Below are 57,032 nucleotides of genomic sequence, written 5' to 3'. Positions count from 1 at the left end.
ACGACCACGTCCCTCGTTGCCCTCGGGGCGTTCGCCCTCCTGGCTCCGCTGGCGACACCCGGCGCCGCCCTGGCCGAGTCGGCCTGGCTGGAGCAGGACCTGTCCTCGGCGGACCGGATCGGGCTCACCCTGGACGCCGAGGGGCTGCGCCTGAACACCGGGGAGGCGACCGAGCGGCTCGGCGCCTCCCCGCGCCTGGACCCGGCCCAGCGGCGCGCGGGGCTGGCGACCTTCCCCGAACAGGAGCTGGAGGGAGCCACCGACACCCTCGACGTGGCCGTGCGCGTCACCGGGGACGCCGAGGAGGTCCTTACGGAGGCGCGGGGTATCCGCGCCGACGGTATGTGGACCGAGTGGCACCCGACCGGAACCGGCGGTGGCCGGGTGACGCTGCCGGAGGCGGTCAGCGAGGTTCAGCTGAGGGTCGGGGTGGAGGCGACGGGCGCCTCGGCGTCGCGGGAGCGGGGCGACCGGACCTCGGTCACCGAGGTCAGCGTCCGCGCGGTCGAGGCCACCGGAACTCCTCCGGACCCCCGGACCGGGGAGCCGGAGATCTCCGGCGAGGGCTCCGGCGGCAGAGCGGAGGAGGCACGGGGCGGCGACCTTCCGAGGCCGTTCTCCGCACGCCTCTTCGCCACCCGCATCGGCCTGGTCGGCAACAAGACCGCCAACGGCCACACGGTCCGCACCGACGACCAGTTCGCGGCGCTGCCCTCACGGCGGGGCCTGTCCACCCGGGGCGGAGGGGAGTACACCGTCCGGGTGTGCAGCACCGGCGCGCTGGGCCCCGACGCCAGCGGCGACACCGAGAACCACGTCCCCCGCTGCGCCTACCTGCCCGTGTGGGACGTCGGACCGTGGAACATCACCGACGACCACTGGAACGACGACCGCGAGTCCTGGCGGGACCTGGACCGGGGCCGTCCCCAGGCGCAGGCCGCCTACACCGAGAACCACAACAACGGCCTCGACGGTTTCGGTCGCCAGGTGCGCAACCCCGCGGGCATCGACCTCGCGGACGGCGCGTTCCACCAGGGGCTCCAGCTGCCCACCAACGGGTGGGTGCGGGTCGACTACCTGTGGACCGCCGAGTACCGGGCCCGCGCCGAGATCACCACGGCGACCGGCACCGATCCGGTGGTCGTGCGGGAGGGGCCGGGCACGGGGTTCGACACCGTGGGCCTGGCCGCGCACAAGGCCAACGTGGACGTGGCCTGCCGCACCACCGGAGACCGGGCCACCGGACCCACCGGTGTCTCGGACGTCTGGTACCGCATCGGTGAGGGCCACTACGTCCCGGCGGCCTTCGCGGAGGGCGGAACGAACGCCCCCGAGTGCGTCAGGCCCTAGCGGAGGCACGGCGGACACACGACAGGGGCGGCCGGAGCCGCCCCTGTCGTACTGCTCATACGCGCCTGGTCCACCCGGTGGCCGTACGGCGGCGTGTCACATGCCGCTGTAGGGAACCGCCTCGATGATCTCGACACCGAGGCTCTTGCCGTTGGGCAGGTTGTAGCTGACGGTCTCGCCGACGGGCTTGCCGTTGATGGCGGAACCGAGCGGGGACTTGGGGGAGTACACGTCGATGGGGGAGCCGCTCTCCTCACGCGAGGCGAGCAGGAAGGTGACCTCCTCCTCGTCGCCGTCGAACTTGACGGTGACGGTCATGCCGGGGCCGACCACGCCTTCGGTGCGGGGCGCTTCGCCGACCCTCGCCGTGCGCAGGATCTCGGTGAGCTGGAGGATGCGGGCCTCCATCTTGCCCTGTTCCTCCTTGGCGGCGTGGTAGCCGCCGTTCTCCTTCAGGTCGCCCTCTTCACGGGCGGCCTCGATCTTCTCCGCGATCTCGATGCGCCCGGGCCCCGACAGGTGGTCCAGCTCTCCCTTGAGCCGGTCATACGCCTCCTGGGTGAGCCAGGTGACGTTGTCATCGCGGGTCTGGGTCACGGGAACTCCTTGTGTACTAGTAGCAATGGCCACCAGGCGGCCAGAGCTGAACTCACGAGAATATCACCGTGCGCGATCGCGCACCGGTGACGCCGTTCTCGGGGGCTCCGTTCCGGTACCTGGGCCGAACAGGGGGAAGGCTCGGTGGATCAGTCTTGCGAACCTTGTTCCCTGCACGAGGCCACTTCTACCGTGGAAGCCTGACGAACCGTTTCAACGGTCTGGCTGACCATTCGGTTCCCGCCCTCCACCTCGACCCGTTCGGTCCCGACCTCGACCATCTGGCTGTCCAGCGCGCGCAGCAGGCACTCGGCCCCGTTCTTGCTGTTCACCTCGAAGTCGATCCGGGCCGCGTCACCGGTGGGCGCGGTCACCGCCACCACCTGGTGGTACACGCCCCCGCTCAGCCCGGTGTAGTTCATGACGGAGTAGCCCCAGCCGACGCTGACGGCCACCGCGAAGACCGTCGCGACGACGAAGAAGACGGGCCCGTTGCCGTGGCGCTTGCGTAGCGCTGGCGCGGTGTCGGCACTGTTCACGGCATCATCTTCCGGGGTCGCTGACATTGGGAATCTCCGAGCGAGGGGACGGTGTTGTCTAAGATATCCCCGACCTGACAGCCCCCCTACGCGGCCCGCACGTGAGTCGTCCACGCCGTGATCCGGGGTGGTGTCGGACAGCCGCGTGCAGTGGCCGTCGACCGAGCCAAGGAGAAGCCTTCGTTGTCCGAGCGCCTGCGGCTTATGGCCGTCCATGCCCATCCCGATGACGAGTCCAGCAAGGGTGCCGCCACCATGGCGCGCTACGCCCGCGAGGGCGCCGAAGTGCTGGTCGTCACCCTCACCGGTGGCGAACGCGGTGACATCCTCAACCCCGCGATGGAGCGCCCCGAGATCCGCGAGAACATCGCGGAGGTACGTCGCGAGGAGATGAACCGCGCCCGCGAGATCCTCGGTGTCGAGCAGGAGTTCGCCGGGTTCGTCGACTCCGGCCTGCCCGAGGGCGACCCGCTGCCCCCGCTCCCCGAGGGCTGCTTCGCGACCCTTCCGGTGGAGGAGGCCGCCGAGCCCCTGGTGGCCGCGATCCGCCGCTTCCGCCCCCACGTCATCCTCACCTATGACGAGAACGGCGGCTACCCGCACCCCGACCACATCATGACCCACAAGGTGTCGATGCACGCGTTCGACGCCGCGGCCGAGCCGAACGCCTACCCGGACGCCGGTGACCCCTGGCAGCCGCTCAAGCTGTACTACTTCGTCTCGTTCCCGCCCGAGCGGTTCGAGGCCCTGGCGAAGATCCTGGCCGAGCGCGGCCTGGACAACCCCTTCGAGGAGTGGATGGAGCGCCTCAAGGACCGCGAGCGCCCGCGCTGGGAGATCACCACCCGCGTCGAGTGCAGCGAGTACTTCGACATCGCGCACGACGCCCTGCGTGCGCACGCCACCCAGATCGACCCGAACGGCTTCTGGTTCGCGGTGCCCAACGAGGTCGTGGCCGAGGCCTGGCCGACCGAGGACTACCACCTGGTCCGCTCGCTCGTGGACACCGAGGTCCCCGAACAGGACCTCTTCGCGGGTGTCCGCGAGGCAATGAGAGTATGAGTGACATGAACACCCTTCTCGCGTCCACCACGGTGCTCGCCCAGGACTTCGCGCTGGACAAGGACACCGTCACACCCGGTGTCCTGGGCTTCCTCGCGGTCTTCGCGATCGGCGTGTGCCTGTACTTCCTGATGCGCAGCCTCGTCGGCAAGCTGCGCGGCGTCTCGGCCCGGGCCGAGACCGAGGAGGCCGAGGAGACGGCGGAGAAGGACGGTCAGGAGGCGACCTCCGGGGTGGAGGCCGCCGCCGGCGGATCCGCCGAGGACTCCTCGACCAGGGCCTGACCCCGCGTCCGCCCCCGCCGCGCACCCGCGGGGGCGGTCCCGGCGGGCGCGTCCCCCGAACGGGGGGAGTGCCTACGATGGGGGGATGCAGCCCGAGCCCTCCCGAAGCCCCTCCCTGCGTGACCGGGTCCACGACCGGCTCAGGTCGCGCATCATCGACCTCGAACTGCTCCCGGGGCACCGGATCACCGAGCGGGAGGCGTCGGCCGAGCTCGGCGTCTCACGGGTGCCGCTGCGTGAGGCGCTGCGCCTGCTGGAGGCGGAGGGACTGGTGGTCCTGGTGCCCCGGCAGGGCGCCATGGTGGCCAGCTGGTCCCGTGAGGACGTGGTCCGGCTGTTCGAGGTCCGCGAGGAGCTGGAGACGCTGGCCGCCCGTCTGGCGGCCACCCGGCGCACCGACGCCGACCTGCGCTGGATGCGCGACCTCCTCGACGACGCCGAGCACGCGCTGAAGGCCGGTGACGAGTCCGCCACGGCCGCGGCCAACGCGGGCTTCCACCGGGCGGTGGTCGCCGCCTGCGGCAACCCGCTCCTCCAGCAGATGATGGCCCCGCTGGACTCCCGCGTGCAGTGGCTCTTCCACCTCACCAAGCACCGTGACACCCGCGAGCAGCGCGAGGAGCACGTCCGCCTGCTCGCACTCATCGAGGCCGGGGACGGCGACGGCGCCGCCGCGCTCTACCGCGCGCACATCGCGGCCGGACTCGAACCGACCCTGGCCGTGGCCGAGACGTGGGAGCGGTTCGACCCGGTGGACGTCACCCGCACCCGTACCCGGAGGTAGGACCCCGCTCCGTGGGACGCGGCTCCGTGAGGCTCCGCCCGAGGGTGTCCCCGCGTCCCGATTAGTGGTATACCGCTATTGCACGGAAGTGGACCCACGGAGAAGGCACCGATGACGCTCATCCTCACCCGTTCCGAACTCGCCGGTCTCGTCACGCCCCGCCAGGCGGCCGAGGCCGTGGAGACCGCCTTCACCGACCTGGCCGAGGGCCGGGCCGCGCAGCCCCACGCGGAACCCGCGCGCCTGGCCGGAGCCGACCCCCAGTTCGTCCCGATGGTCGGACTCCTCGGCAGCGGCGGCCTCGCCGTCAGCAAGCTCCTCAGCGACATCCCCGGCAACCGCGAGCGGGGGCTCCCCACCCAGCAGTCGGTGGTGGTCCTGGCGGACGCGGAGACCGGCGGACCCCTCGCGATCCTGGACGGCGCGGTCCCCACCCGCCTGCGCACCGCCGCCACCACCCGCGTCGCCACCCGCCACCTGGCCCGCCGGGGCTGGGCCACCCTGGGCGTGGTCGGCGCCGGACCGCTGGCCGCCGCGCACGTCGTCGCCCTCGCCGACGAACGCGACCTGGAACGGGTCCTGGTGTGGTCCCGCTCCAGCGCCACGGTCGAGGCGCTCCGGCGCACGGTGGCCGAGGAGGTCCCCGGGCTGGAGGTGGTCGCCGCCGCCTCCCCCCGCGAGGCCGTGGAGGGCGCCGACGTCATCTGCACGGTGACGCCGTCCCGCGAACCCCTCGTACAGGGGGCCTGGCTGCGCCCCGGGCAGCACCTGAACGCGGTCGGCTCGCCGCCTCGGACCGACCACCGCGAGGTCGACGCCGCCGTCCTCGGCACCGCCCGGGACTCCGGGCTCCTCGTGGTGGACTCCACCCCGGCCGCCCTGCACGAGTCGGGCGACGTCGCGCACGCGGTGGCCGAGGGCGCGATCACCGCCGAGGACTGCTCGCTCGAACTGGCCCGGGTGGTCGGCGGTCGGCATCCCGGACGCACCTCGGACCGGCAGGTCAGCGTGTTCAACTCCGTGGGCATCGGCCTGGAGGACGCCGCCGTCGGCCGACTCCTGCTCGACGCCGCCCGCGAGCGGGGCCTGGGCACGGAGATCACCCTGTCCGCCTGAGACCCGTCCGCCTGAGAACGGGCGCGGGACCGGGCCGCGTGTCCCGGCTCCGGAGTGGCACAGTGGAACCATGCCCAACCGCCTGAGCGACGCGACCAGCCCGTACCTGTTGCAGCACGCCGACAACCCCGTCGAGTGGTGGCCCTGGGGTGAGGAGGCCTTCGCGGAGGCCCGCCGCCGCGGGGTCCCCCTCCTCATCTCCGTCGGCTACGCGGCCTGCCACTGGTGCCACGTCATGGCCCACGAGTCCTTCGAGGACCCCGAGACCGCGAGCCGGATGAACGCGCTGTTCGTCAACGTCAAGGTCGACCGCGAGGAACGCCCCGACGTCGACGCCGTGTACATGGAGGCCACCCAGGCCATGACCGGCCAGGGCGGCTGGCCCATGACCGTGTTCGCCACCCCTGACGGCGCACCGTTCTACTGCGGCACCTACTTCCCCCGCGACCACTTCCAGCGCCTGCTCGAAGGCGTCGGCACCGCCTGGCGGGACCAGCGCGCCGACCTCCTCGACCAGGGCCGCCGCGTGGTGGAGGCGCTGGGCGCCCCGCGCCGCCTGGCCAGCTCCCCGCCGCCCACCGCCGACGACCTCGACCTGGCGGTGCAGGCCCTGATCCGCGACTACGACGTCGTCAACGGCGGTTTCGGGGACGAGCCCAAGTTCCCGCCGTCCATGCTGCTGTCCTTCCTCACCGCGCAGCACGAGCGCACCTTCCCGTTCCAGAGCTCCGACGAGCCCACACCCGCCGCGCTCATGGCCGGCGGCACGGCCGTGGCCATGGCCCGGGGCGGCATGTACGACCAGATCGGCGGCGGCTTCGCCCGCTACACCGTCGACGGCGCGTGGGTGGTCCCGCACTTCGAGAAGATGCTCTACGACAACGCGCTGCTGCTGCGCGCCTACACCCGCCTGTCCCGGCGTCCGGTGGGTTCCGACCCCGCTGCGACGGCCGGTCGGGCGCTCATGCTCAGGGTGGTCCAGGAGACCGCCGACTGGATGCTGCGCGACCTGCGCACCCCCGAGGGCGGGTTCGCCTCGGCCCTGGACGCCGACAGCGAGGGGGAGGAGGGCACCTACTACGTGTGGTCCCCCGACCAGCTCACCGAGCTGCTGGGGGAGGAGGACGGGGCCTGGGCCGCCGCGCTCTTCGACGTGACCCCGCAGGGCACCTTCGAGCACGGCACCTCGGTGCTCCAGCTCCGTGAGGACCCCGACGACCCCGAGCGCTACGACCGCGTCCGCGCCGCCCTGCTCGGCGCCCGCGCCGACCGGGTCCCGCCCGCGCGCGACGACAAGGTGGTCGCCGCGTGGAACGGGCTGGCGATCGCCGCCCTGGCGGAGGCGGGCGCGCTCCTGGAACGCCCCGACTGGATCCGGGCCGCCCGTGAGGCGGCCGACCTCGTCCTCGACACCCACCTGGTCCACGGGCGGCTGGTGCGTACCTCGCGGGACGGCCGCCCCGGACCCAGCGCCGGAGTCCTGGAGGACTACGCCGACCTCGCGGAGGGGCTGCTGGCCCTGCACGGCGTGACAGGGGAGGCCCGCTACGTGCGGGAGGCGGGGGACCTGCTCGACACCGTCCTGAACCACTTCGGGGACGAGGACGGCGGGTTCTACGACACCGCCGACGACGCCGAGCGGCTGTTCAGCCGTCCGCAGGACCCCACGGACAACGCCACCCCCTCGGGCCGGTTCGCCGCCGCCTCCGCGCTGCTCTCGTACGCGGCCCTGACCGGAGGGGAACGCTACCGGGCCGCAGCCGAGGGAGCCCTGAACGTGGTTCCCCTGCTGGCGGAGAAGGCCCCGCGCTTCGCCGGTTGGGGCCTGGCCGCGGGCGAGGCCCTGCTGAGCGGGCCCCGCGCGGTCGCCGTCGTGGGCGAGCCGGGCGCCCCGGAGACCGAGGAGCTGGTGCGCACGGTGCTGCGGTCGGCGCCCCTGGGCACGGTGCTCTCACGCGGGGACGGCGAGGACAGCGGGGGAGTTCCGCTCCTCGAACAGCGGGTGCGCGTCGGAGGCCGGGCCACCGCCTATGTCTGCGAGGGCTTCGTCTGCAAACTCCCCGTCACCACCCCGGAGGAACTCCGGGCCCAGCTGACCCTTTAGTCGGCCTCGCCGCATTTGGTTGAAAAATCAACTTCATTCGCCATTGGCCGCCCGGACGGCACCCGTTCTTCGGGTGCTCTCCGAGGCGCTCCCAATGGTCGAACGGCAGGCCACGGCCACAGGGGGGTTATTCGTTCGGGGAGTCCGGCCGTTCCGCCTCGAACACGCGGAACACCGCCGAGGGGAAACGGCGGTCCCGGGTCAGAGGATTTCGATGCCTTCCACGATCTCGTCCACGACGTCGGGACGGTACTCGGGCTGACGGATCTCCAGGTACACGGTGCTGGGGGTGTCCGGCGGGTGCACGGCGACGGAGCTGAACGCCCCGTTGCCGTTGCACTCGGGCCACTCCCAGACCAGGCCCTGCCATTCGTCGTCGTTGATCGCCCGCTCCTCCGGCGGCCCGGGGCACGGCTTGGTGTCCGCGACGGAGTCCAGGTTCGGCGCTCCCGGGACCACCGTCGCGTAGACCCCGTAGGCGGGGACGTCGGTGGAGTGCCAGTCGTCCACGTCCGTCGCGGCCAGCAGGCCCGGTCCGGCGCCGGCCTCGGCGACGGAGTCGCGGGAGTCCTGGTCGGTGTGGAACTCCCGGGCCCACACCGAGGGCACCTTCACACGGATCTCCAGGGCGGAGTTGCGCACGGTGGTCAACATCATGCCGGGCGAGCCCAGGGAGGAGCTGACCCCCGCCAGGAGGAGGCCGCAGGCCAGGACGAGGGCGCCCGCACGCTGCCAGGGCATCCGGTAGCGCCGCCACCAGGAGGAGTCCTCGGGCACGTTGGGCGCCATACGGATGGCGCGGACCCGGTCGGTGAAGGTCTTGGCGTCGGCGGGGCGGCTCTCCCGGTCCACCGACAGCGCGGACAGGATCAGTTCGTCGAGGGCCGGCGGCAAACCTGGCCGAATCCGGCCAGGCGCGACCTTCACCGGCGGGCGGGACGGCGGCCGTCCGGTGATGAGCTCGTAGGCGACCGCGCCCAGGGAGTACACGTCGGAGCGGACGTCCAGGTCCCCGCCGGGGATGCTCTGCTCGGGGGACATGTACCCGGGGGTCCCGGCGGCGGCGGTGAAGCCGGAGGCCTCGTCGATCGCCTTCGCGAAGCCGAGGTCGGCCACCAGCACCCGCTGGCCCACGGGGGAGGACTGGAGGAGCACGTTCGAGGGCTTGATGTCCCGGTGGATCGTGCCGTGGCCGTGCAGCACGGTGATGCCCTGGCCGATCTCCGTGAGCAGCCGCAGCGCCTCGTCCAGGGGCAGCTGGCCCCGGTGTACGAGGTCGGCCACGCTGCCCTGGTCGGCGTAGGTCATCACCATGTAGGGGCGCCCGTCGGGCAGCACGTCGACGTCGTGCACCGCCACCAGCCACGTGGAGTCGGTCTGGCGCAGGATGCGCGCCTCCTCCAGGAACCGGTGCTGGATGTCCATCTGGTGCGCCCAGTTCTCGGCGAGTACCTTGATGGCCACCGGGTAGTTCAGCAGATCGTCCTGCGCCAGCCAGACTGTGGCGAAGGAACCGGAACCCAGGCGCCTGATGACGCGGTAACGTCCGAAGGCCTCCGGTTGGCTCATCTTCGCCTCGGTCTGTCGGGGGTGAATACGCGGTCGTTGCCCACTAATACACCATCTGCGCCTTCACGTTGACTTCCGTGGATATGATCCCCTCCCCCGGGTATCGTCGACGCCTTCGGGGCATGGAGACTGGAGGTGCCCTTCGAGTTCCGTGCGCCCATGTGCACCGGGGCGGAGATCATGAGGATTCGCGAGGCGGGAGCCGAGCGGGGCTCATAGACGTCCCATTGACGTGTGACCCTCTCATAAGTGGGCGCGTACGCGTTCGTACGGACGATCGGACGTCTGCCGCAAGCCAGGAAGAGAATGAGCCATGCACAGTAGTGACAACTCGGAGAACGAGGAGACCCCCACCCCCCGACGTCGGGTGGCCAGCAACGTCGACGAGGAGCTGGAGGAGCTCGCGCGCCGCGCCAAGCACGGTGACGCTGTGGCCCTGGACGACCTCCTGCGCCGCATCCAGCCCGAGGTGCTGCGCCGCTGCGCCCGGTTCCTTCCCTACCGCCAGGACGCCGAGGAGGCCTGCCAGGACGCGCTCCTGCGGGTCGCCCGCAAGATCGACAGCTTCAAGGGCGACTCCCTCTTCACCACGTGGCTCTACACCGTGGTGTCCAACTCCGCCCGTCAGACCTACCGCTCCATGAAGCGCCGGTCGGCCGAGTTCCCCACCGAGGCCGAGCGCATGCCGCACCAGCGGGACCCGCGCACCACCAGCGTCATCGCCGGTTCGCGGATCGACCTGCTGGAGGCGCTGGACCAGCTGGAGAAGGACCGCCCCAACCTGGTCGCCCCCCTGGTGCTCCGCGACCTGTGCCAGATGGACTACAACGAGATCGCCTCCGAACTGAACCTCGCCCTGGGCACGGTGAAGTCCCGCATCCACCAGGGCCGCAAACACGTGCGCAAATCGCTCGCCGTGACGTGACGCCCACGGGCGAACTACTCTGGAGGCATCCCCGTCGGCACATCCGTCACAGGAGTGCGCCGTCCCAAGATCCAGCTCTGAGAGGTTTCGCCAATGGGGCTCCGTGACCCCCTGTACTGGCTGTACGAGCGGCGTCTCGAACGCGGCCTGACCAGCCAGGAGATTCCCAGGCACGTCGGTGTGGCCATGGACGGCAACCGGCGCTGGGCCAAGAGCAGCGGTCTTCCGGGCGCCGAACAAGGCCACCAGGCCGGGGCGAACAAGATCTTCGAGGTGCTCGGCTGGTGCAACGAGATCGGTGTGCAGGTCGTCACGTTGTGGATGCTGTCCACGGACAACCTCACCCGTGACGAGACCGAGCTCGGTCCCCTCGTGCGCATCATCGAGGAGACCATCGCCCGACTGCGCAAGGAGGGGTGGAACACCCGCCCCGTCGGAGCGCTCGACGTGCTGCCCGATTCCACCGCCCGTGCCCTGAAAGAGGCGGAAGAGGCCACATCCGGCAACCCCGGGCTGGTTGTCAACGTCGCCGTCGGGTATGGAGGTAGACGTGAGATCGCTGATGCGGTTCGGTCCCTCCTCCAGGAGGAGGCGGCCAAGGGCACCGGTATCCAGGAGCTGGCAGAGCGCCTGGACATCGAGGACATCGCTCGGCATCTCTACACGCGCGGACAACCCGATCCGGACCTGCTCATCCGGACCTCCGGCGAGCAGCGCCTCTCGGGTTTCATGCTCTGGCAGAGCGTGCACTCGGAGTTCTACTTCTGCGAGGTCTTCTGGCCCGCGTTCCGCAGAGTGGACTTCCTGCGCGCGCTGCGTGCCTACGGCGCGCGCAACCGGCGCTTCGGCTCCTGACACCCGCACCCTCGTCCCCACCCGCCCCCGTTCCGCGGGGCGCGCCGTGTCTGTCCACGGCGGGTCCGTAACGCGGAGTTCACCGGATGGTGGGCACGGGACCTGGAAAACGGGCTCTCGGCCGCGTAGCGTCGACAACAGCGGATGGCGTTCGCCCATCCGTTCGGGAGGCCCCGTCTCGTTGATCTTCTCCGCCCCGGCGGGATGTCGAAGAGGAGGGCCGGACCCGGCCCTCGTGGGCCTGGTCCCGGTCCTCCATGATCCCGTGACAGCAGGGCACCCACGCGGTGCCCAAGGGGAGAACGAGTGGCTAGTTCCTCGACCGATCACCGCGACACCCAGTCCCCCGCCGCCCCTGAAGCGGAGGTGGGAGAGGGCACGCGCGTCTACGTGCTCGACACCAGCGTCCTGCTCGCCGACCCGATGGCCATGGCCAGGTTCGCCGAACACGAGGTCGTCATCCCCGTGGTGGTGATCACCGAACTGGAGAGCAAGCGTCACCACCCGGAACTCGGGTACTTCGCTCGCAACGCCCTGCGTCGGCTGGACGACCTGAGGGTCGCCCACGGCCGTCTGGACGTGGCCGTCCCGGTGAACGACATGGGCGGCACGCTCCGGGTGGAGCTCAACCACAGCGATCCGACGATCCTGCCCGCGGGTTTCCGGCTTGGTGACAACGACACCCGTATCCTCACGGTCGCCCGCAACCTGCAGGCCGAGCGTGCGGACGAGAACTCCGTCATGCTGGTGAGCAAGGATCTGCCGATGCGGATCAAGGCCTCCTCGATCGGCCTCCCGGCCGACGAGTACCGGGCCGAGCTCGCCATCGAGCACGGGTGGACCGGGATGGCGGAGCTGGACGTGCCCGCCCACAACATCGGCGAACTGTTCTCCGCCGGTGAGAGCGAGATCGAGCAGGCCATGGACCTGCCCTGCCACACCGGTCTGGTCCTGGTCTCCGAGCAGGGCAAGGCGTTGGGGCGGGTGCAGGCCGACAAGTCGGTGAAGGTGGTGCGCGGGGACCGGGACGTGTTCGGTCTGAAGGGGCGCAGCGCGGAACAGCGGGTCGCCCTCGACCTGCTCACGGACCCGGACGTCGGCATCGTCTCCCTGGGCGGCCGCGCGGGCACCGGGAAGTCGGCGCTGGCGCTCTGCGCCGGTCTGGAGGCCGTCCTGGAGCGGGCCCAGCACCGCAAGGTGATGGTGTTCCGCCCGCTGTACGCGGTGGGCGGCCAGGAGCTCGGCTACCTGCCGGGGAGCGAGAACGACAAGATGACGCCCTGGGGTCAGGCGGTGCACGACACGCTGTCCGCCGTGACCAGCGAGGACGTGATCGAGGAGATCGTGGACCGGGGGATGCTGGAGGTCCTGCCGCTCACGCACATCCGGGGCCGCTCGCTGCACGACGCCTTCGTGATCGTCGACGAGGCGCAGTCCCTGGAACGCAACGTGCTGCTGACCGTGCTGTCCCGGCTGGGGGAGAACTCGCGGGTGGTGCTCACCCACGACATCGCCCAGCGCGACAACCTGCGGGTGGGCCGCCACGACGGGGTCGTCGCGGTGATCGAGAAGCTCAAGGGCCACCCGCTGTTCGCCCACGTGACCCTGACCCGCTCCGAGCGCTCACCCATCGCCGCCCTCGTCACCGAGATGCTGGAGGCCTAGGCCTAGGCCTGGGCCCTCGGTTCGGGCCCCGAACCGGGACAGCGTGAGTGCGCCCGCCGCACGAGCCGTGCGGCGGGCGCACCCGTGTGCGCGGCTCGGGCTACCGGAGCCGGGAGAGGTACCGGCCGACCCGCCTGAGGCGGGCGAGGCTGGCCTCGTAGCGGGCGCCCACGAACAGCAGTGCCGCGCCGATCACGGCGAAGGGCAGCCAGTTGGGCGCCAGCTGGCCCAGCTCCCACAGGGGCGGCCCGAAGGCCCGCAGCGACGTGACGAGCAGGGTGAGACCGCCCAGGACCAGGACGGCGAGCAGGCGCTGGCGCAGGCCCCACACGGTGACGGCCAGAGCCGTGGCCAGCACCGCCGGGAGCCGCCAGACCGTGTCGTCCCCCATCAGCACCTCCCACACCGTGGGGCCGAGGAGCAGCGCCAGACCGCCGCCGTAGGCGAGCCAGCTCGACGGAGCCTCGGCGGACCGGCGCGACCACTCCCAGCCGATCACCAGGAAGGCGAGCGCGGGCGGGGCGGTGTACGCCTCCGGGACGGTGACCTCCCACGAGGCGAGGGCCGTCCACAGGGCCAGGAACATCAGCACGGCTCCGACCCCGGCGTACCACCGGCGGTGCGGGCGGACGGCGCTGGCCAGGCTGATCACCCCGACCACCGCCAGGGCCGTGGCCACCAGTTCCAGGCGTCCGCCGTGCAGGACGGAGAGCAGCAGGGTGACCCCGGCCCACGCGGCGGCGGGGATCTCGGCCGCCGTCACCAGCGGCTCACGCAGGCGTGGGGCGACCGCCGCCACGGCGGCGACCACGGCGAGCGGGGCGAGGGCCGCGTACTCGACCGGAGCGTCCAGGGCCAGCGGCAGCGCGAGGGCGAAGCCGCCGGTGGCCGCCGTGGACACCGAGGTGGAGGCGATCGCCACGAACCTGGTGCGGGCGAGAGCGGTGACGACGGACAGGAGCGCGGCCGCCGCCATCAGGACCGCCACGGTGGAGTAGCGCTCCGAGAGCGCCCAGCTGAACCCGAGGGCCAGCGAGAACAGGCCGCTCGCCCACGGGATCCAGGAGACCCGGCCGTCGCGGAGCAGCGCGGCCCCGGCGAGCAGCAGGGAGCCGACCACGAGGGTCCACAGCAGGGCCACCAGGAAGGGCAGACCCAGCGCCACCGGCAGCGGGAGCAAGGTCAGGGGCGCCACCAGCGCGCCGACCGGGACCAGCAGGGACCGGTCCACGAGGAGGACGGCGAGCAGCGCCAGCGCCCCCGCGGTGAGCAGCCCCGCCGCGACGGTGAGCGCGCTCAGGGCGTCACTCGGCCCGGGAACGCCCACGAACACGTGCGCCGGCTCCAGCAGGGCGGAGAGCGGTGCCCCGCCGAGGACGTGGGACCTGGAGAAGAGGGCCAGGGCCGGGAGCCCGCGCGGGCCCGCCAGCAGCGGGACCAGCGCCATCAGCAGCACGCCCGCGGTGCCGAGGGAGACCGGGGAGAAGGGCCGTTCCCGCCGCACCGACCGCTCACGGTCCGTGCGGCCCAGCACCAGCGCGGTCGCGCCCAGCACGAGGGCGGCGGCGGCCAGCAGCCACCCCGTGGCCTGACCGGCGGCTCCCACGACGGAGGAGGCGACCAGCAGGGCGACGCCCGAGGCGAGGGCGAGGGCCCACGCGGTGACGGTCAGCCCGTACACGAACCGCTCGGGGGAGCCCGCCGCGCGCGGATCCAGGTCGTGGCGCAGCCGCGCGGAGACCAGCGCGGCGAGGGCGAGCAGGAGCAGGACGACCAGCGCGGAGTACTGCTGGGGGAGCGCCCAGACGAGGCCGAGCAGCATCGTGGCCAGACCGCTCACTCCGGGAAGCCAGGAGAGCGGGCCGCGGAGCCGGGAGGTCCAGAGGAACAGGGCCGCGCCGACCAGCGTCGTCCACACGACGGTGGGGAGGAAGGGTGCTCCCACCAGCACGGGCAGCGGGACCAGTGTCGGCGGTACCGTCAGGGCCGCACCGGCCGCGAACCAGCGGCGGTCGACGACGGCCACCAGCCCCAGGACGAGGAGGCCCGCCACGAGCACGCCCAGAACGAAGGGGAGACCTGTCTGGGCGGGCACCCCGAGCACCGCGTGCGCCGGGTCCCACAAAGCCGGGACCGGGGCCGACAGCGGCGCCGTACCGGGGAACGGGGACAGTGCCGGGGCGTCTCCCGGCAGGGCCAGCAGCGGGGCCGCGGGAAGCAGCGCCAGGCCCACCGCGGTGAACAGCCAGCGCGGGTCGGAGGCGGACCGTGCGGCGTCGGCGGTCCCGCTGGGAGCCGGGGGCGTGACCCGGCCCAGAGTCAGGGCGGTCGCCCCGGAGAGCAGGGCGGCGGCGGTCAGCAGCCACCAGTGGGCCTGGACCGTGTCGTCCGCGCCCCGGTTCCCGAGCAGGAAGGCGACGCCCACCACCAGGGCCAGGGCCCACAGCAGCGTGGCTCCCATGTGGAGGGTCGCGGCCCGGCCGCCCGGTTCGGGGCGGGCCCCGGTGGAGAACCGGCGGGCACCGACCGCGCAGACCAGCGCCGTGGCGGCCAGCATCAGCACGGCGGCCAGGGTCATGTACCGCTCGGGCAGCGCCCAGACCAGGCCGGTGACCAGGGTGAGCGTCCCGGTCACCACCGGGACCGCGCCGGTCCACCGGCCCAGGAGCACGGAGCCCAGCACCAGGCCGCCGCCGACCAGGAGAGCCCACACCACCGCCACGACCTGGGGAAGCCAGAGGAGCAGCGGGAGCGCCAGCAGCGTGGCGGGGGCGACGAGGGACAGGGCGACCGGCAGGGCGGAGCGGCGCAGCAGCCGGACCGTCCCCACGGCCAGCGCGGCGGCCACCAGGACCCCGGCCAGGTACACGAGGTTCAGCGGGGGCAGCGTGCTCGCCCGGTCCAGCTGGAGGAGCTCCGCGGCCGGGAGGAGCATGGCGGACGGCTCCAGGCTCCACGGAACGGCCGTGAGGCGGGGCAGGACCGGCAGTTCGGCGGGACCGGCCACGAGCGGGGCCAGGGCCAGGGAGCCCAGGCCGACCACCGCGGACGCGGGCCAGGTCCTCGGCGCGGTTCCGGCCCGGGGCCACCGGGCCAGCAGCAGACCGGTGGCCCCGGCCAGGATCAGGGTGGTCGCCATCGACCACCAGCCCACGGGGTCGGTGGAGGCGTGGACGGCCGCGGAGAGGACGGCGACGGCGGTGGCGACGAGGGTGAGTACCCACAGGACCACGGCGGACACCCGCAGCGTGCGGACCGGAATCCCGGGCCGGGGTTCACCGAGGAGCCGCACGGCGACGAGGTCCGCGAGCGCGGTGGCGGTGATCACCGGCAGCACCCAGCCCGGATTGGCGTCGGTCGGCAGCGAGACCACCAGCAGCACCGGCACCGGCTGAGCGAACAGCGCGGCCAGGACACGGGGCGAGCGGAGCGGCACCAGGGCGGGGTAGAGCAGCAGGAGCGCGCTCATGACCGCCAGCGCGGCCGCCGTGTACCCGGGGCCGTTGCTGATCCGGTCGCTCAGCAGCCAGAGGGCGAGCGCGTCCACGCAGAGCAGGCCGGCGGCCACCGATCCGAAGGTCTCGGCGGTGGCGCGCAGCCCGCGCCGGTGCAGCGGCAGGGCCAGCCCGGCGAAGGTCAGGGTGGTCAGACCGAGCACCGCGGCACGGGTGCCGGTGCTCAGGTCGCTCCACGTCCAGATGGCGAAGACCAGGGCGGCGACGCCGATGAGGAGGCCGCCGAGGCCGAGGATGACGTTCTGGGCCGAGCGCTGGCTCACCTCACCGGACCGCTCGGGCCCCGGGGCGGACCGCTGCTGGGCCGTGGCGGGCGGCCCGACAGCCGCCGGGGCCGGGACCGGGGCCGGGGGAGCGGGCACGGGCACCGCACGGCTCGTCAGCGCCACGGACTCGCGCCGCAGACGGCCCAGGACGTGGGGGCGCTCCTGGGAGAGCGCGCGCTCCCGTCCGCGCAGCGTCGCCAGCTCCGTGTCGATCCACCACAGTCGCTGGGCGGTCGGTCCGACGAGGCTGAGCCCGCAGCGCTGGCACGCCTGACCGGCGGTGCCGAGAGGAGCCGCGCAGTCGGGACAGTGGCGTGGGGCGCCGGGGGGTGGCTGGGGGAGTCCGTGGGCGTTCATACCGGCCATGCTCCTCGCGGACCCGGCGCGGCGCATCCGTACGGGTACTCAGTCGCCGGTGCGCGGCCCAGGAAGCCCGGTGACCTCGGTCTCCCCCAGCGACGGTGGAGATGAGTGACACAGGGCCAGGGCGTCGGGGCGCCCCTGACTCTTTGTGTTCCCTTGCAGGTCAGAAGTGCGCAAAGTGCGCACATTCCGTGATGTGAGTCAGGACACGGTAAAACTGGCGTTACTTCACCGTGACGATGATGCAGGCTGAGTGCGCTGCACCGAGAACCCCCTCCCGTGTGGGAGCCCCGCTCCGTGGACGGTCGAACGGCGACTCCGTCCCCTCCACGGCAGGCACGACGGGCCACGCGGTCCCATGGCGGCGACCCACACCACGCGAGATCCCAGTCAGGGCACGCGTGCGTCAACGTGAAAGGGCGATCTTGATAGTCAACCGGATCTCGCTGCGCCAGATGAGCGCGGTCGGAGCCGCGGCTCTGGTCGCGGGCGGCATGTTCACCGTCTCGGCCTTCGCGCAGACCAGCGATCTCGACCCCGGTCAGGCTGCCTCGGCGGCGACCCCCCAGGAGCAGCCCGAGCCGCCCCGGGAGGAGTTCTTCGCGAGCCCTCCCGCGGTCGACGACGCCGAGCGCGAGACCCAGCGCGAGCAGGGCCGGGACGACGTGCGGACCGCGGCCGAGCAGGCCGTCCAGTCCGCCAGCGGCACCGGCGCCGAGATCGCGGAGCCGGAGCCCGAGCCCGAGGAGGAGGAGACCTCCGACACCGGTTCCTCCGACGGTTCCGGCTCGTCCGGAAACTCCGCCCCCGCCACCCCGGTCCCGGCGGGCTCCGCCAAGGAGATCGCGCTCCAGATGGTCCTCGACCAGGGCTGGGACGCCGACCAGTTCCACAGCTGCCTCGAACCCCTGTGGGAGAAGGAGAGCAACTGGAACCACACGGCGGAGAACCCCAGCTCCGGGGCCTACGGCATCCCGCAGTCCCTGCCCGGGAACAAGATGGCCTCCCACGGCTCGGACTGGCAGACCAACCCGGCCACCCAGATCTCGTGGGGCCTGAGCTACATCAAGGACCGCTACGGGAACCCGTGCGGCGCCTGGTCCCACTCGCAGGCCAACAACTGGTATTAATAGGTTTTTCCCTGCCATTAACCCCCTTTTGGGAAAGGCAATCGTGCTACTCAACCGAATGTCGCTGCGTAGTACCGCGGCGGTCGGTGCGGCGACCCTGGTCGCCGGTGCGACGTTCGCCGTCTCCGCGTTCGCGGACGACGGTGTGGACCCGGACGTGGCGGCCAGCGCCGCCGTGCCGAGGTCCGAGGAACCCGCGGCCGACACCGAGACCGAGGGCGACGAGTTCTTCGCCGCCTCGGAACAGTTGACAGAGGACGAACTCCTGGAGCTCCGCGAGCAAGCGCAGAGCCAGAGGGACGCCGCCAACGGCCAGGGGGTGCAGTCCACCCAGGCCAGCGGTAGTGACATCGAGGAGGAAGAGGAAGAGGAGGAAGAGGAAGCGGACGAGGAGCCGACCTTCTCCGGCGACCCCAAGGGCATCGCCCGCCAGATGGTCGCCGCCGAGGGCTGGGGCGCCGACCAGTTCGACAGTTGCCTCGAGCCCCTGTGGGAGAAGGAGAGCAACTGGAACTACCAGGCGCAGAACCCCAGCTCCGGCGCCTACGGCATCCCGCAGTCGCTTCCCGGCGACAAGATGGCCTCCCACGGCTCGGACTGGCAGACCAACCCGGCCACCCAGATCTCGTGGGGCCTGAGCTACATCAAGGACCGCTACGGCACCCCCTGCGACGCCTGGGCGCACTCCCAGTCCGTCGGCTGGTACTGATCCGGCACCCGGTCCCCCCCATCCCCCGAACGACGAGAACGGCCCCGCGCACCCGTGCGCGGGGCCGTTCCCCTGTCCGGCGGTGGTCGCCGTCCGGACCTACTTGTGCGGGGTGAAGGTCTCGATCACGTCCTCGTGGACGTTGTCGAAGTCGTCCGCCTCCGCCAGGGGCACGTTCACGCTCACCAGGTAGAACACCCGGTGGTCGCCCTGCTCCATGATCACCGCGTACGCCCAGAGCCGACGCTCCTGCTGACCCCAGTTGGTGTTGACGAGGTCGGCCTCGACCATGGCGACGTCCAGCCCCGCCAGACCGCCCTCGAAGTCGTCCCGGTCGAAGTTCTCGGAGTCGTGCTGCGCGTAGCCGCTGGTGGCCTCCTCGATGTCGGTGCCACCGCTGGTCTGGGCCAGGAACTGCTCGGCGGTGCCGGTGAACTCGGTCTCCTCCCAGCCCTCCACCACGACCTCGTGCTCCATGCCCGGAGCGACGAACACGGCGATGGACTCGGAGATCCGGCTGTCGTCGGGCGACCAGCCGCCCGGGTAGGCGATCGAGAACCACTCGGAGTCGAAGGTCTGGAGGGCCTCCTCGTCGTACTCGGGGGGAGTCCCGTCCACCCGGATGTCGCTCTCCGGGGTGTCCTCGACCTGTTCGCGGCTCTCCGCCCGTCCGGGCTCGAAGACCTCGGGCTGGGACGCGTCGGGGGTCCCGGAGGGGCGCATGGCCAGGGCCACCACGAGGCCGCCGACCAGCAGCACCGCCAGGACCAGCGTGCCCACCGCCAGCACGGCGCCGAGACCGCACCCGCGCCTGCTCTTGGCCGGGGCCGCCGCTCCGTGCGCCGCGGCCGGCTGGGGGCCGCTGTGGCCGCCCACGCCGTGGCCGCTGTGGCCGCCGTGGTCCCCGTGGCCGCCGTGCCCGACCGAGCCGACCGCCTGCGTGTACCGCCCCTGGTCGTGGCCGGGGTAGGAACCCTGCCCGTAGTAGCCGCCGGAGGGGTGCGCGGCCGGATGGGGGGTCTGGGGGCCGCTCACGGCGGTGGCGGCCAACGCCGCACCCGCGGCGCCCGCCGAGGCGGCCGTGCCCGCCGAGGCCGGGCCCTCCCCGTCGCGGCACCGCCGCAGCAGGTCCAGGGCCTGTTCCACCGTGAGCCGCCGGTCCGGGTCGCGGTCCAGCAGACCGGCGATCACCGGCTCCAGCCACGCGGCCCGCGTCATCGGCGGGAGCTGCGCGGAGATCACCGCCGCGATCGCGGCGGTGATGGAGTCGCGGCGGAACGGGGAGCTCCCCTCCACGGCCGCGTACAACGTGACGCCGATGCTCCACAGGTCGCCCCGGTGCTCCGCCGGGCCGCCCTCCAGCCGCTCGGGCGGCATGTACTCGGGTGAACCGATCAGCGCGCCGGTCCGCGTGATGGCCGGACCGCCCTCCATGGTGGCGATCCCGAAGTCGGTGAGGATGACCCGCCCGTCGGCGGACATCATGATGTTGCCCGGCTTGATGTCCCGGTGCAGGACACCCGCCGCGTCCGCCGCGCGCACCGCCTTGAGCAGCGACTCCGCGATGTCCGCGACCTCCTCCGGCGGCAGGGCCCCGGACCTGCCGAGCAGGTCCTGGAGCGAACCGCCCTCGACCAGCTCCATGACCACCCACGGGTCGTCCTCGTACTCGAAGACGTCGTGGATGGTGATGACGGTGGGGTGGTTGATCCGCGCGGCGGACTGGGCCTCGCGGCGCACCCGCGCGTGCGCGTCGGCGCGCTCGGCGTCGGTGAAGTGGCCGGGGAGCAGTACCTGTTTGATCGCCACGACCCGGTCCAGGGCCGTGTCGTGCGCCTCCCAGACGATCCCCATGCCGCCACGGCCCAGCTCACGGAGCAGGACGTAGCGGTTCGCGATGGTCGGCTGGCTGTTACTCGACATCTGTCGCCCTCTCGGAGCGGGCTCTGTGCGTGAAGTTCTGACTACTGGTTCCGATGTCCACGGTAGGGGGATGGTTCCGGCGGCTTGGCCGCCGGTTCCGGATCGGAACGGTGAGGTGACGCACGAGGGGCACCCCGCTTCCGCGAGGTGCCCCGGGGCCCCGTGGACCCGTGTCGACGACTACTGCTGCGAGTTGGTCATCTTGAGGACGTCGAGGGCGGCGTCGAGCTGCTCCTCGGTGAGCTTGCCGTCCCGCACGTAGCCGCGCTCCAGCACGACCTCGCGGATGGTCTTCTTCTCGGCCAGCGACTGCTTGGCGACCTTGGCGGCCTCCTCGTAGCCGATGTACCGGTTGAGCGGGGTGACGATCGACGGGGAGGACTCCGCGTACACGCGGCACTGCTCCTCGTTGGCCCGGATCCCGGCCACGCAGCGGTCCGCGAAGACCGTGGAGACGTTGGCCAGCAGACGGATCGACTCCAGCACGTTGCGCGCGATCATCGGCAGCTGCACGTTGAGCTCGAAGTTGCCGGAGGCGCCGCCGAAGGCCACGGCGGCGTCGTTGCCGACGACCTGCGAGGAGACCTGGAGCATGGCCTCGCACAGGACCGGGTTGACCTTGCCCGGCATGATCGACGAACCCGGCTGGAGGTCCGGGAGGAAGATCTCGGACAGGCCGGTGGTCGGGCCGGAGCCCATCCAGCGGATGTCGTTGGCGATCTTGCAGTAGCCGACCGCGATGGTCCGCAGCTGGCCGGAGAGCTCGACCAGGGCGTCGCGGGCGCCCTGCGCCTCGAAGTGGTCGCGGGCCTCGGTGAGCGGCAGGCCGGTGTTGGCGGCGATCTCCGCGATGACCCGGGCGGAGAAGCCCTCCGGGGTGTTGATGCCGGTGCCGACGGCCGTGCCGCCCAGGGGCAGCTCGGCCACGCGCGGCAGGACGGCCTCCAGGCGCTCCACGCCGTAGCGGACCTGCGCGGCGAACCCGGCGAACTCCTGGCCCAGGGTGACCGGGGTGGCGTCCATCAGGTGGGTGCGGCCGCTCTTGACGATCGAGGCGAACTCGATCGACTTGCGGGTGAGCTCACCCTCCAGGTGGCGCAGCGCCGGGACCAGCTCGTTCTGCACGGCCGAGGTGGCGGCGATGTGGATGGAGGACGGGAACACGTCGTTGGACGACTGCGAGGCGTTCACGTGGTCGTTCGGGTGAACGTCGAGGCCGGTGCGCTCCTTGGCGACGGTGGCCACGACCTCGTTGGTGTTCATGTTGCTGGAGGTGCCCGAACCGGTCTGGAAGACGTCGATCGGGAACTCGTCGTTCCACTTGCCGTCGGCCACCTCGAGGGCGGCCTCACGGACGGCCTTGCCGAGGTCGTCCGAGATCACGCCGAGCTCGGCGTTGACCTTGGCGGCGGCGGCCTTGATCTCGCCGAGCGCGGCGATGTGGGCGTTCTCCAGCCCCTGGCCCGAGATCGGGAAGTTCTCGACGGCACGCTGGGTCTGGGCCCGCCACTTGGCCTTGGCCGGGACCTGGACCTCACCCATCGAGTCGTGCTCGATACGGAACTCACTCATTGCAACCCATCTCTCCTGGGAAAACCTGTGACCTCAAGCCTGCCAGACGCAGGAGGACACAACGCACCTCACCCTGGGTTCCCGGTGTTGCACGTGTCATGTTGACATCAGCGCAGGTCACCACCTTCGCACCGACCCCGCCCGTCAACCGCCGAGCTGGCGGCGGGCCCGGCGGCGGCCGAGGCGGAGGCGGCGCCTGGGCGCGCGGACCCGCACCGTCCCGAACAGGCAGAAGCCGTCGATCTCCAGGACCGGCGGGTGGGACATCGCGCTGCCGCGGGCGTTGGTGCTGCGTCTTCCGAGGAAGGACCACCCGTTGAGCCGGACCTCCACACCCTCGGGGACGTCGATCACGACCCGGCCGAGGAACGTGCTGACCGTCATGCGGTGGTGGTTGTGTGTGAGCAGCGCCTCGCGCATGTCGATCTCGGCGCGCCCGCACACCGCACCGGCCTGTTCGTCGGGGAGCGCCACCCAGCGCCCCTTCCGCCGGAGGGTGGTGAACCAGCTGACCATGGGTTCCGGGTCCAGTTGGAGCGGCTGCTCCTCGGCGGGCAGCAGGTCGGCGGTGAGCTCCGGCAGTTCCCCCAGGGTCCTGGCCGCCTCGACGCGGTCGAGGCGCTCCTCGAACTCCTCCATGTCGATCCGGCCGTCGGTCACGGCGGAGCGCAGGACCTCGCTGACGCGTTCACGGTCACTGTTGGACGCCCTCATCCGGGCGGGGGACACATCCTCACTCACCCCACCGAGCCTAGGCGAGAGGTGGCGTCGGGGCGGTCGCGACGGCGGCGGCCGTGGGGCCGGGCGGACCCGGCCCCACGGACGACCACGGGTCGTGCCTGATCAGAGGCGTGTCAACGCGCGCCGGGCCGGGGTGGCGGCCGAAAGCGGCCGCACCGCGATCCGCACCAGGGCGCGGGCGTTGTCGTCACCCGCGACCCGGTTGGCGCTGAGCTCGCCGCACGCCAGGCAGCGGTGGACGACCAGCCACTCGCCGTCCGGACGGGCACTGACACCGGCGGCCTCCATCCGGCCCCGGCAGTCGGCGGCCCGGTCACCCGGGACCCGGCCGTCCACGTGCAGGCTGGTGAGGCAGTGCGGGCAGTGGTTGCGGTGCGCGGTGCCGGGCGCCCGCAGCGGGACGTCCAGCCGACAGTGGGCGCAGCGGAACGACTCCCCGGCCTGGCCGTGGTGCCGCCCCTGTTCGCCCCGGGCCCGCAGGACGGTCTTCGGGCGCTGCTGTCGGCGCTGGCCGCGCCGCTGGTTGCCGCGACCCACGCTCACACCTCCCCGAACATCTCGAGCGGGAACGGCGGCTCGGCGAGCGGGCGGACGGCGATCCGCATGAGGACCAACGGGTTGTCGTCGGCGGTCACGGCGCTCTCGGAGAGCTCGTCGCAACGCACGCAGCGGTGGACGAGCCGCCATCGGCCGTCACGGGCGACGACGACGGAGATCGGGGTCATGCGGCCCTCGCAGTCGCTGACGCCGTCCTCGACCTGGTCGTGGACGTGGAGCGAGGTCAGACAGCTCGGGCAGTGGTCACGCGGGGTGCCGTCGGGGCCCAGGAGGGCGACGGACAGACCGCAGAGCACGCAGCCGAAGACGGTGCGCGCGGACGCGGTGGTACTGGGGTCGAAATCGTGGTGGGACAACCCGGAGGCTCCTTGCTGGAGTGGTGTGGAGACGACAGCAAGAGCGCCGAGCGGTTCTCGACGGGGAACGGGTCCGTTCAGACGTCCGAAGGGTGTCGGGGCATGAGGAGACCCGCGCGGCTGTGAGGCGCGCTCGGCGCGTTCCGGGGCATGGTCCTCAGTCCTTCTAGGCCTGGGCGCGGCGTGTGCCCCAGACACCGTGATCGGTTCCGACCCCTCAACGGTAGACACGGGCCGGGGCGCGGCGCAACGGGTTTTCCGCGCCTGTGGACGGCCGGGTCGGCGGCGGTGGGAGCCCCCGAACAGCGTCCGGCGCGTGCGGATAAACGATGGATTTTCACCCGGTCCGCTGCCTACCGTGTTCCCATGACCACACCAGAGCCCGGTCGGGCCGTACCGGGGAGCGCCGCCATGAGCTCCCGGGAGGCCTCCGCCGTGCCAGCCCTGAACCTGCGCGGCGTCGTGAAGCGCTTCGGTTCGCTCACAGCCGTCGACGGCCTCGACCTGGAGGTACCCCAGGGGACCGTTCTCGGCCTGCTCGGTCCCAACGGCGCGGGCAAGTCCACCACCATGAAGATGCTCACCGCCCAGTCCATCGCGGACGAGGGCACCATCAGCATCCTCGGCCACGAGATCCCCGCCGAGTCCAAGTGGGCGCGGGCCCGCATGGGCGTCGTCCCCCAGCACGACAACCTCGACGAGGAACTGACGGTCGAGCAGAACCTCCGGATGTTCTCCTTCCTGTACCGGGTCCCGCGTGCCCGCCGCAAGGAGGCCATCGCCCGGACCCTGCGGCTGGCCCAGCTCAGTGATCGGGGCGACACCCCCGTGGACGACCTCTCCGGCGGGATGCGCCGCCGCCTGCTCATCGTCCGCGCGCTCCTGCACCGGCCCGAGCTGGTCCTCATGGACGAGCCCACCGTCGGTCTGGACCCGCAGGTGCGGCAGGAGCTGTGGGGGGTGATCACGGCCCTGCGGGACGAGGGCGCCACCGTCCTGATGTCCACCCACTACATCGAGGAGGCCGAGCGCCTCTCGGACGAGGTCGCCCTCATGGCCAGGGGGAGGGTCGTCGAGCGCGGCGCGCCCGCCGACCTGGTCGCCAAGTACGCGGGGGCCAGCGTCGAGGAGTACACACCCGACGCGGACGGGATGGCCGCACTGGAACGCCTGATCAACGGCTACGGCTTCACCACCCGGCGCACCGGCACCACGCTGTCCGTTCTGCGCGCCGAGGAGCTTCCGGAGTCGGCCCGGGACCAGCTGGGCACCCCCGTCCGGCGGGACAGCAACCTGGAGGACGTGTTCGTGACCCTGACCGGGGAGTCCGTGGAATGAACCTGTCACAGCGTCACGAGGACGCCCGCCCGGAACGGCACGCCCGGCCGGGCCGGTTCGAGGCCGACGCGGTCCGCGGGGTGGTCGCCCGCGAGTGGATCCTCTACGGGCAGTCGTGGCGGGCCACCACCTTCGCGGCGGTGGTCGAACCCACCCTCTACCTGCTCTGCTTCGGGTTCGGCATGGGAGCCCTCATCGGCACCCTCGCCGGGTTCAGCTACATCGACTTCCTCGGCACGGGGATCGTCGCCGTGTCGGTCATGTTCCAGTCGATGATGCCCGCCGTCATCAACACCTTCATCAAGCGCCGCTTCCTGCACACCTACGAGGGCATCCTCGCCGCCCCCGTGGACGTGCGCGAACTCGTCACCGGCGAGGCCCTGTGGCTGGCGCTGCGGTCCGGCGTGTACGGCTGCGTACCGCTGCTGGTGGCGATCGGCTTCGGCCTCCAACCCGGTTTCGGGATGGTGCTGGTGCCGTTCGTCGCCTTCCTCGCCGGGTTCGCCTTCGCGCTCTTCGGCATCTGGATCTCGGCGGTGATCACCTCGGTGCGCTCCATGGACTACGTGTTCAGCGGCCTGTTCACCCCGCTGTTCCTCATGGCGGGCACGTTCTTCCCGCTCACCGAGCTGCCCGACTGGGTCCAGACCGCCGCCATGGTCAACCCCCTGTACCACGCGGTCGAACTCATCCGAGGGGCGGTCTTCGGCGGACTGGACGTCCTCGGGGCCCTCGGCCACGTCGGGGTCCTGCTGGCCTTCGTGGTGCTGATGTGGAACCTGGCCGCCTTCCAGATGCGCCGCCGGGTCGTCAACTAGGCGGTCCTCAACCACGGGAGCGGCCGCGACGACGACGGCGCGGGAGGGTCGCCCCTCCCGCGCCGTCGTGTCGTTCACGGGTCACCCCGGGGTGATCAGCCCCCGCTGGGCGCCCAGCGCAGTTCGACCACGGCGCGCTGGCCCTCCTCGACCACGCTCACGCCGACGCCGACCGCGCCCCACTCGCCGGGGGCCTTCACCTCACCGCTGACCAGCAGCTCGCGCAGGTCGAAGTACCCGGCGACCACGGCGTCGTCCATCTCCTGCATGGTCTGCTGGAAGACGTCGTCCTCACCGAGCTGGCCGGACCCGGTACCGCCGTGGGTGACCACGACCGTGTCGCCGTCCTGGCTCACCTCGGGCATCACCATGGACGAGTAGGGGCCGCCGAAGGACTCCTCCAGGAAGCCCTCGATCGCCGCCTGGTCGCCGCCGACCGCGTGGTACGCGAAGGACGGCTCCGAGCCGAGGGAGACCTCCTCGAAGCCGGAGAGGCCGACGGCGGTGGAGCCGCCCAGCAGGGAGGTGAAGCCGTCCGGCAGCGGAGCGCCGACCGAGTTGAAGAACGACTCCATCTCGCTGCGGGAACCGTCGTCGAGGAACGGGAGGCCGTCGTTCTCCCAGGCGGTGGCCAGCGCCTGGTCCATGCCGCTCCCGGCGAAGGCCGCCGTGGTGCCGGAGGGCAGGCCGCCCATGGCCTCGACGCTCGCGCCGGGGGCGTCGGCCAGCCAGGTCAGGCCCTCGTTGTCCACCTCGAAGCCGAAGACGTCCATCCGGGCCTCGAGGTAGTCGCCGTCCACCCGCACGGAGGCGGTCATCCGGCCCTCGACGGTGGCGTCCACACCGGTGCCGAGCTCGGCGGCCAGTTCCTGGTCGACCCCGGTCAGGTTCCCGAACGCGCCCAGGTCCATCCAGGCCAGGGCGATGCTGCCGCTCGGCACGTCGGCGAGGTCGCCGCTGTAGGTGTCGTTGGACTCCAGGTCGCCGTGGGCCGACATCTGCTCGTTGTACTCGCTGATCGCCTCCTCGTCCTCGGAGATGACGACGAAGTCGTCGACCAGCACGTAGTCCAGGTCGCCGTCCTCACGCAGCCCGTTGAGCGTGGCCTCGGCGGCACCGGCGTCCTTGACGGACAGCGCCATCGCGAGCGCCATGCCGTCGTCCACGATGGCCCCCTCGTTGGCGGCGGGCCAGGCGGCCATCCCGGCCTTCTGCCCGATCCACGCGTCCACCTCGGCCTTGTCGACGTCGAACTCCTCGGCGAAGGCCTCGGCGAAGACACCCGTGGTGTCCTCCTCCACCTCCCCGGTCTCCTCGGTGATCTCGTCCGGGAGCTTCTGGGAGAAGCGGATCAGGTCCATGACCTGGGAACCGTTGATGTCGAGGTCGACCTTGCCGAAGGCGACGGAGTTGCCGGGCAGGACCGACTCGGGCTGGGGACCGCCGAAGTCGACCAGCGAGACGGCCGCCCACAGGGTGCCGCCCATGACCACGACGGCCACACCGGCCGCCGCGGGGATCAGCCACTTGCGGCCGCCGCGCGAGGGCGGGACCTGGCCGCCCGAGTACTGGCCGCCGTAGGGCGGCTGGCCGGGGCCTCCGGGGCCCATCGGACCGCCGGGACCCATGGGGGCACCGGGACCGCCCGGACCCATGGGGGCGCCGGGGCCCTGCGGGGGCGGGCCGCCCGCGCCCGGGTACTGCTGCCCCGGGAACTGGCCGCCGGGACCGGGCTGCTGGGGCGGGGCGAACTGCGGCTGGCCGGGGCCCTGCTGCTGGGGGAACCCCTGGCCCGGCTGCTGCGGCGGCTGCCACTGGGGCTGCTGTGGGGGATCTGGGTAGGACATCGGACCTCCGACGAGGATGTACGTGGGACAGACGCGGGCGCGGGGCCAACGACGAGTCTGATGCCGGGAAACACCGAGTTGTTCACTCGTACCCGAAACACGAAACCGGCGGTGCCCGTCCAGGTGGACGGGCACCGCCGGTTCGCGGTGACTACTCCGGGGCGGAGGTGAGGTCCACGCCGCTGTAGGCGGACAGCTTGCTCAGACGGTGCTCGCTGCGGACCTGGCGCACGGTACCGCTGCGGCCGCGCATGACCAGGGAGTCGGTGGTCACACCGGTCGACTCGTACCGGACACCGCCCACCAGCTCGCCGTCGGTGATGCCGGTCGCGGCGAAGAACACGTCGTCCGAGGAGACGAGGTCGTCGGTGAGGAGCACGCGGTCCAGGTCGTGGCCCGCGTCGACGGCCTTCTGGCGCTCCTGGTCGTCCTTGGGCCACAGACGGCCCTGGATGACCCCGCCCAGGCACTTCATGGCGCACGCGGTGATGATGCCCTCGGGCGTGCCGCCGATGCCCAGCATCAGGTCCACGCCGGTGCCCCGGCGCGCGGCCATGATGGCGCCCGCGACGTCACCGTCACTGATGAACTTGATCCGGGCGCCCGCGTCGCGCACGTCCTGGACCAGCTGCTTGTGGCGCGGACGGTCCAGGATCACGACCGTCACGTCCTGCGGCGACTTGCCCTTGGCGCGGGCCACGGCGCGGATGTTCTCGGCGGGCGAGGCGGCGATGTCCACCACGTCGGCGGCCTCGGGGCCGGTGGCCAGCTTCTCCATGTAGAACACGGCGGACGGGTCGAACATGGTGTTGCGCGGGCTCATCGCGATCACCGCGATGGCGTTGGGCATACCCATGGCGGTCAGGGTGGTGCCGTCGATCGGGTCGACCGCGACGTCCCAGTCGGTGCCGCCGCCGTCACCGACCCGCTCGCCGTTGTAGAGCATGGGCGCGTTGTCCTTCTCGCCCTCACCGATCACCACGGTGCCGTTCATCGACACGGTGCTGATCATGTGGCGCATGCCTCGCACGGCCGCACCGTCGGCGCCGAGCTTGTCGCCCTTGCCGACCCAACGGGCCGCGGCGAGCGCGGCGGTCTCGGTGACGCGGACCAGTTCCAGCGCGAGGTTACGGTCGGGCGCCGAGTGCTGCGCGGACGGGCTACTGGACTGCGACATGGACGTGACACCTTCCGTCGGGAACAGGGTGGGGTTCTCTCTTAGGGTAGTCACCCGACGTGACCTCCGTTTATCGCGGACCCCGGGGAGGACGGCGCGCGTGTCGGACGCCACCCGGGGCGAGGAGCGCCCGAGCGGGGGCGGATCGTGTGCCAGGTCGGGTGATCCGGGGGCGGGTGGTCGGGTAACGCCGAGCCCGACGCGGCCCGTAACATCGTGGACCTGTACCGGATCGACCACGACGTGGCGGTCCCGGCTGCCGGGAGAGCAGTCGTCAGGCGCGTCTGTCGCGTCAAGCCCGCCGCCACGAGGCAGGGGGGGAGTTCCCGTGGTCTCCCAGGGGAACGCTTCAGGTTTGTGGGGACCCGGACAGAAGTGAGGGCGTGACAGTGGACAAGACGGACAGGCCCGCGCGGGTCTCGCCGCGCGGCGCGGCCACCCGCAGTGCCCTGCTGCAGGCGGCGGCCCAGGTGTTCCGCACGGTGGGGTTCGCCAAGGCCGGGGTGAGCGAGGTCGTCTCGGTCGCCGGGGCCAGCGTCGGCAGCCTCTACCACCACTTCACCGGCAAGGCGGACCTGTACGTCGCCCTGTACGAGGAGTTCCAGCAGCGCCAGCAGGAGCGCACCCACCAGGCGGTCCGCGACGCCCGCTCCGAGGGTGAGAGTGATCCCACACGGCTGATGAACATCGCCGCGCACGCCTACCTCCTCGGCTGCATAGAGGAGCGCGACACCGCGCGGCTGTTCTTCAGCGGCGACGGCCCGCCCGGGTTCGACTACCAGCTGCGGTCCCGGCTCACCCAGTGGACCGACCGCAACGTGGCCCTCTTCCGCAAGGCCGACGAGCCCGTCGACGAGGCGCTGCTGATCGTGGTGAGCGGTTCCATGCTGCTGGCCGTGGCCGAGGTCGTGCGGCGCGACGACGCCGACGCCCACCGGCTCGCGGACGAGATCACCGGGCTGCTCACCGAACTCGAACCCCGCCACCGCCAGCGGGACTAGCGCCGAGCGGGCCGGGTTCGACTGGGTGGAGGTCCCCGCGGCCCGGCACCCTCCCGTCGTACGCCCTGCTCTCGGAACGCGTCGGGCAGCGGCGGGCGCCGCGCCGCCACCGCGCCTGGCTGTCCGACCGGAGGGACGCGGCGCCGACGGCCCGGTGACCGAAGGTTCCCGTCCGGGACGAGTCGCCGCTCACGTGCGCTAACCGCACCCCAGGTCGAAGCGGCCCGGGCGCTGGGGCAAGCTGGTCATGTCATGAGTTCATACAGCCGGGCCAACGCCACCTTCAAGAACTACGCCATCTCCCTCGGGGTCGTCGTCGCGATCATCCTGGTGATGGCGTTCGTGGTCTCCACGCGATCGGGTGAACGCATCCCCGAAGTCCAGTTCCGCCCGGACATCGAGGTGCTCCGGAGCAGCGCCGAGTATCCGGTCACCGCACCCGACGAGAACCTTCCCGAGGGTTGGACGCCCACCAGCTCCACCCTGGACCTGAACGGCCCGGTCGAGTGGACCGTGGGCTTCGCCACTCCGAAGGACAGCCACGCCAGGCTGGTCCAGAGTGACGACGACCCCGACACCGTGGTGCGCGACACCGTCAAGGACGCCGAACCGGTGGGCACCGTCATGGTGGGCGACCGGGAGTGGGAGCACCTGGAGTCCGAGGACTGGGGCGCGCTCGTGCTGCGCGAGGAGGGCTGGACCCTCATCGTCGCGGGCAGCGCCGGTGTCGACGAGTTCGCGGAGCTGGCCGAGCACCTGGAGACCTTCCCGGTCCCGGAGCCCGAGGCCGCCGAGGAGGGCGACGAGGCCGAGCCCTCCGAGGGCGCGGACGCCGACTCCTAGCCCGCCGGGCTCCCCGGTACGTGACGAAGGGCCCCGCCGAACCGTGTGGTTCGGCGGGGCCCTCGACGTTCGGGAGGCGACTACTCGGCGCGCAGGTCCCGGCGGAGCTCCTTGGGCAGCGAGAACGTGAGGGTCTCGTCGGCCGTCGTCACGGGGCTGACCGAACCGAATCCGTGTCCGGCCAGCTTGTCCAGCAGTTCGCGGACGAGGATGTCGGGCACCGAGGCGCCGCTGGTGACGCCCACGGTGGTGACGCCCTCCAGCCAGGCCTCGTCCATCAGGGTGGCGTTGTCGATCAGGTACGAGGCGTTCGCCCCGGCGTCCAGGGCGACCTCGACCAGGCGGACGGAGTTCGAGGAGTTGTCGGAGCCCACCACGATGACCAGCTCGCACTCCGGAGCCATCGCCTTGACGGCGTCCTGGCGGTTGGAGGTGGCGTAGCAGATGTCGTCGCTGGGCGGGTCGAGCAGGTTCGGGAAGCGCTCGCGGAGGGCGTCGACGGTCTGGTTGGTCTCGTCCACCGAGAGGGTGGTCTGGGACAGCCAGGACACGTTGTCCGGGTCGCGGACCTCGACCTTGTGGACCTCGTCGGGGCTCTCCACGATCTGGATGTGGTCCGGGGCCTCACCGCTGGTGCCCTCGACCTCCTCGTGGCCGATGTGGCCGATGAGGATGATGTCACGGTCCTCGGAGGCGAAGCGCTGGGCTTCCTTGTGCACCTTGGTGACGAGGGGACACGTGGCGTCGATGGTCTTGAGCTGGCGACGCTGGGCCTGCTCGTGGACCGCGGGCGAGACACCGTGAGCGGAGAAGACGACGATGGCGCCCTCGGGCACCTCCTCGGTCTCCTCGACGAAGATCGCGCCCCGCTCCTCCAGGGTGCGCACGACGTGCGTGTTGTGCACGATCTGTTTGCGCACGTAGATCGGGGCACCGTACTGTTCCAGTGCCTTCTCGACGGTGATGACCGCCCGGTCGACTCCGGCGCAGTACCCCCGCGGGTTGGCGAGAAGCACACGGCGTTGGTTCGTGGCAGTCGTCATCGCACTCATGGGACACATCCTAGGTGTGATCCGGCGCCGTGGGTCCGTGTGTGGGATAGGGCACGGAGTGGGTAGGTCCATGGCGGGTCCGCAGGCGGGTGGGGTCGGTGCGACCGAACGCACACGATCCGGCGGCGAAGTGGCGGAATCGTTCACTTCCCGCCCGCTCATGCTGCTACTCCCTCCTCTATCCTGGTTCACCATCGCATCTGTTATGAGGCGGTTCGCCCTCAACTCGGCCTTGCCTTGTTCGCTGGACGCGCGCCGCCGGCCCAACGCCGAGAGCATCAGGAGCCCCCGTCCTATGTCGAACCCGACCATCGTCACGAAGCTGACCACCCTCGTCAGGGGCATCTTCGGGCGCAAGGACCCGGTCATCACGACCGTGCAGGACAAGAAGGACGAGATCCCCGCGCAGGAGAGCGCGGAGAAGGTGGAGACCCCCGCCACCGCGGACGCGGCGTCCGAGGAGAAGGCCGTGAAGGCCGAGCCCGCGACCGAGAAGCCTGAGGTCGAGAAGCCTGAGGAGAAGGCCGAGGAGAAGGCCGAGAAGCCCGAGGCCCCCGCCGAGAGCACCCCCGAAGCCGCCCCCGAGACCGCCCCGCTGGTCGAGGAGCCCAGGGACGAGCCCACCGTCCCGGCCACCGCCGACCTCCCCGAGGACGGCCCCGCCCTGGCTGAGGAGCTCGAGGCCGCCGAGGCCCACACCACGGTCGCCAGCGACGACGTTCTGGAGCGCGTCCGCAAGGAGGCCGCCCCCGCCGCCGAGGACCTGGCCGTCCCCACCTACGACGAGCTCACCCTGCCGTCCATCCGGGCGCGCCTGCGCAAGCTCACCATCGAGCAGGTCCGCGACCTGCGCGCCTACGAGGTCGCGCACCAGGGCCGCCCCGAGTTCATCAAGATGTACGACAACCGGATCGCCAAGCTGGAGTCCGAGGCCTGAGCCCGGACGTGTCCGCGGGCCCGCCCCGGACCGCCCCCGCCGTCGTGCCCGCCCCGGAGGCCGGTGCCCGGACCCCGGTCCGGCACCCCTCCGTCTCCGGGGCCGCGCGGCCGCTCCTTCACAGAACTGTCCTCACCCTGGCCTAGGCTCTGGAGCCATGGGCATGGAGAGTTCGGCGGAGTCACCGCAGCCGGTCAGGACCGTACTCCAGGCGGTCGGCGGCTGGATCGACCGGCTGGGCGCCATCTGGGTCGAGGGGCAGATAGCCGAGCTCAACTCGCGCGGACGCATGTCCTACATGACCCTGCGCGACCCGGTCGCCAACGCCTCCATCCGCGTGCTCTGCGAGACCTCCGTCCTGCGCCGCCAGGAACCGGCCCCCGGCCCCGGCGACCGCGTGGTCATCCACGCCAAACCGGACTTCTACCAGCTCAAGGGCACCTTCTCGCTTCGCGCCCGGGAGATCCGGCACGTCGGGATCGGTGAGCTCCTCGCCCGGCTGGAGCAGCTGCGCCGGACCCTGACCGCCGAGGGCGTCTTCGACCCCGCCCGCAAGCGCCCGCTGCCCTTCCTGCCCAACACCGTCGGCCTGATCTGCGGCCGCGACTCCGCCGCCGAGCGCGACGTGCTGGAGAACGGACGCCGCCGCTGGCCCGCCGTGCGCTTCGAGGTGCGCCAGGTGGCGGTCCAGGGCGACCGGGCCACCCGCGAGGTGATCGAGGCCCTGCACGACCTGGACACCCGCCCCGAGGTCGACGTCATCGTCATCGCCCGGGGCGGCGGCTCCATGGAGGACCTGCTGCCCTTCTCCGACGAGGCCATGGTCAGGGCGGTGGCCGCGGCGGGCACCCCCGTGGTCAGCGCGATCGGCCACGAACAGGACGCGCCGCTGCTGGACCACGTGGCCGACGTGCGCGCCTCCACCCCCACCGACGCCGCCAAGCGGACCGTCCCGGACGTCGGGGAGCAGCTGGAGATCATCCGTCAGCTCCGCGACCGGGCCCGCCGCGTCATCCGGGGCGGGGTCGACCGGGAGCTGGCCTGGCTGGAGAGCGTACGCTCCCGCCCGGTCCTGGCCGATCCGGTCCGGGAGACCGAGCGCCTCACCGAGCAGGTCCTGGAGCTGCGCGACCGCGCCCGCCGGAGCCTCACCGCCGCCCTGGACCGCGCGGCCGACGCCATGGTCCACACCGAGGCCCGTCTGCACGCGCTCTCTCCGGCCACCACGCTGGCGCGCGGCTACGCGATCGTGCAGCGCGAGGACGGATCCGTGGTCCGCTCCGCCGCCGAGCCCGCCGTGGGGGAGACCCTGCGCGTACGGTTCGCCGAGGACGGCCTGAGGGCCACCGTCGACGCCCTGGACGGCGAGGGTGAGCCCGAGCCCCGCCCGGCGGGGAAGAAGGCGGCCACGGGCGGCTCACGCGGCAGGAAGAAGAAGGCGGCGCCCGCCGCCGAGGACACCACGGACAACCCAGCCACCACAGAGGGGGAGTAGGCATGGCCGACCAGAGCGAGGCCCCGGAACTGAGCTACGAGGAGAGCCGGGAGGAGCTGAACAACGTCGTCCGGAGACTGGAGTCGGGCGGCCTCACCCTCCAGGAGTCCCTGGAGCTGTGGGAGCGCGGCGAGAAGCTGGCCCGGGTCTGCGAGCACTGGCTGGAGGGGGCCCGCGCCAAGCTCGCGGCCGCCATGGACGAGCGCCGGGCCGACGAGTCCGGGAACGACGACGCCCCGTTCTGAGGGGGCTGGGTCTTCTTCGCGCCTCCGCTTCGCTTCGGTGCGTGTTCGGCGCCTTTGCAGAGGGATTCTTCATCCTCGTCTACGCCTGGCTCGTTCCTCGCTGGCGGCTCGACCCGTCCTGCGCAGCGCCTGCTGGAACCCAGACTCTCCGCTGCGTTGGGACGCGGTCAGCTGGCCGCGTGGGTGCCCCGTGACTTCAGCGTCTCGGGGGAGCGGTCGGGTTCTACTTGCGGCCGTTGAGCTCGTCACCGAGGTTGCGCAGGTTGCCGGGCAGGCCACGGAAGACCGCGACGACCAGGACCAGCGCCGTGCCCAGGAACAGCCACGGGGCGACCTCGGCCAGGCGCGAGGCCAGGCCGAGGATGAGGACCCGGGCGAACCCCTCGTTGCCCAGGGCCAGGATGCTCTCGGCGGCGACCACCGCGACGAAGTAGGCGATGGGCGGGCTCACCGACAGCGACAGCAGGTCGGCGGGGCGGACCAGGGCCGCCGTCGTCAGGCAGGCCAGGGTGAAGGCCAGCCCGGGAGCGGCCGGGGTCGACGTCAGGTGGGCGATCATGGTCCCGGCGAAACTGAACACGACGATGATCAGCACACCGCCCCGGCCGGTCAGCCGTGGAGGTTGCCAGGCGGGGGCCGCCGCCTTCGGGTGACTGCGCGCTGTCCTGTCCGGGTTCGGGTGGCTGCGCGCGGACCTGTCCGCACCCGCCGCCCCCCGACCGCGACCGTTGGACCGCACGAAGTACGGGGCCTGTCCGGGATCCGGACCGTCCGACTTGCGCGGGGGCATGGTCGTCCGCCTCCCCAGTTTGTTACTCACAGTGTTTAGTGTGTCACTTCTCGTGAAACTTCGGGGGTCATTCCTGGGATCGTGTCGTCATTTCGGCCACTTGCCCCTTCCGGGGCGATCGCGGCTTCCACCCCTTGGACGCCGAGATCTCCCCTCCTGGTTCCGGCTGGTTCCGGGGTCGGGGCCGATCGGTCACTCGCCGTGAACGGCTCCCCCCGGTTCCATTTGGGTCGAACCGTTGCGGACGTTACTCCCATGCCGAATACTGCCGACATCGGCGGCACCGGCGAGCTTCAGGTCCGACATGTCCGTATCGTGCGCGGACGTCTCCGCCATCCCCGCCGACGTCTCCGCGAGCTCCGGTGCCGCCACCGTACGCGGCCGCTCCTCCACCCCGGAGAGCCGGTCCAGGTCACCGTCGACCAGCCCCAGCTCACCGAAGCGCCGCGCGGTCACCAGCACCCTGCTCTCCAGCGACCCCACGGTCTGGTTGTAGGCGCCCACCGTACGGTTCAGCGCCCGGCCCAGCCCCTCCACGTGGCCGCCCAGCTTCGCCAGCCGCGCGTACAGCTGCTTGCCCAGGTCGAACACCTCGCGGGCGTTCTCGCTCAGCGCCTCCTGCTGCCACGCGTACTGCGCGGTCCGCAGGAGCGAGATCAGCGTCGTCGGCGTCGCGATGTGCACCCGCCGCCCCATCGCGTGCTCCAGCAGCCCGGGGTCGTACTCCAGCGCCGGGGCCAGGAACGCCTCACCCGGGATGAACAGCACCACGAACTCCGGCGCCGGGGTGAACGCCGACCAGTACGACTTCGCCGCCAACTGGTCCACATGGGTGCGCACGTGCTTGGCGTGCGCCCGCAGCCGCTGCTCCGACGCGGCGCCCTCACCGGCCTCCACCGCGTCCAGGTAGGCGGCCAGCGGCACCTTCGAGTCCACCACGATGTTCTTGCCGCCCGCCAGCCGCACCACCATGTCCGGCCGCTGTGCCCCGGACACCGCCTGTTCCTCGAAGTCGCAGTACGCGGACATCCCGGCCAGCTCCGCCACCCGGCGCAGCTGGAGCTCGCCCCACCGGCCGCGCGCCTCCGGCCTGCGCAGCGCCGTCACCAGCGACTGCGTCTGGTCCCGGAGCCGCTCCGACCCCTCGCGCACGTACTCCACCTGCTTGGCGAGCTCCGCGTGCGCGGCGGCGCGACCGGCGTCCACCTCCCGCAGCTGGGTCTCCACCCGGTTCAGGGTCGCCGTCAGGGGCTCCACCATCCGCTCCACGGCGCGGCGCCGCTCGTCCAGGTCGCCCCCGGCCTCCGCGCTGACCGCCCGCAGCCGCCCCTCAGCGAGTTCGAGGAAGCGCTGGTTGGTCTGGTCCAGGGCCTGCGCGGACAGCGCGCGGAACCGGTCCGCGAGCTGCTCCTCCACGTAGGCGGCGCGCTCCTCCGCCGCCCTCGCGTCCGCGCGGGCCTCGGCGTCCCGGCCGCGGGCGAGCAGCCAGCCCACGGCGGCGCCGACGGCCAGACCGATGACGAGTACGAGTACGAGAGCGAGGGCGTCCATGGCGCCATGCTCTCAATCCCCGAGGGTCGCGCGCCCGGCAACGCGCAGGACTCCGCGCGTCGCTCCGCACGGCGGCCCTGACCGGAACCGGCCACGGGCGGGGGTTGCCGCGGCGGAGGCCAACGCCGACGCTTGGAACCCCCGTGACGTCGGGGGCGCGACACCGGTGGAAACCGCGCCCACCACGCGGCGCCCGAGAAAGGTCACCCACATGCGCCTCGCCACCCACACCAGCGGAGCGGGGGACCGCCGCGCCCTCCTCGTCCACGGCGGCGCGTCCCTCCACCGGACCTGGCACGCGGTCGAGGCCGAACTCCTCCGGCGCGGGTACCGGGTGACCGGCGTCGACCTACGGGGACACGGCGCGAGCCCGCGCGGCGCGTACTCGGTCGAGGCGCTGCGCCAGGACCTGGTGGACACCCTCCCTCCCGGCGCCGAGCTGGTCATGGGCCATTCCATCGGCTGCCTCGCGCTGTCCCTGGCCCTGGACCACCTGCGCCCGGAACGGGCCGTCCACGTGGACCCGGCCTTCCGGATCCCGCCCCAGACCGAGGGGGCCAGCGACCGGCTGCGCGCGGCCGTGGCCACCGCCGACGCCGCCCGGGTGCGCGAACTGCACCCCGGTTGGCACGACGAGGACGTACGGATCGAGCTCGCCGGGTTCGCCGCCACCGACCCCGACTTCCACACGTGGGTGATCGACCACGTGGCGGGCGTGGACAACTTCCCCAAGACCGCCGAGGTGCCCTCCCTGGCGGTCATCGCGGGAGTGGGCTCCCCGATCGGCCCCGAGGGCGCCCGCACCCTGGCCGAGCGCGGCTTCACCGTCCGCACCGTGGAGGACGCCGGGCACCACGTCCACCGCGACGACCTGCCGGGGCTGCTCGCGGCCCTCGACGGCTGGATCTGACCGGTCGGCGTCAGGGATCCGACGGGCGGCGGCACTCCCCGAGGGCCGCGCGCCACACCGTGACCGAGTCCCAGAAGCCGCTGGGGGGCTCCTCCGGGGCGAACATCCACATCCGCTCCCACGCGGGGGAGGCCCGGCCGGAGATCTCCTCGCGCGCCTCATAGGGAGGGTCGCCGCTGATCGGGAACCACCGGTACTCCAACGGGTCCATGAGGGCCATCAGCCGCTCCTCCACACCCCGGTCCGGTCGCACCTTGGCCATCACCCAGGGGCGGTACCGGCGCAGCACCTCCAGCCCCCCGGCGACCACGTCCGGCTCGGTTCCGGAGGTGTCGATCTTCACCACCGTCGGGAAGGTCGCGGCCGTCTCGTTCCAGCGGGACAGGGTGGCCGTGCGCACGGTGATGTGGGAGAGCCCCAGCCGCGCCGAGCGCACCAGCCGGTTGCACATGTCGTTGTGCAGGGCGCGGCGCAGGTGCCCGCTGCCGTTGTGGTTGCTCAGGGCCAGGTCCACGACGCTGAACCCGAGGTCGCCCGAGGCGGAGACGGCGCGCGCGGCGGCGGCCAGCTCCGGGGTGGGCTCGAACGCGAAGACCGGCCGTCGGGTGCGCGCGGCAGCGAGCATCGAGTAGACGCCCACCCCCGCTCCGACGTCGAGGACCGAACCGGGAGGGGTGTGGTCGAGGATCGCCATGAAGCTGGCCAGGCTGTCGGGTTCGTGCCTGGACAGGCCGGAGGCGGCGAGGCGGCGCGGAACCGTCAGGTCACCGGACAGCTGGAGGGTGATGGTGTCCGGTCCGACCCGGCGCCGGTCGTCCTCGGGGCGGGGCAGGACCAGGGTGAACCTGCGGTTGCGCGGCGGGACCCGGGCGGGGTCCAGTCCGCCGAGCCTCCTGGGCAGGTGGACGCGGAGCTGTCGGGTGGCGAAGCGCACGAGCGGATACCGGTGTACGAGTGCGCGCAGCTGGTCCTGGACCACAGTGTCTTCCCCCCAAGAGAACGGAGCCGCGGTGACTGCTGCCGGGGGCCGTACGACGCTGTCCTGTCGGCTCGTTCCCTGCTCGTGGTGCCCGGCCGCACCTCGAACCTACTCTTCGTGTCCACGTGAGCGCACTCTGTTTCCATGATTGGCCGCCGGTGTCCGGGTCGGCCCACCCGCCGCTCCGCATAGACTCTGACCTTGTGAGTCTGTCTATCGGGATCGTCGGCCTGCCCAACGTTGGCAAGTCCACCCTCTTCAACGCGCTGACCAAGAACGACGCTCTGGCGGCGAACTACCCGTTCGCCACCATCGAGCCCAATGTCGGAGTCGTGGGCGTGCCCGATGCCCGGCTCGGGAAGCTGGCCGAGATCTTCGGCTCGGCGAAGATCCTGCCCGCCACGGTGGACTTCGTCGACATCGCGGGCATCGTGCGCGGCGCCTCCACCGGTGAGGGGCTGGGCAACAAGTTCCTCGCCAACATCCGCGAGAGCGACGCGATCTGCCAGGTCATCCGGGCCTTCGAGGACGCCGACGTCACCCACGTCGACGGCGACGTCGAGCCCTCCCGCGACATCGAGACCATCAACACCGAGCTGATCCTCGCGGACCTCCAGACCCTGGAGAAGGCGATCCCGCGCCTGGAGAAGGACGCCAAGCGCAACGCCAAGGACAAGGACTCCCAGGAGCTCCTCAAGGCCGCGCGGGCGGCGCAGGAGATCCTCGACGAGGGCGTCTCCCTGTCCCAGGCCAAGGACGTGGACCTGGACCGGCTGCGTGAGCTGAGCCTGCTCACCGTGAAGCCGTTCATCTACGTGTTCAACCTCGACACCGACGAGCTCGCGGACGAGGCCCTGCGCGCCAAGCTCCAGGACCTGGTCGCCCCGGCCGAGGCCATCTTCCTCGACGCCAAGATCGAGGCGGAGCTGGCCGAGCTGGACGACGACGAGGCCCAGGAGCTGCTGGAGTCCCTCGGCCAGACCGAGTCCGGCCTGGCCCAGCTGGCCCGGGTGGGCTTCGCCACCCTCGGCCTCCAGACCTACCTGACCGCCGGGCCCAAGGAGGCCCGCGCCTGGACGATCCGGAAGGGTGACACCGCCCCCGAGGCGGCCGGGGTCATCCACACCGACTTCCAGCGCGGCTTCATCAAGGCCGAGGTCGTCTCCTTCGACGACCTGGTCGCGGCCGGGGACATGCAGTCCGCCCGCGCCGCGGGCAAGGTCCGCATGGAGGGCAAGGAGTACGTGATGGCCGACGGCGACGTGGTGGAGTTCCGCTTCAACGTCTGAGCCACACGCGAACCCACGAGGGCGGGCCGATCCACTCGGCCCGCCCTCCGTCGTCTCCGGGGGCCCCTGGTGCACGCGAACACGCTCCACCCCGCCGCCACGGGGCCGCGGGGTGGAGCCGCCGTCAGCGGTTTCCTGCGGGACGCGTCCTCAGAAGACCTCGCGGCCCTGGGCCGCCGAGGTGACGAGGTCGCTCTTGGCCAGGGGCCTGCCGGCACGGGACGCGGCTGACCAGGCGTCCACTTCCGCGACGGCGGCCCAGTTCGAGTGAAGCAGGGCCATGAGGGTTTCGTGGACCTGTCGGGCGGACGCCCTGCCCGCGTCATTGGCGATGTCGATCGCGCCGGTCGCGTCGGAGAGGACCTCGACGGCGAAGCCGAGGGGTTCGGCGGAGGCCGCGGAGGAGAGCACGCAGTTGTTCGTCATGTATCCGACGAGGGTGACCGTGTCGACGCCCTGGTCGCGCAGCCAAGCAGCGAGATCGGTGCCGTCGAAGACACTGGAGAAGTGCTTGCTGACGCGCTTGGCCGCGCGGTCTTCGAGGGCGGCGATCTCGGGGTGGTTCTGGTGGGTGGCCGAGCCGGAGGCGAAGACCGGAGCTTCGGCGGGGAGTCCGTGCTGGACGAGCACGACCGGAGCGCCGGACTGCTCGGCCACGTCGACCGCGGCCCGGATGCGGGCGATGGACTCGTCGCGGTCCGGGTACTGGATCGGGAGGAGGCCGTCGAAGTACTCCTGCTGGGCGTCGATGACGATCAGTGCTCGTTGTGGTGTGGTCATCCCTGATCTCCTGTGGATCGATGGAGCGGTGGCGACGGGGCAGCGGTCGTCCTGAGGACAGTGCCGCCTCGGGCCAGCGCGGACAGTGCGAACGGTGGGGTGCCCGCTGAGCGCCCGGACTACGGGTGAAGCCTCGTGTCTCACGGAAAAAGAACGCCTTAGACGTGATGAGACTGTAGCAGGTGCATCATGGAAAATCATTGGTGTTACCGTGAGGGCGTGATGGAGACCGAACAGATGACCGTGCCGGGCGTCGCGGAGCATCCGTGCCTCGCCCTGGTCAACAGCGTGAGTGAACTGGTCGCCGGAAAGAGGCGTGACGAGCTGGCCACACCCGAGGGCCTGCGGGCCTGGCTGGTCACCCGTGATCTGATCGACCCGGACGCCGTGCTGCACGAGTACTGCCGAGGTCGTGTCACGGCCCTGCGCGACCATGTGCGGGACCTGCTCACCGCGTACACCGGTGGAGACGTCCCCCCACCCGAAGCGGTGCGAGCCGTCAATCAGGCGCTGACCAGTGCTCCGGGGGCCCTGCTCCTGCGCTTCGAGCCGACGACGGGTTTCACCCGCGGCGCCGATCATCCGGTCACGCAGGTCGTCGAGCACGTCATGGCGCTCATCGCGGAGGACACCGCCGCACTGCTCACCGGCGACGACGCGCCGATGCTGGCGATGTGCGAAGCGAACGGGTGTCAGTGGTTCTTCCTTCGCACGCATGCGCGACGGCAGTGGTGTTCGACCCGCTGCGGAGACCGGACGCGCGCGGCGCGCGCCTACGCCCGTAAACGAGTGCGACGCGGAGCGCACTCCGACTGAGCGGGCCCGCCCTCTCCTGGCTCAGCGGGAGTGGCCGCCCTGCCGTGGCTGGCCGCCGCCGCGGTCTGGGGCGCCGCCGGGTGGGCGAGCGTGCCGACGGTGCAGCAGGCGCTCACCCACGACCGGCCGGACCGGGCGATGCCGATCATCGCCTTCCAGATGGCCGCCATGTACCTCGGCTCCGCCGTCGGAGCGGCGCTCGGCAGCGGTCTGATCAGTGCCGGGACCCGTGCCACCGACCTCGCGGGGTGGGCGCTGGTCCCGACCGGGGCGGCGGTCCTGCTCGCGGGGTGGATCAGCGTCACGGCGCTCCGCACGCGGGGCCGGGCACCGACGGAGGAGTGCCGCGTCTGACCGGACGGCCGTCAGGCGGCCGACCCGTACCCCGTCCCCTTCCTGGCGACGGCCGGTTCGGTGGGCCCGTCGCCGCGCGGCCACAGCAGCGGCGCGGCGACGGTGCCCGCCACGGCCAGAACCGCGAGGAGCGACCAGGCCGGGACAGGGCCCGCGGCCGTGCCGAGCCAGCCCGCTATCGGATAGGTGACCAACCAGGCCAGGTGCGACAGGGAGAACTGGGCCGCGAAGACCTCCGGGATCGCGTTCGGCTCCACCGAGGACCGCAACACCCTGCCGGTCGGGGTGACGACCAGCGCCATCCCCGCGCCGACCACCGTCCACACGGTCGCGGTGCCGGTCCAGGTGGCCGCGTCCGCCACGACCATCGCCACCGCACCGAGCGTCCCGGCGACGAGGACCCCGGCGCCGACCACCATGACGGTGCGCTCGGGGACCCGGTCGAGGACCCGGGGCAGCGCGAGGGCGGCCAGCAGCGTTCCGCCCCCGGAGGCGGCGAGCATCCAGGCCACGTCCGACTGCGATCCGCCGAGCTGGTCGCGGACGTGGTTGACGGTGTTGACGACCACGATCGACCCGGCCGCCGCGACCACCAGGTTCAGCGCCACCACGCCGCGCAGCCTCGGGGTCCTGACGAAGGTGCCGATCCCCGAGACCACCCGGTCCCGCAGGTTCGCGTGGGGGCTCGGCCGGGCGTCGGGGACGCGCGTCGACACGACCAGCAGCGCGGAGAGGACGAACCCGGCGGAGGTGCCCAGGAACAGCAGGTCGAAGCTGAGGAAGAGCAGTGCCACGGCGGCCAGGACCGGGCTGAGCAGGCTCTCCATGGTGTAGGCGACCTGCGAGGCGGACAGCGCCCGGGTGTAGGCCGACCTGTCGGTGACGATGTCCGGGATCACGGCCTGGTAGGTCGGGGTGAACGCCGCCGACGCGGCCTGGAGCAGGGCGATCAGGACGTAGACGTGCCACACCTCGGTGACGAAGGGCAGCGCCAGGACCACTCCGGCGCGCACGAGGTCGAGGAGGACCAGGAAGCCCCTGCGGGGCAGCCGGTCGGCGTAGGCGGCGGCGAACGGGGCGACGACCACGTACATGACCATCTTGATGGTGAGGGCGGTGCCGAGGACCGCCCCGGCCCGGGGCCCGGCCAGCTCGTAGGCGAGCAGTCCCAGGGCCACCGTGGTGAGTCCGGTGCCGAACAGGGCGATCACCTGGGCTCCGAACAGGAATCGGTAGTCGCGGATGGCGAACAGGCGCATGGTGTGTTCCTTCCGTGTGCCCGCGCGGGCGGGGCCCGGCTTCGGGGCCGGGTCCCGCGACACGGGACCGGGACGGGGCTACGCACCGGAGTCGGGGCCCGGCGCGGGACCGGCGAGCGGGGTGACCGCGCCGGTGCGGGTGTTCGTGGCGGGACGGGCGGTCGGGCTCGGACAGGTCATGGTCGTGCTCCTCCGGGGGCGCGGGTCAGTGGTGGCCGTGCGCGGCGTGCGCCGGGTCGGGGTCGGGGTCCGGGGCGGTGGCCCGCACGGTGAACTCGGCGGTGCGGACGACGCCGTCGTGCCGGAAGTCCAGGAACAGGCGGTAGGTACCCGCCGAGGGGGCGACCGCCACGAAGCTGATTCCGGGACCCGGAGCGGTGACGCCGGGGCCGCCCTCCGGGTGGACGTGCAAGTAGCCGAGGTCACCGACGCGCAGCGCCACCAGGTGCCCGTAGGCGGCCAGGTAGGGCTGGAGGTCGGTGACGGGGCGCCCGTCCCGCTCGACGGTGAGGGTGAGGGCCCGGGCCCGGCCGGAGACCAGGGCTCCGTCGAGGGTGACGGTGTACCCGTCGGTCCGGGCGGTCCGGGTGGCCTCGGGGAGCGGGCGCGGGTCGTAGTGACCGCCCACCGCGACGTCGATCCCCAGGGTCAGGGTCCCGTCGTGGCCGACGGGGTGGACGTCCGCGAGGAACCGCCAGTCACCCGGCTCCAGGGCCACCTCGACGCTCCAGACGCCCTTCTCGTCCCGTACCGGGTGCACGTGCTGGAACCCGGCGGTGTCGCGGCGGACGACGACGAGGTGGAGCTCCTTCTCGTGTTCGGGCACGAACCGGGTGACCGGCCGCCCGTCGGGGCCGAGGACGCGGAAGGTGACCGTCCGTCTCCCGGCGGCGAGGAGCGTCGAGTCGAGGTCGAGGGTGTACCCGTGCTCGGAGACCGCGAGCCCGCCCGGGCCGCCGTGGCCGGTCAAGTCGTGTCCGGTGTGGTCGCTCATGGTGCCTCCCGAGGTCTTCCGCCGGTCCCCGTGGTCGGGGGCGACTGCGCCGAACATATACCCCTGGGGGGTATATTTGCAAGAGGGGGATTCCCGGCTCCGGTTCGGACGACGGCGCGACCGTTCGCGCCGGTCAGCGTGGCCGAGGGGCGTTCACACCCCACCGGGAGGGTCGTTCCGGTGCCACGGCGAAGGGGTGGGGGAGAGGGGTATCCGTTCCGTGCCGGAGTCAGACGCCCACGGCATGCCTCTCCGATGCGGCCTCACGGCGGAGGAGGCCCAGGACGATCAGGACCTGGGCGGCGATGTACGTGCTCATCACCAGGAGGTCGCGCTGGGGCAGGTCCAGGCCGGGGACGAAGGCGTTCAGGGCGATCAGGGAGTCCGAGACCAGGAAGAGCGCGCCGCCCGCCGCCACCCACGGGCCCATCCCGGTGGCGAGGACCGCCATCAGACCCAGGAACAGGCCGTAGAGCAGCACGGGAATCAGCAGGGCACCGGCGTGCGGCGCGCAGACCCACACCAGGACGGCCACGTAGGCCGCGTACGGGACGAGGAGGAGGCGCCTCCGGTACAGGAGACTCCCGGCCCGATGGGGCCAGAAGGCGGCCACGAACACCACCTGCGCGACCAGGAAGAAGCCCACCATCAGCAGGAACGCGGTGTCCCCCGACGCCAGGCCCGGGGCGGAGTCACCGAGCCAGGAGAACCCCAGGGCCACCAGCACCAGCCCCAACAGCCGACCGCGCGGCCTCCGGGACGCGGCGAGCAGCACCAGGGCCAGCGCGGGCATCAGGAGGACCTGGGTGGGGCGCGACCAGGCCTGGGGCCCCAGCACCTGCACACCGAGGTGGACCAGGGACAGCAGCCCGAGGACCAGCAGCGCGGCCCGCGCCAGGGGAGCGTGTGGGATCATCGCGCCATCCTGGGCACCGGCTTCCCCGGAGCCCCGGCCGCCCGTGGGGGCCGAGGGTCGGGAGTGTCTCTGGTTACATCCGGTCAACGGTTTCCTGACCTCTCAGGACACATCTTGCTCACCAAGCGGTGACCAATCCCTTTACGGTCCGGACAGAAATGCCCTGACGTGCACATACGTGAGAAGAGATCAGTGGTGAATTGCCGTACTCTGCACCTTTTAGGTAGATCCTTCGCTCCGGGCAATGTGACCTCGGTCCGGAAACACGGACCCGTCCTGGCCACTCCCAACCCGCACAATGCCTCACTATAGGGATGGGGTAGACAAGGGCATGGCGGAAAGCGTCGGCGACGACGCGCGGAAGACCGGCGTCGGCGCAGCGGCCGACGCGTCACTGTGTGCAGGATCAGGAGGCGGGGATGGCCAAGACGGCGCGGCGCGACACCGCGGTGCGTGACCGGGTGGACGACGTCGAGCACGAGCTCGACGCACCGCGCCCCCGAAGGCCACGCGCCGGTGCGGGCGGGCGCTGGTGGGTCGGCGTCGGACGCGTACTGCTGTGGGCGTTCATCATCGTCGTCATCTTCAACGGCATCTGGTTCCCCATCCGCAACGGTTTCTCCCTTCCCAGCACCGGTGCGGAGCCCGAGGTGAGCGAGACCCTCGACTTCCCCGAGACCTCCGCCGCGGCCTTCGCGCTCCGCTTCGCGGAGACCTACCTCGACACCTCCGACCCCGAGGCCCGGCTCACCTCCCTCGCGGCCTTCGTCCCCGACGGACAGGTCAGCGACCTCAACCTCCCCGCGGACAGCATCTCCGGCGAGAACCTGACCGTGACCGCCGTGGACGTGCGCGACGGGCACAACGCGGTCGTGGCCATCCGCGCCGACGTCAACGACGAGGCCATGAGCCTGGAGGTGCCCGTCTACAGCGACGGCTCCTCACTGGTGCTCTCCGGGCGCCCCGCCCTGCTGGCCGCGCCCAGCCAGGCGGAGCTGCCCGCGGGCCCCTCCTACGACACCGACTCCCAGGCCGCCGAGCAGCTCGAGAGCGTGCTCACCGGCTTCTTCGAGGCCTACGCGGAGGAAGCCGGGCACCTCGACCGCTACGTGGAGCCGGGCGCCTCCGTCACCCCACTTCCGGCGAACAGTGTGGAATTCAGCGAACTGTCCGTTATGCCGGTGCCATCCAAGTCCTCGACCGGGGATGATGACGTACGACAGGTGGCGACCACCGTGGTCTGGGGCCTCCCTTCCGCCGACGCCGGCGACGGTGCGGGGGAAGCCGGACAGCTGGTGCAGAACTACCTGGTCACGGTCGTGAACTCCGGAAACGAGTGGTACGTGCGTGACATCCAGGGCGCCCCGCACTCGTTCGGTGACTGACCGACGACGGGGCCTGTAGGCAAGGAGACGAGACCAACCATGCGCACACCAGTAACGACAGCGGAGGAAGGCGCCTGACATGCTCCCCCTGTTGTCCGCCACGGCCGACACCATGACGGCCCTCGGCGCCGCCGACCCGATCTCCCTCGCGGTCGAGGCCACCCCCGCGCAGAACGCCCCCGACACCGGCGGCCTCGCGGACTTCCTGCGTGGCTTCTTCGGGCCGCTGTTCCTCGTCATCGTGTCCATCGTGGCGATCTTCTTCCTGTTCACCAGGGAGATCACCCGCTTCATGCAGTTCATCATCCTGGCGATCTTCATCGGGATCGTGTTCTACGTGCCCGGCATCATCGAGGTCATCGCGGTGGCGCTCGCCCGAGCGATGGGCGTATCGACGGAATAGGCGAGGGAGGCCGGAAAACGTGGATCTGCCCACGTACACCAACATCTGGCGTATCGAGAAGCGGCTGTACAAGCTCTACGATTTCCGGCTGCCCATGCCGCTCCCGGTGGGGACCTTCGGGGTCGCTCTGGGCGTGTTCGCACTGTGGGTGGTGCTGCTCAGCATCCTCAACGCCCCGTTCGCCTTCGGTAACGGCTGGCACCTGGTGCTGTGGGTCGTCCCGCCGGGAGTGATCACCGTGCTGGCCACCCGGCCGGTGATCGAGGGCAAGCGCCTCACGGAGCTGCTCATCTCGCAGGCCCGGTTCCTCACCGAGGCCCGTGTGTTCACCCGGCTCGCACCCGAGTACGAGCCCGCCGAGATCAGGGTCTCGGTCCGCGTGTGGCACCGGGACGCCGAGGCCGGGCCGCTGCCCCTGCCCCGGGGTGCCCGAAAGGTCCAGGCCGAACCCGAGGCCGAGCCCGCCGAGGTCCACGTGCCCGAGGAGGCACCGGCCCTGGAGAGCGGCCGCCGTGCCGCGCCTCCGCTGCGCGGCGTGCCCGCGCGCCCGCCCGTCCCCGTCGTCGAGCACGACGACTCCGTCGAGTACACCCCCGCACGGAAGGTGCCGGTCGCCGTCGCCGCGGGAGCCGGAGCAGACCAGGAGGACGACGGCGTGGCGGAGCCCGGGGACCGGTCGGACGACACCACGGAGGAGCCCCGCCCGGGCGTCGGCCGTCGTGTCCTCAACTACTTCGGCTTCGGCCTCCCGGACGCCCAGGAGGAGCAGCGCGAGCCGACCCCCGCCGGTGGGTTCGACGAGCCCCTGTACGTCACCGAGGAGGACGAGCAGCGCGACCGCGACGAGTGGTTCGCGCGGCTGCGCGCCTCCTCCGGGGAGACGCCCCTGGGACTGACCGCCAAGAGCGCCTACTCCGACAGCGACACCGGTGCCATGAGCAGCACCGAACTCAACGAGGCCGTCACCCCCCGGCGCCGGGCCGAGGAGATCATGGCGGCGTCCACGGACGAGGAGTCGCCCGCCGCCCGCCGCCTGCGCGGCCGGACCCAGGGCATCCGGGTGGCCAAGGACCTCGCGGACCGCCGCGAGCACACCTCCGAGCCCGCCCGCGAGCGCGCCCAGCAGGCGCCGCCCGCACGGCCCGCCCGCGCTCGTGGATCCGCCCTCCCGGACACCTCCGAGGACCAGCCGGCGCGGCAGCGTCGCGAGGGTCGGCCCCACGCCACCCCGTGGGCGATCGAGGAGAACCGCACCGAGTACCCGGACCTGTCCGACTACGCCACCCGCTTCGCCGCCGCCACGGGCCGCCCCTCGGCGGTCGGGAACGTGTCGGCCGCCCCCTGGCTGCCCCCGGCCGCCGGGACCCCCGAGGAGCCCGAGGGCACGGACGAGCAGACCGGCCGCTCCGAGGCGGGGCCGCAGGTCTCCCACGCCACCCAGAGTGTGGGTCGTCCGGCAGTCGAGGAGGCGCCCAAGCCGCCGTTGCAGCTGGACCACGGCACCGGAGAGCACGAGGCCATGCCGGTGGAGAAGGGGCACGGCACCCAGTGGAACGAGCACATGTCCGTGCTCGACCGCCACCTGATCAAGGCCGACACCCCGGCTCCGCCCCGGCCGAAGTTCGCCGACGCCGTGCCGAGCGAGGAGCGGGACGGTGAGCACCGCGACCCGGCGGACTGGTTCGACGACGGCAAGCGACGCCACCCGGACCAGCCCAAGGTGGGGGACCGGGACAACCCGGTGATCGTGGTCAGCGAGCTCCGCGAGGAGCGCCGTGCCGCCGCCGAGGCCCGCGAGGAAGCCAAGCGCCAGAAGGCGGAGATGGCGCCGAGGCCGGAAGCGGTCCAGGACTCGAAGGACACCGGGGCCGAGTCGGTGGCTGCCCAGGGGACCGCGCAGGTCCAGGGCTCGGATTCCGCTGGGGCGAGTACGGAGGCCCCGGAACTCCGGGACCAGGCGTCACTGTCCGGCGAAGGGGCAGAAGACTCCCGCGACATTGTGCAGGTTCACGGTCCGAATACCCAGGACGTCGCGGAGGCCGTGCAGGGCCACGAGGCGGCCCACGAGCCGTCAGTCGTCCAAGGTGTCGGAGAGCCTAGCGACAGCGATCGGGTGGAGCGGGCTCACGGCTCGCAGGACGTCCAGGAGGCCACGGAGACCGAGCAGCGGGGTCAGGAAACGGTGGCCGCCCAAGGGTCCGACCACACCGAGCTTGCGGAGGCCCGGGGGCAGATCGCGCAGCCGCACGGGCGCGAGTCGCAGTCGGGCCACGGGGCAGAAGACTCCCGCGACACCGTGCAGGTTCACGGTCCGAATACCCAGGACGTCGCGGAGAGCGTGCAGGACCACGAGGCGGCCCACGAGCCGCTGTCCACCCAAGGCACCGAAGGGTCCGACGACACCGAGCAGGTTGAGCAGGCTCCTGGCTCGCAGGACGTCCAGGAGGCCACGGAGGCCGAGCAGCGCGGTCACGAAGCAGCCCACGAAACGATGTCCGCCCCGGAGGTCGACGGGTCCGAGACCAGGCGGGCTCAGGGCTCGAAGGCGCCGGAACTCCAGGCGCCGGAGGTGGCTGCCGAGGCTGAGACGGTGCTGGATTCTCCGGACGCGCGCGAGCCTCGCCCCGCTCAGGCGGTGGACAGCGACGAGGCGTCTCCCGAGGTGCAGGCCCAAGGGGACCAGGCGGCTCGGGAGTCCGTGGAGGCCGCACGGCTTGAGGCGGTCAGCGAGCCCGACCACGTCGAGGGGCCCAAGCCGCCGACCCAGCTGGACCACGGCACCGGCGAGCTCGTCAGCTTCGCGGAGGTCCGCAAGGAGCCCCGCGCCCCGAAGCCCAAGACCCCCGCACCCCGGCCGACGGAGGACCCCGCGCACCGGCCCACCGAGGCCGAACTGGCCGAGGCCGAGGCGGCGGCGCTGCGGGCACGCCGGTCCCGGACCGAGCCGGACCAGGAACCGGAGGCCGCCGCCCGCGAGGGCGGTGACCCGGGCGAGCACGACCCCCACGACGGGGTCTTCCACCGGGTCGCGCAGAACGCGCGCCGGATCGGCCAGCTCTTCGGACAGCCCACCCCGGGGGAGGAGCCGGAACCGCCCGAGACCAGGGCGGACGCCACCAAGCCCGACCTCGAACTGGACCACGGCACGGGTGAACAGGCCCGGCTGGGCGATACCCCCAACGGGGTGCCCTCCCAGCGGCCCGAGCCCGAACCCGCCAGGCCCGAGGAGGAGCCCGACTCGGGAGCCCACTCCGGCGGCACCCGGGGCTGGCGCCGACTGGCCAAGGTCGTCACCGGCGGCGCGGCACCGGTCCGTTCCGACCTGCCCTCCAGCGACATCGAGCGGCTGCGCACCCCGCTGGCCGAACCCCGGTCCCTGGTGGTCCTCGGCTGCACCGGCGGCGCGGGCCAGACGGTCACCGCCCTGATGATCGGCCACACCCTCGCGGCGCACCGCGACGACCGGGTGGTGGCGGTCGACGTCAACCCCGGTCCCAACGGTCTGTCCCGCCGGGTCGGGGCCCAGGCCCCGGAGACGCTGACCGCGCTGCTGGCCAACGCGGACTCCGTCGACGAGTACGAGCACATGCGCGCCTACGCGGGCCGGGCCGGGACGGGGCTGGAGGTCGTGCAGACGCTCGACGACCCCTACGTCCAGACCCTGGACGACCGCGACTACGGCCACCTCACCGGGCTGCTCGGCGGGTTCTACGGTGTGACGCTGCTGGACCCGGCCGCCACCGGTGTGGCGCGGGCACTGCCGGTCACCGACGGCCTCGTCCTGGTGGCCCCGGCGAGTGCCGACGCCGAGCGCGCGGTGTCGATGACCTTCGAGTGGCTGGACGGCAACGGGTACGCGACGCTGCGGGCCAACTCGATCCTGGTCGTCAACGGGGTCAGCAAGCGCAGCCTCCAGGACGTGGACGCCGCCGAGCGGGTCGCGCGCGGCCGCTGCCGGGCGATCGTGCGCATCCCCTGGGACGACCACCTGGGCTCCTCGTACACGAAGATCGACGTCGGCGCGCTCCGTCCGGCCACCAAGCGGGCCCACGGCGCCCTGGGCGGGGTCCTGGTCAACACCCTGGCCCCGGCCTGAGCCACACACTGTGGCCCGCACCCGGTCCCGGGTGCGGGCCACAGCGCTCCTAGCGTCCCGCGGGGGTGGTCTCCCTGGCCGCGAGGAACTCCGGGCGGGCCCGGTTCGCGCTGAACGGCTTCGCGCACGCGTTGTCCACGCTGTTGAACACCACGAACACGTTGGAACGCGGGTAGGGCGTGATGTTGCCGCCCGACCCGTGCATGCAGTTGGAGTCGAACACGGTGACGTCGCCCGCCGAGCCGGTGAGCACGTCGATGCCGTGCCGGTCCGCGATCAGGTTGAGCGACGCCTGGTCCGGTGTGCCCACGTGCTGGCTCTGCAGCGAGGAGCGGTGGTGGTCGTCCGGGGTCTGGCCCACGCAGGAGACGAAGGTGCGGTGGGACCCGGGCATGATCATCAGTGCGCCGTTGTGGGTGTAGTTGTCGGTGAGCGCCACGGAGAAGCTGACCGCCCGCATCCGGGGCATACCGTCCTCGGCGTGCCAGGTCTCGAAGTCCGAGTGCCAGTAGAAGGAGCCGCCGCCGAAGCCGGGCTTGTAGTTCACGCGGCTCTGGTGCACGTACACGTCGGAGCCGAGGATCTGCCGGGCGCGGTCGACGAGCCGGGGGTCGTTCACCAGGTCGTGGAAGACCTGGCTCACCTTGTGCACCTCGAAGACCGAGCGCACCTGGTCGGAGGAGGGTTCGACGACGACGCGTTCGTCGGCCCTCAGCACGGGGTCGGCGCTGAGCCGTCGCAGCTCGGCGCGGTAGGACTCGATCTCCACCGGATTGACGATCGACTCGACCTGCGTGTATCCGCGGCGGTCGTAGCCGTCGAGTTCCTCGGCGGTGAAGGGGCCGTCGGCCGCACCGGGCCAGACGACGGGATCGCGGCGGTAGAGCAACGCGGGCTCGGGCGCCTTACGGGTGGGGTAGTCGTCCGCTGTCGGAAGTTCCATTTGCAGAGTCATGGCGCTCCCCTCGGCGGGGGTGCTCCTCTCGGCTTGGGGTCCTTCTTACGACATGTGAACCTAACAAACCGCGCTTTCACGAATGAGATCGACTTCTTCTCGCCGTGTTTACACGTTCACTATCTGGGTATTACTGGTCTACTATATAGGCGAAAACAGGGAAACCCGAGAGATCTGCTTTCGTGTTCTGATTCGCCGGTTGCTGTTTTTCCGGGTGCTCACCTGCGCGAGGTCCCTCCTGGTCCGTGTCTCGGGTCCCACCCCTTCTGTATCCCTCGTCGTCGCAGCTCATCGCGGTGCGCGGTGAATCGTTCAACCCTGCGCCGGTCCGAGGTGCCGGGATCCTGTGATCTATTTCACGAGCACTTGGCGCAGGGCTCGGTGCAATGAAACACGGCCGCGCTCCAACCGTTATTCCCGAGTGACCTCCGATTCACTCGGAATTCTCGCGTGGGGGCTGGCGTGCGGGCTTTCGTTACCGCACAGTAGTGGGGTCCGGATTTCCTCGACCCGCTCAAGAGGAGAAACACAGTGCCCCCCTTCCCCCGTGTGCTCGCACGCACCGCGGCGACCGTCTCCGCCGCCGCCGTGGCCATGGTCCTCGTCTGGGCCGCCCCCGCCTCGGCCGACCACACCCTGCCCCCGAACATCCCCAGCGAATCCGAGGCCCAGACCCAGCTGAGCTCGCTCACCGTCGCTCCCAAGGGCCCGCAGACCGGCTACGACCGAAGCCTCTTCCCGCACTGGAACGTGGTCGACAGCCCCTGCACCGCCCGCCAGGTGGTGCTCCAGCGCGACGGCCACGACGTGGTCACCGACTCCAACTGCCAGCCCACCTCGGGCAGCTGGTGGAGCGCGTTCGACGACGAGTGGGTGTACGACGTCCCCGGCGACATCAGCGTCGACCACCTGGTCCCGCTCAGCGAGGCCTGGAAGACCGGCGCGGCCGACTGGTCCACCAGCCAGCGCGCCGACTTCGCCAACGACGTCACCAGCTCCCAGCTGTGGCTGGCCACCCCCTCCAGCAACGGTGCCAAGGGCGACAAGGACCCGTCCGAGTGGATGCCCGACAACACGGCCGTCCACTGCGACTACGTCAAGTCCTGGATCAACGTGAAGCACGTCTACGACCTCACGATCACCTCCACGGAGGAGTCCACCCTCCAGAGCACCCTCGACACCGCCTGCTAGCGGCCACGGCGGCTGACCTCCGTGAAGACGACGGAGAGTGACGCGGTCCGGCCCCCGTGAGGGGTCGGGCCGCGCCCGTGTTCCCGGTCGCGCGGTATTTCCGGTTTCTGGCGCACCGACGTCTCGGCTTCTCACCCCCCGGCCTGATGCAGCACTATGGGTGATGGCTACGGGGCGGAACTCGTCAGCGCTGTCACGAGGAAGGGCTAGCAGATGACCGGTACCAGGGGCACCCGGGGCGCGACCCGTCTCGCGGTTCGCTACTTCGACGACCGAGTGCTCTTCAGCGACAACGAGGCCTGGGCCTACTTCCGGCTCCCCACGGTGTCCTACGAGTTCACGACCCCCGAGGAACGCCAGGCGCTGGCCACCAACATCACCATCGCCCTCGCCGCGATCCGGATGAACGACGCCGAGGTGCACCTGCGCGTCGCCCACCGCACCTACCCGGCCGCCCAGTGGGCCACCCGCCTGGACGAGACCGCCGACGCCGGGCCCGGCTGGTACGACTACCTCGAAGAGATGTACCGGCACGTGTGGGCCAAGGACTTCTGGACCAAGGAGGTCTACCTCGGCGTGCGTCTGGGGCTCCGCAACGCCGGTGCGGGCCTGGGCCTGTTCTCCCAGTTCTTCGGCGCCTACCAGCGCACCGAGCAGGTCCTCGGGATCAACGACGACGCGATCGACGACAAGGAGATCGCCCGCTGGACCGACCAGTCCGAGCGCCTGGGTCGCGCCCTGGCGGCCAGCTCCCTGCACGCCCGGCACGCCACCTCCGACGAGATCGCGTGGCTCATCCGGCACGCGGTCAGCGGCACCGCCGAGGAGATCCACCCGTCGGCCACCGGCCGCCGCACCTGGGGCCGGGGCGAGATCGAACAGCTCGTGGACGGGGTCATCCACAACGGCCGCTCCACGCTCCGCCTGGAACAGCCCGCGGGCTCCACCCACGTGGCGTTCCTGTCGTTCGCCCGCTTCCCCGACCTCATGCCCTTCCCCGACGGCGAACCGTGGCTGCACCACGCGGACGCGCTGCCGTTCCCGGTGGAGATCTCGCTGCGGATGAAGCTCATCCCGCCGGCGAAGGCCTCCAAGGACGTGGGCCGCAAGCTCGCGCACGCCCGCGACATGGACGCCCACATCCGCGAGGCCGGGGTGGAGGCGCCCATCGCGCTGGCCGAGCAGATCGACGCCGCCCGCATGCTGGAGCACGGCATCACCAAGGAGCGGCTGCCGTTCGTCTACGGATGGCACCGGCTCATGGTGTCCGCGCCCACGGAGCGCCTCCTGGGGCAGCACGTCGAGGCGGTCGTGGAGCACTACCGCGACATCGGCATCGACGTCATCAACTCCACCGGCGACCAGTTCTCCCTGTTCAACGAGTCGCTGCCCGGCGACCGCATCCGACTCAACGCCTACGCCCAGCGCCAGCCGCTGCGCACCATCGCGGGCGGCATGCCCACCGCCACCGTGGAGGTCGGTGACCGCACCGACCACCAGGGCGGCGGCTGGGTCGGCCCCTACGTGGGGGAGACCATCGGCCGGGCCCGGTCCATCGTGCACTTCGACCCCATGGTCGCCGCGGCCCGCAACCGCCCCACCGCCATCGCCATCACCGGCGAGCCCGGCGGCGGCAAGACCACCCTCGCGCTGCTGATGATCTACCAGCTGGCCCTGCGCGGGGTCACCGTCGCCGCCATCGACCCCAAGGGCGACGCCGAGTCCCTCGTGGAGCTGCTCAAGCACCGGGGCCGCAAGGCGCGCATCATGTCGCTCGGGTCGGCCCAGCCCGGTCTGCTCGACCCCTTCGCCTTCGGGGACGACCTCGCCGCCAAGAAGACCATGGCCACCGAGACACTGCGGCTCCTGCTGCCCCGCATGAGCGAGGAGCGCGAGTCCGCCATGATCCAGGCGGTCGCCACCGTCGCCAACCAGCCCCAGCCGTCGCTGGCCAAGGTGGTCGACCACCTCGTCTCCGCCGAGGACGCCGCCTCGCGCAACCTGGGCGCGGTGCTGGGCTCCATGGCGGAGATGCGGCTGGCGTCGCTGTGCTTCGACCCGCAGGGGGAGGCGCGCATCGACACCGAGGGGTGGACCACCGTGTTCACCCTGGGCGGGCTCACGCTCCCCGACTCCGGGGTCAACCGCGACGACTACTCCTACGAGCAGCGCCTGTCCGTGGCGCTCCTCTACCTGGTGTCCCAGTTCGCCCGGCGCCTGATGAACGGCCTGGACCGGCGCCTGCCCAAGGCGATCTTCCTCGACGAGGCGTGGGCGGTCACCTCCACCCCCGAGGGCGCCAAGCTCGTCCCCGAGGTCTCCAGGATGGGCCGCTCCCGCAACACCGCGCTCATCCTGGTGTCCCAGAACGCGGGGGACATGCTCAACGAGCAGGTCACCAACTGTCTGTCCTCGGTGTTCGCCTTCCGCTCCAGCGAGGCCCACGAGGTGGCCGACGTGATGGCGCTGCTCGGGGTGGACGTCAACGAGGACCACATGGCGGTGCTGCGCAACCTCGGCAACGGCGAGTGCCTCTTCCGCGACCTCGACGGCCGCTCCGGCCGGATCGGCGTGGACCTGGTCTCCGAGGGACTGCTGCGCTGGCTGGACACCAACCCCACGCGTGAACGGCCCGCCGGCGACCCGCTCGTGTCCGCTAACGGCCGCGACCAGTAACACGCGCTCCGGGGCAGGTCAGCGGCGGCCAGCACGGCCAGGGGCGGACATCGGATGACAAAGGGTGCGGGGAAGTCGGGTTCGGGCATGACGAGGATGGGGATCAAGGAGATTACCCCCAGCCCTCCGAACCCGGCCCGCTGAACCCAGCCTCCCCGCACCCCCCGACCGACACTCACGAGGGACCGCCCATGAGTGAGGACGTCATCCGGCCGCGCCCCGTCGTCGACACCGCCCTGCCCGAGGAACTACGCGAGGACATCCTCCGAGAGGCCAGCGCCCCGGAGCCCGGACGCCCGTGCGACGACGGGGAGGCCCCCGGCCGCGCGCTGCGCCTGCGCGAGGGCGCGGTCCAACTGTTCGGGGTCGGCTTCACACTCGTCCTGGCCATGCTCACCGCCGGGTGGTACCTGGGCATGGTGATCGTCAGCATCGGCCTGGTCGCCTACGTCGGCGCGCTGGCCGTGCGCAGGGAGGCCGACCCGATGGTGCGGGCCGTCGGCGGCGTGATCGGCGCGGGCGCCTTCGCGACCGCGCCCCTGTGGCTGTTCGACTTCCTCCCGCAGGACCCGCCCGTCGGCGTCCCCTGGCTGATGTTCGGCCTCCTGGCGGGCCTGGTCACCGCCGACACGCTCACGGTCCGGGATCACGAACCGGCGGAGGAGCGCCACCGCGACCGCGTCCTGCTGCCGGAGGACATCAGCGCGGCCGACCACGGCCTCCTCGTGGCGGTCCAGCAGACCATGGACAGGGTCACCGACGCCCGCGTGGAGCTGGGCTCGTCCGACACCCTGGACACCGCACGGAGCCTCAGCGTCCTTCGGGAACAGGAGTGGCGGATCGCGTCCCTGCTGGCCCGCCAGCGCGAACTGCGCCGGGGGTACGTCCGCCGCTGGCAGCGGGCGTCCTCGCCCCGGGTGCGGGAGGTCCTGCGGCCCCAGCACGAGCACCT

48 protein-coding genes (2 of these 48 cut by a window edge) are annotated in these 57,032 nt (G+C 71.8%); 28 read left to right on the top strand and 20 right to left on the bottom strand.

Annotated features, from left to right (window positions below; all coding sequences use genetic code 11):
* Positions 1–1,350: the 3' portion of an SH3 domain-containing protein gene (locus AC0VYM_RS24905; RefSeq protein WP_475456108.1), read on the top strand. 18 nt of this gene lie to the left of the window's left edge; 1,350 of the gene's 1,368 nt are visible here — the last part of the coding sequence; its start codon lies off the left edge, out of view; it ends in the stop codon at positions 1,348–1,350.
* Positions 1,351–1,446: 96 nt separating this feature from the next.
* Here AC0VYM_RS24905 and greA read toward each other — a convergent pair whose 3' ends face one another.
* Both greA and AC0VYM_RS24895 read right to left on the bottom strand, forming a co-directional pair.
* Positions 1,447–1,947, bottom strand: a complete 501-nt coding sequence (gene greA / locus AC0VYM_RS24900; protein ID WP_378745420.1) for a transcription elongation factor GreA — start codon at positions 1,945–1,947, stop codon at positions 1,447–1,449.
* Between the two features lie 149 nt (positions 1,948–2,096).
* Positions 2,097–2,513, bottom strand: a complete 417-nt coding sequence (locus tag AC0VYM_RS24895; protein WP_475456106.1) for a DUF4307 domain-containing protein — start codon at positions 2,511–2,513, stop codon at positions 2,097–2,099.
* A gap of 156 nt (positions 2,514–2,669) precedes the next feature.
* On the opposite strand from AC0VYM_RS24895, the gene mca reads away from it, so the two are divergent.
* From mca to AC0VYM_RS24870, 5 genes are all read left to right on the top strand, one after another.
* Positions 2,670–3,548: a mycothiol conjugate amidase Mca gene (mca, locus tag AC0VYM_RS24890; protein WP_475456104.1), complete on the top strand. Its 879-nt coding sequence runs from the start codon at positions 2,670–2,672 to the stop codon at positions 3,546–3,548.
* Between the two features lie 5 nt (positions 3,549–3,553).
* Positions 3,554–3,832 (top strand): hypothetical protein, encoded by a 279-nt coding sequence (locus AC0VYM_RS24885; protein ID WP_475456102.1) that lies wholly within the window; start codon positions 3,554–3,556, stop codon positions 3,830–3,832.
* An 85-nt stretch (positions 3,833–3,917) separates the two neighbouring features.
* Positions 3,918–4,616, top strand: a complete 699-nt coding sequence (locus AC0VYM_RS24880; protein ID WP_475456100.1) for a GntR family transcriptional regulator — start codon at positions 3,918–3,920, stop codon at positions 4,614–4,616.
* Between the two features lie 111 nt (positions 4,617–4,727).
* Positions 4,728–5,732, top strand: coding sequence for an ornithine cyclodeaminase family protein (locus AC0VYM_RS24875; RefSeq protein WP_475456098.1), 1,005 nt, complete (start codon positions 4,728–4,730; stop codon positions 5,730–5,732).
* 70 nt (positions 5,733–5,802) lie between these two features.
* On the top strand, positions 5,803–7,836 hold the full coding sequence (locus AC0VYM_RS24870) for a thioredoxin domain-containing protein (RefSeq protein WP_475456096.1): 2,034 nt from the start codon (positions 5,803–5,805) through the stop codon (positions 7,834–7,836).
* A gap of 201 nt (positions 7,837–8,037) precedes the next feature.
* On the opposite strand, the gene AC0VYM_RS24865 is transcribed toward AC0VYM_RS24870, so the two are convergent.
* Positions 8,038–9,405, bottom strand: a complete 1,368-nt coding sequence (locus AC0VYM_RS24865; protein WP_475456094.1) for a serine/threonine-protein kinase — start codon at positions 9,403–9,405, stop codon at positions 8,038–8,040.
* Between the two features lie 313 nt (positions 9,406–9,718).
* On the opposite strand from AC0VYM_RS24865, the gene AC0VYM_RS24860 reads away from it, so the two are divergent.
* The 3 genes from AC0VYM_RS24860 to AC0VYM_RS24850 all read left to right on the top strand — a co-directional run bounded on the left by AC0VYM_RS24860 (position 9,719) and on the right by AC0VYM_RS24850 (position 12,850).
* Entirely contained in the window at positions 9,719–10,330 is a 612-nt protein-coding gene (locus tag AC0VYM_RS24860) for an RNA polymerase sigma factor (RefSeq protein ID WP_378745480.1), read from the top strand.
* Positions 10,331–10,423: 93 nt separating this feature from the next.
* Positions 10,424–11,185, top strand: coding sequence for an isoprenyl transferase (locus AC0VYM_RS24855; protein ID WP_475456092.1), 762 nt, complete (start codon positions 10,424–10,426; stop codon positions 11,183–11,185).
* Between the two features lie 306 nt (positions 11,186–11,491).
* Entirely contained in the window at positions 11,492–12,850 is a 1,359-nt protein-coding gene (locus AC0VYM_RS24850) for a PhoH family protein (protein ID WP_475456090.1), read from the top strand.
* Between the two features lie 100 nt (positions 12,851–12,950).
* Here the strand turns inward: AC0VYM_RS24850 and AC0VYM_RS24845 are convergent, their stop codons facing one another.
* Complete coding sequence (locus tag AC0VYM_RS24845; protein WP_475456088.1) at positions 12,951–16,988, bottom strand: SCO7613 C-terminal domain-containing membrane protein; 4,038 nt, start codon at positions 16,986–16,988, stop codon at positions 12,951–12,953.
* Positions 16,989–17,419: 431 nt separating this feature from the next.
* Here AC0VYM_RS24845 and AC0VYM_RS24840 point away from each other — a divergent pair, with 431 nt between their 5' ends.
* Entirely contained in the window at positions 17,420–18,124 is a 705-nt protein-coding gene (locus tag AC0VYM_RS24840; RefSeq protein ID WP_475456086.1) for an aggregation-promoting factor C-terminal-like domain-containing protein, read from the top strand.
* Positions 18,125–18,182: 58 nt separating this feature from the next.
* Entirely contained in the window at positions 18,183–18,833 is a 651-nt protein-coding gene (locus AC0VYM_RS24835) for an aggregation-promoting factor C-terminal-like domain-containing protein (protein WP_475456084.1), read from the top strand.
* Positions 18,834–18,932: 99 nt separating this feature from the next.
* Here the strand turns inward: AC0VYM_RS24835 and AC0VYM_RS24830 are convergent, their stop codons facing one another.
* From AC0VYM_RS24830 to AC0VYM_RS24810, 5 genes are all read right to left on the bottom strand, one after another.
* Positions 18,933–20,756, bottom strand: a complete 1,824-nt coding sequence (locus tag AC0VYM_RS24830; protein WP_475456082.1) for a serine/threonine-protein kinase — start codon at positions 20,754–20,756, stop codon at positions 18,933–18,935.
* 180 nt (positions 20,757–20,936) lie between these two features.
* Positions 20,937–22,328 (bottom strand): class II fumarate hydratase, encoded by a 1,392-nt coding sequence (locus tag AC0VYM_RS24825; RefSeq protein ID WP_475456080.1) that lies wholly within the window; start codon positions 22,326–22,328, stop codon positions 20,937–20,939.
* 144 nt (positions 22,329–22,472) lie between these two features.
* A complete protein-coding gene (locus AC0VYM_RS24820; RefSeq protein ID WP_475463215.1) occupies positions 22,473–23,042 on the bottom strand; it encodes a DUF1707 SHOCT-like domain-containing protein in 570 nt (189 codons plus the stop codon).
* Positions 23,043–23,171: 129 nt separating this feature from the next.
* Positions 23,172–23,612, bottom strand: coding sequence for an RNHCP domain-containing protein (locus tag AC0VYM_RS24815; protein WP_475456078.1), 441 nt, complete (start codon positions 23,610–23,612; stop codon positions 23,172–23,174).
* Positions 23,609–23,983 carry an RNHCP domain-containing protein gene (locus tag AC0VYM_RS24810; protein ID WP_475456076.1) on the bottom strand — a complete coding sequence of 125 codons (375 nt, stop codon included), beginning with the start codon at positions 23,981–23,983 and terminating at the stop codon, positions 23,609–23,611. Before AC0VYM_RS24810 ends, AC0VYM_RS24815 begins: the two co-directional genes overlap by 4 nt.
* A gap of 411 nt (positions 23,984–24,394) precedes the next feature.
* On the opposite strand from AC0VYM_RS24810, the gene AC0VYM_RS24805 reads away from it, so the two are divergent.
* Both AC0VYM_RS24805 and AC0VYM_RS24800 read left to right on the top strand, forming a co-directional pair.
* Positions 24,395–25,321 (top strand): ABC transporter ATP-binding protein, encoded by a 927-nt coding sequence (locus AC0VYM_RS24805; protein WP_475463214.1) that lies wholly within the window; start codon positions 24,395–24,397, stop codon positions 25,319–25,321.
* Positions 25,318–26,139: an ABC transporter permease gene (locus tag AC0VYM_RS24800; RefSeq protein WP_475456074.1), complete on the top strand. Its 822-nt coding sequence runs from the start codon at positions 25,318–25,320 to the stop codon at positions 26,137–26,139. The genes AC0VYM_RS24805 and AC0VYM_RS24800 overlap by 4 nt, the downstream gene beginning before the upstream one ends.
* A 95-nt stretch (positions 26,140–26,234) precedes the next feature.
* On the opposite strand, the gene AC0VYM_RS24795 is transcribed toward AC0VYM_RS24800, so the two are convergent.
* Positions 26,235–27,986 carry a hypothetical protein gene (locus AC0VYM_RS24795; protein ID WP_475456072.1) on the bottom strand — a complete coding sequence of 584 codons (1,752 nt, stop codon included), beginning with the start codon at positions 27,984–27,986 and terminating at the stop codon, positions 26,235–26,237.
* A 151-nt stretch (positions 27,987–28,137) separates the two neighbouring features.
* Positions 28,138–29,163 carry a class II fructose-bisphosphatase gene (glpX, locus tag AC0VYM_RS24790; RefSeq protein ID WP_475456070.1) on the bottom strand — a complete coding sequence of 342 codons (1,026 nt, stop codon included), beginning with the start codon at positions 29,161–29,163 and terminating at the stop codon, positions 28,138–28,140.
* A gap of 389 nt (positions 29,164–29,552) precedes the next feature.
* Here glpX and AC0VYM_RS24785 point away from each other — a divergent pair, with 389 nt between their 5' ends.
* Together AC0VYM_RS24785 and AC0VYM_RS24780 are read left to right on the top strand one after the other, a co-directional pair.
* Positions 29,553–30,164 carry a TetR/AcrR family transcriptional regulator gene (locus tag AC0VYM_RS24785; protein ID WP_475463212.1) on the top strand — a complete coding sequence of 204 codons (612 nt, stop codon included), beginning with the start codon at positions 29,553–29,555 and terminating at the stop codon, positions 30,162–30,164.
* 252 nt (positions 30,165–30,416) lie between these two features.
* Positions 30,417–31,007 (top strand): DUF4245 domain-containing protein, encoded by a 591-nt coding sequence (locus AC0VYM_RS24780; protein ID WP_475456068.1) that lies wholly within the window; start codon positions 30,417–30,419, stop codon positions 31,005–31,007.
* A gap of 80 nt (positions 31,008–31,087) precedes the next feature.
* On the opposite strand, the gene AC0VYM_RS24775 is transcribed toward AC0VYM_RS24780, so the two are convergent.
* Entirely contained in the window at positions 31,088–32,059 is a 972-nt protein-coding gene (locus AC0VYM_RS24775) for a 4-hydroxy-3-methylbut-2-enyl diphosphate reductase (RefSeq protein ID WP_475456066.1), read from the bottom strand.
* Between the two features lie 295 nt (positions 32,060–32,354).
* Here AC0VYM_RS24775 and AC0VYM_RS24770 point away from each other — a divergent pair, with 295 nt between their 5' ends.
* From AC0VYM_RS24770 to AC0VYM_RS24760, 3 genes are all read left to right on the top strand, one after another.
* Positions 32,355–32,996, top strand: a complete 642-nt coding sequence (locus AC0VYM_RS24770; RefSeq protein ID WP_475456064.1) for a DUF8129 domain-containing protein — start codon at positions 32,355–32,357, stop codon at positions 32,994–32,996.
* Between the two features lie 157 nt (positions 32,997–33,153).
* Entirely contained in the window at positions 33,154–34,491 is a 1,338-nt protein-coding gene (gene xseA / locus AC0VYM_RS24765) for an exodeoxyribonuclease VII large subunit (RefSeq protein WP_475456062.1), read from the top strand.
* A gap of 2 nt (positions 34,492–34,493) precedes the next feature.
* Positions 34,494–34,736 (top strand): exodeoxyribonuclease VII small subunit, encoded by a 243-nt coding sequence (locus AC0VYM_RS24760; protein WP_475456060.1) that lies wholly within the window; start codon positions 34,494–34,496, stop codon positions 34,734–34,736.
* A 223-nt stretch (positions 34,737–34,959) separates the two neighbouring features.
* Here AC0VYM_RS24760 and AC0VYM_RS24755 read toward each other — a convergent pair whose 3' ends face one another.
* Entirely contained in the window at positions 34,960–35,526 is a 567-nt protein-coding gene (locus AC0VYM_RS24755; protein ID WP_475463210.1) for a DUF6542 domain-containing protein, read from the bottom strand.
* 192 nt (positions 35,527–35,718) lie between these two features.
* Positions 35,719–37,077 (bottom strand): DNA recombination protein RmuC, encoded by a 1,359-nt coding sequence (locus AC0VYM_RS24750; protein ID WP_475456058.1) that lies wholly within the window; start codon positions 37,075–37,077, stop codon positions 35,719–35,721.
* 211 nt (positions 37,078–37,288) lie between these two features.
* Between AC0VYM_RS24750 and AC0VYM_RS24745 the strand changes: the two genes are divergently transcribed.
* Positions 37,289–37,987: an alpha/beta fold hydrolase gene (locus AC0VYM_RS24745; RefSeq protein ID WP_475456056.1), complete on the top strand. Its 699-nt coding sequence runs from the start codon at positions 37,289–37,291 to the stop codon at positions 37,985–37,987.
* A 10-nt stretch (positions 37,988–37,997) separates the two neighbouring features.
* On the opposite strand, the gene AC0VYM_RS24740 is transcribed toward AC0VYM_RS24745, so the two are convergent.
* On the bottom strand, positions 37,998–38,966 hold the full coding sequence (locus AC0VYM_RS24740) for an FkbM family methyltransferase (RefSeq protein WP_475456054.1): 969 nt from the start codon (positions 38,964–38,966) through the stop codon (positions 37,998–38,000).
* 203 nt (positions 38,967–39,169) lie between these two features.
* Between AC0VYM_RS24740 and ychF the strand changes: the two genes are divergently transcribed.
* On the top strand, positions 39,170–40,255 hold the full coding sequence (ychF, locus tag AC0VYM_RS24735; protein ID WP_475456052.1) for a redox-regulated ATPase YchF: 1,086 nt from the start codon (positions 39,170–39,172) through the stop codon (positions 40,253–40,255).
* Between the two features lie 150 nt (positions 40,256–40,405).
* On the opposite strand, the gene AC0VYM_RS24730 is transcribed toward ychF, so the two are convergent.
* A complete protein-coding gene (locus tag AC0VYM_RS24730) occupies positions 40,406–41,035 on the bottom strand; it encodes an isochorismatase family protein (protein WP_475456050.1) in 630 nt (209 codons plus the stop codon).
* 222 nt (positions 41,036–41,257) lie between these two features.
* Here AC0VYM_RS24730 and AC0VYM_RS24725 point away from each other — a divergent pair, with 222 nt between their 5' ends.
* Complete coding sequence (locus AC0VYM_RS24725) at positions 41,258–41,851, top strand: CGNR zinc finger domain-containing protein (RefSeq protein ID WP_475463208.1); 594 nt, start codon at positions 41,258–41,260, stop codon at positions 41,849–41,851.
* 30 nt (positions 41,852–41,881) lie between these two features.
* Positions 41,882–42,205 carry a hypothetical protein gene (locus tag AC0VYM_RS24720; protein ID WP_475456048.1) on the top strand — a complete coding sequence of 108 codons (324 nt, stop codon included), beginning with the start codon at positions 41,882–41,884 and terminating at the stop codon, positions 42,203–42,205.
* Positions 42,206–42,216: 11 nt separating this feature from the next.
* Here the strand turns inward: AC0VYM_RS24720 and AC0VYM_RS24715 are convergent, their stop codons facing one another.
* From AC0VYM_RS24715 to AC0VYM_RS24705, 3 genes are all read right to left on the bottom strand, one after another.
* Positions 42,217–43,464, bottom strand: a complete 1,248-nt coding sequence (locus tag AC0VYM_RS24715) for an MFS transporter (protein ID WP_475456046.1) — start codon at positions 43,462–43,464, stop codon at positions 42,217–42,219.
* A 205-nt stretch (positions 43,465–43,669) separates the two neighbouring features.
* Entirely contained in the window at positions 43,670–44,458 is a 789-nt protein-coding gene (locus AC0VYM_RS24710) for a hypothetical protein (RefSeq protein WP_475456044.1), read from the bottom strand.
* A 229-nt stretch (positions 44,459–44,687) separates the two neighbouring features.
* Positions 44,688–45,374: a lysoplasmalogenase gene (locus tag AC0VYM_RS24705; RefSeq protein WP_475456042.1), complete on the bottom strand. Its 687-nt coding sequence runs from the start codon at positions 45,372–45,374 to the stop codon at positions 44,688–44,690.
* Positions 45,375–45,793: 419 nt separating this feature from the next.
* Here AC0VYM_RS24705 and AC0VYM_RS24700 point away from each other — a divergent pair, with 419 nt between their 5' ends.
* From AC0VYM_RS24700 to AC0VYM_RS24690, 3 genes are all read left to right on the top strand, one after another.
* Positions 45,794–46,759 (top strand): conjugal transfer protein, encoded by a 966-nt coding sequence (locus AC0VYM_RS24700; RefSeq protein WP_475456040.1) that lies wholly within the window; start codon positions 45,794–45,796, stop codon positions 46,757–46,759.
* A 79-nt stretch (positions 46,760–46,838) separates the two neighbouring features.
* The gene (locus tag AC0VYM_RS24695) at positions 46,839–47,162 is read left to right on the top strand and encodes a hypothetical protein (protein WP_049568747.1); all 324 of its coding nucleotides are present in this window, start codon (positions 46,839–46,841) and stop codon (positions 47,160–47,162) included.
* 19 nt (positions 47,163–47,181) lie between these two features.
* Positions 47,182–51,258 (top strand): TcpE family conjugal transfer membrane protein, encoded by a 4,077-nt coding sequence (locus AC0VYM_RS24690; protein ID WP_475456038.1) that lies wholly within the window; start codon positions 47,182–47,184, stop codon positions 51,256–51,258.
* A 49-nt stretch (positions 51,259–51,307) separates the two neighbouring features.
* Here the strand turns inward: AC0VYM_RS24690 and thpD are convergent, their stop codons facing one another.
* Positions 51,308–52,213 (bottom strand): ectoine hydroxylase, encoded by a 906-nt coding sequence (gene thpD / locus AC0VYM_RS24685; RefSeq protein WP_475456036.1) that lies wholly within the window; start codon positions 52,211–52,213, stop codon positions 51,308–51,310.
* Between the two features lie 531 nt (positions 52,214–52,744).
* Between thpD and AC0VYM_RS24680 the strand changes: the two genes are divergently transcribed.
* From AC0VYM_RS24680 to AC0VYM_RS24670, 3 genes are all read left to right on the top strand, one after another.
* Positions 52,745–53,404: a GmrSD restriction endonuclease domain-containing protein gene (locus tag AC0VYM_RS24680; RefSeq protein ID WP_475456034.1), complete on the top strand. Its 660-nt coding sequence runs from the start codon at positions 52,745–52,747 to the stop codon at positions 53,402–53,404.
* A 213-nt stretch (positions 53,405–53,617) separates the two neighbouring features.
* The gene (locus tag AC0VYM_RS24675) at positions 53,618–56,080 is read left to right on the top strand and encodes an ATP-binding protein (protein WP_475456032.1); all 2,463 of its coding nucleotides are present in this window, start codon (positions 53,618–53,620) and stop codon (positions 56,078–56,080) included.
* A gap of 191 nt (positions 56,081–56,271) precedes the next feature.
* On the top strand, positions 56,272–57,032 hold the 5' portion of the coding sequence (locus AC0VYM_RS24670; RefSeq protein ID WP_475456031.1) for a hypothetical protein. 304 nt of this gene lie beyond the right edge of the window; only the first 761 of its 1,065 coding nucleotides appear in the window; it begins with the start codon at positions 56,272–56,274; its stop codon lies off the right edge, out of view.

Source organism: Nocardiopsis sp. iso_237 (assembly GCF_056173345.1).
Note: the sequence above shows the minus strand (reverse complement) of the source record. Positions and strands in the feature narration are given on the sequence as shown.

Coding starts and splice junctions, on each gene's coding strand:
- AC0VYM_RS24895 (WP_475456106.1), bottom strand. CDS start 2,513: ATGTCAGCGACCCCGGAAGATGATGCCGTGAACAGTGCCGACACCGCG.
- AC0VYM_RS24885 (WP_475456102.1), top strand. CDS start 3,554: ATGAACACCCTTCTCGCGTCCACCACGGTGCTCGCCCAGGACTTCGCG.
- AC0VYM_RS24880 (WP_475456100.1), top strand. CDS start 3,918: ATGCAGCCCGAGCCCTCCCGAAGCCCCTCCCTGCGTGACCGGGTCCAC.
- AC0VYM_RS24875 (WP_475456098.1), top strand. CDS start 4,728: ATGACGCTCATCCTCACCCGTTCCGAACTCGCCGGTCTCGTCACGCCC.
- AC0VYM_RS24870 (WP_475456096.1), top strand. CDS start 5,803: ATGCCCAACCGCCTGAGCGACGCGACCAGCCCGTACCTGTTGCAGCAC.
- AC0VYM_RS24865 (WP_475456094.1), bottom strand. CDS start 9,405: ATGAGCCAACCGGAGGCCTTCGGACGTTACCGCGTCATCAGGCGCCTG.
- AC0VYM_RS24860 (WP_378745480.1), top strand. CDS start 9,719: ATGCACAGTAGTGACAACTCGGAGAACGAGGAGACCCCCACCCCCCGA.
- AC0VYM_RS24855 (WP_475456092.1), top strand. CDS start 10,424: ATGGGGCTCCGTGACCCCCTGTACTGGCTGTACGAGCGGCGTCTCGAA.
- AC0VYM_RS24845 (WP_475456088.1), bottom strand. CDS start 16,988: ATGAACGCCCACGGACTCCCCCAGCCACCCCCCGGCGCCCCACGCCAC.
- AC0VYM_RS24835 (WP_475456084.1), top strand. CDS start 18,183: ATGTCGCTGCGTAGTACCGCGGCGGTCGGTGCGGCGACCCTGGTCGCC.
- AC0VYM_RS24830 (WP_475456082.1), bottom strand. CDS start 20,756: ATGTCGAGTAACAGCCAGCCGACCATCGCGAACCGCTACGTCCTGCTC.
- AC0VYM_RS24825 (WP_475456080.1), bottom strand. CDS start 22,328: ATGAGTGAGTTCCGTATCGAGCACGACTCGATGGGTGAGGTCCAGGTC.
- AC0VYM_RS24820 (WP_475463215.1), bottom strand. CDS start 23,042: ATGAGGGCGTCCAACAGTGACCGTGAACGCGTCAGCGAGGTCCTGCGC.
- AC0VYM_RS24805 (WP_475463214.1), top strand. CDS start 24,395: ATGAGCTCCCGGGAGGCCTCCGCCGTGCCAGCCCTGAACCTGCGCGGC.
- AC0VYM_RS24800 (WP_475456074.1), top strand. CDS start 25,318: ATGAACCTGTCACAGCGTCACGAGGACGCCCGCCCGGAACGGCACGCC.
- AC0VYM_RS24795 (WP_475456072.1), bottom strand. CDS start 27,986: ATGTCCTACCCAGATCCCCCACAGCAGCCCCAGTGGCAGCCGCCGCAG.
- glpX (WP_475456070.1), bottom strand. CDS start 29,163: ATGTCGCAGTCCAGTAGCCCGTCCGCGCAGCACTCGGCGCCCGACCGT.
- AC0VYM_RS24780 (WP_475456068.1), top strand. CDS start 30,417: ATGAGTTCATACAGCCGGGCCAACGCCACCTTCAAGAACTACGCCATC.
- AC0VYM_RS24775 (WP_475456066.1), bottom strand. CDS start 32,059: ATGAGTGCGATGACGACTGCCACGAACCAACGCCGTGTGCTTCTCGCC.
- AC0VYM_RS24770 (WP_475456064.1), top strand. CDS start 32,355: ATGTCGAACCCGACCATCGTCACGAAGCTGACCACCCTCGTCAGGGGC.
- xseA (WP_475456062.1), top strand. CDS start 33,154: ATGGGCATGGAGAGTTCGGCGGAGTCACCGCAGCCGGTCAGGACCGTA.
- AC0VYM_RS24760 (WP_475456060.1), top strand. CDS start 34,494: ATGGCCGACCAGAGCGAGGCCCCGGAACTGAGCTACGAGGAGAGCCGG.
- AC0VYM_RS24755 (WP_475463210.1), bottom strand. CDS start 35,526: ATGCCCCCGCGCAAGTCGGACGGTCCGGATCCCGGACAGGCCCCGTAC.
- AC0VYM_RS24750 (WP_475456058.1), bottom strand. CDS start 37,077: ATGGACGCCCTCGCTCTCGTACTCGTACTCGTCATCGGTCTGGCCGTC.
- AC0VYM_RS24745 (WP_475456056.1), top strand. CDS start 37,289: ATGCGCCTCGCCACCCACACCAGCGGAGCGGGGGACCGCCGCGCCCTC.
- AC0VYM_RS24730 (WP_475456050.1), bottom strand. CDS start 41,035: ATGACCACACCACAACGAGCACTGATCGTCATCGACGCCCAGCAGGAG.
- AC0VYM_RS24725 (WP_475463208.1), top strand. CDS start 41,258: ATGGAGACCGAACAGATGACCGTGCCGGGCGTCGCGGAGCATCCGTGC.
- AC0VYM_RS24715 (WP_475456046.1), bottom strand. CDS start 43,464: ATGCGCCTGTTCGCCATCCGCGACTACCGATTCCTGTTCGGAGCCCAG.
- AC0VYM_RS24710 (WP_475456044.1), bottom strand. CDS start 44,458: ATGAGCGACCACACCGGACACGACTTGACCGGCCACGGCGGCCCGGGC.
- AC0VYM_RS24705 (WP_475456042.1), bottom strand. CDS start 45,374: ATGATCCCACACGCTCCCCTGGCGCGGGCCGCGCTGCTGGTCCTCGGG.
- AC0VYM_RS24700 (WP_475456040.1), top strand. CDS start 45,794: ATGGCCAAGACGGCGCGGCGCGACACCGCGGTGCGTGACCGGGTGGAC.
- AC0VYM_RS24695 (WP_049568747.1), top strand. CDS start 46,839: ATGCTCCCCCTGTTGTCCGCCACGGCCGACACCATGACGGCCCTCGGC.
- thpD (WP_475456036.1), bottom strand. CDS start 52,213: ATGACTCTGCAAATGGAACTTCCGACAGCGGACGACTACCCCACCCGT.
- AC0VYM_RS24675 (WP_475456032.1), top strand. CDS start 53,618: ATGACCGGTACCAGGGGCACCCGGGGCGCGACCCGTCTCGCGGTTCGC.